Raw genomic sequence first — 53,274 nt, 5'->3', positions numbered from 1 at the left:
GACGCCAACGCCAGCCACACATCGTCCGCGGCTACTTCGGCGGCCCCCACGTCCGCTACATCCTCGAATAGAACCCTTTGAGTTTCGGATCAATATGTGCCGGCGGGCGCCACGCCGGTCCTCGTTCGTAACTCGAATGGGCCGTGCGGCACAAACCTGACGCGCGGTGAAAAGGTTGCTACTGCTGCGGGCATCGATGACCTGTCGCCAGCGCTGCGCAAGAACCTGACCCGCTTCATGAAGGGTAGTCCTGCGGATACCGGGATTCCGCAGATAATTCGCCTCCCTAAAGGTGGTGCGGAATTCAGCTACAAGGTTCCCGGAAGGGTTTCCGGGTCATAAGCGGTGTATCGGAAGCGCGTAGATTCAGAAGGGGTTACGGAGTTGTCTTACAAGACGACGTTCCTCCCTGATGGCAGCATCGCGCACATCAAGTTCAAGTAAGGGTGAAGACCGTGGAGTCGGATGCTTGCCAGGCTCTGACCAGCCTGATTCGCTGGGAATCATCGCTGGATGAGCTGATCGACGCCGCCAACCAATGTGATCGTCACGAGGGTCCCTCTGTGCGCCTGGATCGTGATTCTGTACGGGAGGTCCTGTGGCGGTGCATTTCCGGAGAGATGGACGTTCTGGAATTGCCGAGATGGGCAGGGGTGGTTCACATGCTGGAGCGTGTTGAGATCGACGAGGTGGACGTTGATCTGCTGACTCAATTCCTCTTCGAGGTGTCGAGCCCAGAACTGTTTGATCCGGTCACCGCGAACGTATGTCAGCAATGGATCAGCCGAATGGAGCATGCGTAGCAGTCTGCTCACGCAAAAGCCCGGAGGCTCGGACGAAGAAGATTCCGACCGGGCCTCCGGAGCGTTTGACGGCAGCGGTGACGTAACGTAACGTCAAACGCCCGGGAGCCCCCGCCGATTACCGACTCGGCGGGGGCTCCCAATGTGCGCCCGAGTGAACTCTGAAATCCTTGGCAATGCACCCTCGGTGCGCCGGTGGCGCCGGCGCTTACGACAGGTTGTGCCAGGCGTGGTTACAAGTTCCTCGGCATTCCGTTTCTCTTCGTCGCGTGTCAGCTACTGCGAACGTAGACGCGAGGACGCGAGGACGCGAGGACGCGAGGACGCGAGGACGCGAGGACGCGAAATGATTTCACGTACTCACCGGCGCTTGTCGTCTTCGGTTCGGATGAGGCGAGTTACCTTGCGCGGTCCTAGTTCGCCCGTTTCCGGGTTGGCCGCCAGTACGTCATCGCCCAACTCCACATCCTCGATGTCCTTGGTGGAGCCGTCTGCCATGAGGACGTCGGTTCCGGCGAGGAAGCACTTGCATGGGATCCCGCGAGATCCTTGAGATTCCTTCCAAGGCCCGCTCGCCGGAGGGTTTCCCCTGCCCCGAAGGCTGTACGGCGTTCCGCCAGTGGATCCGACCATGGGGCCGAGCGATTCTATGTATTCCGGCGTGTAGCGAAGGTCCCATACGAAGCAGGAATGCAACCCTTCGGAGCACCCAATTTTGCCGCCCTCGCAGACCGAAGCGCCTGCCAGTGCAAGAAGTTCATGCTCCGGCAGATAGTTATAAACCCGATCGGCTCGTAGATTTGCAAGGGCCGTGGAGAAGGCTTCCTCGAAGCGGTAGGGTTCGGGGCCCGGTGCGCCAATACTTTCAAAGTATGACGGTCCCGGGTCGTGACGCGCTTGCGACGGGCCGTATCCGACGTCGTCGTAGCCGCCAATAGCGCCGCCGTAAGGCTTCTTGCTGCCCGAGTTTCCGGGGCTTCCGGGGTTGCCGCCGCTGACTGCGTTGTGGACTCCTGATTGACCTACAGAGGTGGAGCAGTGGTTGCTGTAGGCGCCGCAGGTTTCGGCGAGGCCGGTGGGGTCCGAGGTCGTGGCGGGGTGTTGGTTGGCGTAGCTGTAGCCGTTGAGGGAGTGGAGCTGGTCGAGGCTGAGGAGGGGGTCGACACTGATGAACTGCCCGATGGCCGGGTCGCATTCGCGGGCGCCGATGTGGGTGAGGCCGGTGGTCTTGTCGTTGGTCTTGCCGAGGAATCCCTTGTCGTCGGGCCAGGGCGTGCCGGTGGGATTGCCCCGTTCGGCGCCGAACGGGCTCAGGTAGCGCTTGCCGTAGGTCTGGGTGGCGTCGGCGTTGATGCCCAGGGACATGGTGCCGTGGTGGTCGCCGGCGAGGTGGGTGAGCTTGTTGCTGAGGGTTTCGTTGGAGCGGGAGGCGATGGTCTGGCCGCCGGCGGTGCGCGGTAGCCGAGCTCCGACAGGGCCGGCTGCAGGGATCGGCGAAGGATTGCACCGAACGCCGGACCCACGGTCACCGCCGGGGCCGCGAGCAGCGCGATGCCGCTACGCCCGGCCCGTGACGTGCGCGCCACCCAATCGAATCGCCGGGCCACTTCCCACACACGCGGCGCGGGGCTCCGAGGTCATGGCCCGAGCGTCATCGCAGGGTGTTCGGCTCAGGTCACCGAAGGGAGTCGACGAAAGCGGCGAAGGCCGGACGGGAGACGTGCAGGGCGGGACGGGTGGTGTCCTTGGAGTCGCGCACCGCGACGGCGTGGGTCAGCTCCGCGCACTCGACGCACTCGCCGCCCTGGTCGCCGCTGTAGCGGGACTTGCGCCAGGCGGCGCCGCCGAGTGGGGCGCACTCGACGCAGTCGCCGCCCTGGTCACCGCTGTAGCTCGACTTACGCCACTGCGTCGTGCTCCCCATGGTGTTCCTCCATGACGTCTCGGATCAGCTGCGCCGAGTCCTTGATGGAGAGGGCTGCGGCCTGCAGGTGATCGTAACGGAGCGAACAGTCCTTGACCGTATGCGGGTTGGCCGTCGGATGGCCCGTCCCGTAGCCCTCCGTGTAGAGGATCGCCGGGTCGCTCGCGAACCGGTAGAGGTTGAAGGAACCTTGAAGTCCGGCATGTGCGCCCGTCGCGTACGGCACGACCTGCACGTTCACGCGCGGATTCTCCTCGTATGTCAACAAACGGGCCAGTTGACCGCACATCACCTCCGGTCCTCCCACCGCTTGCCGCAGCGCGCCTTCGCCCAGGATCGCCCACAGCACCGGGGGTTCGTCCTTCTCCAGGATGCGCTGGCGCGCCAGCCGGACCGCCGTCCGGTCGTCAAGTCCCGTCGGGTCCATCGTGCCGAGCACGGCGCGGGCGTAGCCCTCCGTCTGGAGCAGGCCGTGCACCATGTGCGTCTGGAACGTGGCGATCTCCGCCGCCCTCGCCTCCAGCTCCGCCACCTGCTGGAACCACGCCGGCAGCTGGCTGCGCAGCACCAGCCCCAGCAGTCGCGACAGCAGCCCGCCCGTCCCCAGCGCCGCGTCGACGCGTTCGCTGAACTCTGCCGTGGGGAGCTTCCGCGCCGTCTCGACCTGGCCGACCAGGGAGCCCGTGTAGTTGACGATCGCGCCCAGCTGCTTCTGCGTAAGGCCTGCCGTCTCACGGTGTCTGCGCAGCTCGTAACCGTAGTAGTCGAGCGGCGAGGCGCTCGGGTCCAGGGCGTTGATGTGGCGGATGACGGTCATGGCTGAAGCCCCCTGCCAAGTCGATCAAGTCGATCAAGTCGGTCAACGCGCAAGCGCGTTGCGCTCGTTCGGTAGCCCAGCGTAGTCGTCGCAGGCCAGGCTCGTACCGTGAACCAAGACATTCCCCAGTACGGTATGCGCTTCACCGCAGGCGCCCACTCCGCCCGCCATGTCCGGCGGATCGTCCGCTGCTACCTGACCCTGTGGCGGTTGCGGGAGCTGACCGACGCTGTCGAGCTCGCCGTGACCGAGCTGCTCGCGAACGTCGTGCGCCATGCGCCGGGTGGGCGTTGCGGGTTACTCGTTCTGCGGCACCCGGAGGGCGTCCGGGTGGAGGTCTCGGACGGGTCGGCCCAACTGCCCGCGCTGCAGGTCCCGTCCGCCGACGACGAGTCCGGACGCGGCCTCGCCCTGTTGGACGCCATCGTCGACAAGTGGGGCGTGGAGAGCCGGGGCGGGGACGGCAAGACCGTGTGGTTCGAGATCGCCGCGCCCGGCGCTCGAGTGGCGCAGGCACCCCAGGTGGCGGACCATGGCTGAACGCGGCGATCCGCCCCGGGGGGTACGGAAGGACCCGTACCCCCCGGGTTCACGCGCGTCCGGCGGGGACCGCGGCGGTCTGCGGGTCCGCTTCCGTTCTGGCGGCCGGTACCGGATTCGCCGGGAGCTGCAGTCGTCTCGGGCCCGCCAGCAGGTACGTCAGGCCGAAGCCGGCGCCGACGACCAGCGCGCCGCCGACCGCGTCGAGGACCCAGTGGTTGGCGGTGACCACGATCGCGCAGACGGTGAGCAGCGGGTGCAGCAGGCCCAGCAGCTTTATCCACAGCTTGGGCGCGAGCATCAGCACGATCAGGCCGCACCACAGCGACCAGCCGAAGTGCAGGGAAGGCATGGCCGCGTACTGGTTGGTGACGGCGGTCATCGCCCCGTAGTCCGGATTGGCGAAGTCCTGGGGGCCGTGGACGGTGTCGACGAAGCCCATGCCGGGCATCAGCCGCGGCGGCGCGAGCGGGTAGAGCCAGAAGCCGAGGAGCGCGAGCAGCGTCGCGAAGGCCAGCGACGAGCGCGCCCAGCGGTAGTCGGCGGGGCGGCGGACGTACAGCACGCCGAGGATGGACAGCGGGACCAGGAAGTGGAACGACGTGTAGTGGAAGTTGAAGAGGGCCTCGGCCCAATCCGTCCTCACCACCGCCTGGTTGGCCCAGCGTTCCATGTCGATGCCGAGGACGCCCTCGATGGCGTGGATCTGCCGGCCGTGTTCCTCCGCCGCGGCGACGCTGCCGGTCGCGGCGGCGCGTATGTGGGAGTAGACGGAGTAGCCGACCCTTATGACGAGCAGTTCGAGCAGCAGGTTCGGCCGGGTGAGCACCCGTCGCCAGAACGGCAGCAGCGGCACCCGGGCCCAGCGGGCCGGGGCGGGCGCGGCGTATTCGGTGGGGACGGGCCGGCGGAAGTACGGCGAGCTGAGCGGCAGGTACGGCACCGCGCAGGCCGCGGCGAGCGCGGCGATGAGGAGCGTGTTGTCCCGGACCGGGTGGAAGACCGTCATGTCGGGCAGCAACATGTTGCCCGGCAGGGTGATGGCGAGGACGACGAGAACGGGCCACAGCATCCGGTCGGCGGCTCGTCTGCCGACGCGGCCGACGACCGCGAGGAGCACCCACAGAAGTTGGTGCTGCCAGGCGGTCGGGGAGACGGCGACGGCGACGCATCCGGTCACGGCGACGGCGAGGAGCAGCTGGCCGTCCTGGGCGTAGCGGACGGCGCGGCGCAGGCCGAAGAAGACGACGGCGGCGGCCAGGAGCACGTAGACGGCGATCTCGAGGGGGCCTTCGAGGCCGAAGCGGAGGAGGGCGCCGTGCAGCGACTGGTTGGCGAGGCTGTCGGGGGTGTCGCCGAGACCGGCGCCCGCGACGTGGTGGACCCAGTACGCCCACGAGTCGCCGGGCATGGCGGCCCAGGCGAGCGCCGTGAGGGCGCCGAAGGTGCCCACCGAGGTGACGGCGGCCTGGCGGCGGCCGGTGAACCAGAGCAGCGGCGCGAAGAGGAGCACGGTGGGCTGGAGGGCGGCTCCGACGCCGATGAGGAGACCCGCCGGTCTTTCCCCGCGCACCGCGAGGCAGCCGAGCAGCACGAGCAGGACGGGGATGATGCTGGTCTGGCCGAGGTGGAAGCTGTTGCGTACGGGCAGCGACAGCATCAGGAGGCTGATGGCGACGGGCGCGGCCAGCAGGGTGCTGCGGCGCGAGACGGGAATCGGCAGGGCGCGGGCCACGACGAGGGCGAGCAGCACCACGAGCAGCAGCGTGCCGAAGGTCCAGGCGACGCCGAGGCTCTGTTCCGCGGATCTGGCGATCGGCTTGAGGACCAGCCCGGCGAAAGGCGTGCCGGTGAAGCGGCCGGACTCGTAGAGGGAGCCCGGGACGTGCAGGACGCCGTTGTCGCCGATCCACGTCCCGAGGTCGGTGAGCCGTTCGCCGGGCGGCTGGGTCAGAACCGCTGTCGTCTGCCGTATCGCGAGCACCAGCGCGAAGAGCCACAGCGCGGCTCGCGCCGCGCCGATCCTCGAATCCGCCGTCGCACTCCCGCGCGGGCTGTGTTCCGCGTTCGCCACGTCGCGCCGAGCCTCCCCACCGTTTTTGTCGTCCTGTTGTCCGTAGATCTGGTGTCCACTGCGCGTCCGTAAGCGTCGCACTGCCCCGTGAAGGAGACCTACGCAACCCCCTGTTCGCCTGACTGTCACCCCGTCACCGGCCGGTTTTGCCCACCGATCGTGACGGAACGAGCGGCGGGACGGGCGGCGGAACGGATACGTCCGCTGCAGGAACCGCAGATGTCCGCGGCACCGTCACAGGAGGTATGCGGGGGAACATACAAGAATTCGGGCCGGGCGCGCGCCTGGTCACAGTGGTGCTGGCATTGCTCGTGCTGCAGATCGCGTCCCTGATCAGTCCGGCGTACGCCTGCGGCTGCGGGGCGATGGTGGTCGACCGGAACGCGCAACTGTCCGTGGACCGGGAGACCTCGGTGATCGACTGGGACGGCCGCACCGAACAGATCGTCATGCGCTTCACGGTCTCCTCGGACGCGCAGGACGCGGCGTGGATCATGCCGGTGCCGACACGGGCACAGGTCGAACTGGCGGACGAGGCACTCTTCGACGAACTGGTACGGGTCGCGGCGCCCGAGAACCGTACGCGTCACTACTTCTGGCCGCGGAGCGGCGACTGGCCCTTCGACGACGCCGACGGCGCGGTCGGGGCGGCACCGGGCGCGGGCGCGGACGGCTCGGGCGTCGGCGTGGTCGGCCGGGAACGGCTCGGCGACTTCGACGTGGCCCGGCTGACGGCCACCGATCCGAACGCCCTCGGCAACTGGCTGGACGAGAACGGCTTCGAGCTTCCCGAGGGACTCGGCGAGGACCTCCGCCCGTACGTCGACCAGGGCTGGGAGTACGTGGCCGTACGGCTGGCGCCGCGCGAGAAGGGCGCGGTGCTGACGGGCACGCTCGATCCGCTGCGGCTGAGCTTCGCCAGCGACCGGCTGGTCTACCCGATGCGGCTGTCCCGGCGGGCGAAGACACCGCAGTCGCTCGGCCTGTTCGTCCTCGCGCAGCACCGCATGGAGCCGCGCGACACGATCGGCGGCTCGGAGCCGGAGGTGACCTTCGCGGGCAGGGTCGAGCCGCAGGGCGCGGTGGGTCGCCTCACCGGCGGGGAGGAACGCTTCCTCACCGTCCTCGACCAGCGCTTTCCCGAGCCCGACAGGATCGACGGCGACCACGAACTGAGGCCGACCGCCAAGGACACACCCTTTCGGCGGGTGGTGTACGACGACGACCTGCTGATGGTAGGCGGCGTACCGGCGTGGCTGCTGACGCTCGGCGGCGCGGCGGTGGCGCTCGCCGCGACCGTGCTGCTGCGCGTACGGGCGGGCCGGCGGCGCCGGCCGGTGCCGACACGAGTGCCGCCGCCGGTCTCCTGAACGTAGGTTGATCCGTATGACTCAGGAGCAATGGCAGGCCGTGGACAACTACATCAGCGATCTCCTCGTGCCCGAGGACGAAGCCCTCAGCGCGGCCCTCGCCGCGAGCGACGCGGCCGGGCTGCCCGCGATCAACGTGGCGCCCAACCAGGGCAAACTGCTGTACCTGCTGGCGCGGATGGTGGGCGCGCGCACGGCGCTCGAGATCGGGACGCTCGGCGGCTACAGCACCATCTGGCTGGCGCGCGCGCTGCCCGCCGACGGCCGGCTCATCTCCCTCGAGTACGACCCGGCCCACGCGGACGTGGCCCGCGCCAACATCGCCCGCGCCGGCCTCGACAAGGTCGCGGAGGTCCGCACGGGAGCGGCCCTCGACACACTCCCGCGCATCGCGGCGGAACCGGGCGCGGGCCCGTTCGACATGGTCTTCATCGACGCGGACAAGCGCAACAACCCCCGCTACGTGGAATGGGCCCTGCGCCTGACCCGCCCCGGCAGCGTGATCATCGTGGACAACGTGGTGCGGGGCGGGGCCGTGACCGACGCATCGAGCGAGGACCCGGCGATCGCCGGGACACGCGAGATGTTCGAACTGGTTGCCCGCGAGCCGAGGCTGGACGCGACGGCGCTGCAGACGGTGGGGCTGAAGGGGTACGACGGGATGCTGGTGGCCCGGGTGATTGCGTGACGCGCGGGGCGTAGCGGGGCTGCGCACCTGCCCTCCCCTACGGACTGACGGCCGTAGGGGGGGTCGCCCCGATCCGGCCTCACCGGCGGTTGAGGCGCGGGGCGGAGCCGCGGCGGGAGGCAGGGCCGCACGCCTCGTGGGCGCCGCCCCCCACGGCCGCCGGGCCGTAGGGGGTGAGGCAATGGGTCCGGGGCCTGCCCCGGTTTCGGGGAGGGGCGGGGTGGGGGAACAGGCACCCGGCCACCGTGCGGCAGGATGGCCGCATGAGCATCGTGAAGATCAACGCCCTCACCGTCCCTGCCGAGCAGCGCGAAATGCTGGAGAAGCGGTTCGCCTCCCGCGCGCACGCCGTGGAGAACTCCGACGGCTTCGAATGGTTCGAACTGCTGCGGCCCGTCGAGGGCACCGACCAGTACCTCGTGTACACGCGGTGGCGCGACGAGGCGTCGTTCCAGGCGTGGATGGAGGGGCCCATGAAGGCCGCGCACCAGGGTGGCGGCGGGCAAGGCGACGGTGGCGGCGAGCGTCCCAAGCCCGCCGCCACCGGGTCCACCCTGTGGTCGTTCGAGGTCGTCCAGCAGGCGGCACCGAAGGCTTGAGTCCGCCAGGACGCCTGACCTGCTCTCAGGTCCGCAGGAGGCGCTCCGTCACCTCGCGGTACGCGCGCAGCGCGAGGCGCAGTTCCTCCGTGTCGTGCTGCTGCCGCCATCCCTCGCCCAGCGAGCGACGGCAGTCGGCGAGTGCGGCGGTGAGCCGGTCGCCGGTGTCCTCGAGGACGTCCGCCGCCTCCTCGACGGCGCGGCGCGGGGAGTCGACGAACCCGGTCATGGCGTGATGAAGGCGCTGCGCGAGCTGCTCGCGCTCGGGCTGGGGCAGGAGTTGGGCCGCCCGCGGCTCGGCGTCGTCGGCACCCGGCGCGGTGACCGGCGTGACCGGGATGGCCGCGCCGCCGAGCCTCCCGGGGGCCGGACCGGTCGCGGTGTCGGCGGCCGCCGCCGGGGCCGGCGCCGTTACCGCCGTTGTTGTCGGCGAGAACGGCGGCTCTGCCCGCCGACGGGACTCGTCGGTGCGGCCGGGCGCTGAGCCCCGCCCCGCGTCGACGTCCGTGCCCGCGCGCTCCACCGGCTCCAGTCGGGGCGTGTGGGCCGCGCTGCGTTCGGGCTGCTTGCCGTCCCGCCCGTCCGGCGCGGCGGGGGTGTGGGTGTCTCCCGCGTCGCCGGGGGCGTCGGGCGGGACGGCAGATATGGGGGACCTGCTGCGCTCGTCGTCACGGCCGTGTTTCATCAGGCGCCACTCCCCCGCGGGTGCAGCGCGTGCCCTCGTTCGGAGCGGTCGGAGCGGCCGGGGCGGTGGCGGCGGCCGTGGTCGACGGCTCGGTCTGCCACCAGGTCCTCGAAGAGAGCCCGGGCGTCGACCATCGCCTCGCGCAGTCCTTCCGTGCCCACCCCGGACTCGCTGCGCGCGGCACGGTGCACCTCGCGGTAGCCCTCGACGTGATGGGGGTGGTGCACCGAGAGCGCGGCGAGCTGCTCCTCGTAGCGGCCGGCGGCCGGGAAGCCCCGGTCGGCGGCCAGCCGGCCGAGGAGCTGGTCGGCGTCGGCGACAGCCCTGGCCGGGGCCTCGACGAAGCGTTCCTGCACGGCGGCCCACTCGGCGTCGTAGTGCTCGCGCACGCCGGGCGCGAGGGGCTGCGGCTCCAGGTCGCCGTGGCGCCGCACGCGGTCGTGCAGTTCGCGGTCGGCGGCCTTGGCGTCTCCGTCGTGGCGGGCGAGGGCCCGTTCGTATTCGGGGCCGAACCGCCCGCGCAGAGCTCGCCTCCCACCGCCGTGCCCCCTCGTGCGGCGTGCGTACAGCGCGCCGGCGGTGATCAGGAGGACCACGATCACCGTGGCGACGATCAGAACTGTGGTCAGGGTTGACATGACTCACCTTCCGGGCTGACCCGTTGGGCGCTCACTGTTCGCGAGCGTGCATTGCTGCGGGTAACCGGGAATTCGTTGGCCAAACAACCACCTCGCGGGATACAGAACTGCCATGACCGTGTGGACCCTGGCCGTCGAGGCCTTCGACTCCCCCGACGCGACCGCCCTTCGGCGCGCCTACTACCACGATGTGGCGAGCCGTTACTGGGGACGGCCCGCGACCGTCGCCGAGGTCGACGCAGGGCTGGACGGGGACGGGGTCGAGCGGCTGAGACCGCCCACGGGCCAGTTCGTCGTCGGCCGGTGCGACGGCGAAGCGGCTTCCTGCGGTGGAGTGTTGATGCTGGACGAGGCACACGCCGAACTGACCCGTGTGTTCCTTCGCCACGACTTCCGCGGCCGCAAGGGCGCCGGTCTGCTGATGGAGTCGCTGGAGCACGAGGCCCGTTCCCTCGGCGCGCGCCGGATGGTGCTGAACACCCGCCTCGATCTCGTGGAGGCCCGCAGGCTGTACCTGCGGCACGGGTACGCGGAGATTCCGGCGTACTGCTCTGGCCCGTACATGGACGTCTGGTACGGCAAGGACCTGTAGCGGCGGCCTCCGGCCCCGGTGCGGGACGGTCAGACGGCGTGGCGCTTGGGGAGCCGGTGGTCGCCGCGCGGTTCGGGGCTGTGCGGCCGCTCCTGGTCGGAGCCGCAGATCTCCGCGTTCAGTTCGTGCACCAGTTGGACGAGGTCCGTGGGCCGCTCCGGGCCCCACCAGTCGCCGAGCAGCTCCGCGAGGGAGTCCTCCCTGGCCCGGGACAGCCGCTGGGCCGCCTGTGCACCGCTGTCGGTGAGCATCAGGTCGAGCCCCTCACGGCGGGCGAGACCACGCCCCTCCACCTCGCGGGCCGCCTCCGTGACGGCACGCAGCGGTACGGGCGTGGTCTCGGCGAGGAGGGCCGGTTCGACGGCACCGTGGCGTTTCATCCGCAACAGCAGCCAACTGGACGCGGGCAGCAGGTCGTACCCGGCCCGCTCGGTGATCTTCTCGTAGATGTGCCGCCTGCCCTCGCGGGAGGCGAGCACCGACAGGGCCCGGGCCACCTCGTCGTGGGAGGAACGCTCGACGGGGTTGGAGGCGAGCGTCTCGCTGTGGTCGGGCGCGGTCACCGAGGCGCGCAGCTTGTCCTCCTTGAGGAACCAGGTGATGACGAAGGCGATGGCGACGACCGGCACGGCGTAGAGGAAGACGTCGGTGATGGACGCCGAGTACGCGTGGAGCACCGAGGGCCGCAGGTCGTCGGGGAGTTCGGCGATGGCGCGCGGGTCCGCTGCGAGTTCGGCCGGCCCGGCCCCGGGCGGGACCTGCTGCCCGGCGAGGGCGGCGGCGAGCTTGGACTCCAGCCGGCCGGCGAAGATCGCGCCGAACACGGCGACACCGAACGAGGCGCCGATGGAGCGGAAGAACGTCGCACCGGACGTGGCGACGCCCAGGTCCTCGTAGCCGACCGCGTTCTGCACGACCAGGACGAGGACCTGCATCACCAGGCCGAGCCCCGCGCCGAACACGAAGAAGACCAGGCTCATCTGCCAGGTGGAGCTGGTCTCCTTGAGCTGGTGCAGCAGGACGAGACCGAGCCCGGTGATCGCGGTTCCGGTGACCGGGAAGACCTTCCAGCGGCCCGTGCGGCTGACGAGCTGCCCGGACAGGGTCGATGTGATCAGCAGACCGAGCACCATCGGCAGCATGTGCACACCGGACAGGGTCGGTGAGATGCCGTGCACGACCTGGAGGAACGTCGGCAGGTACGTCATCGCGCCGAACATGGCGAAGCCGATCACAAAGCTGATGACCGCGACGAGCGTGAAGGTCCGGATGCGGAACAGCTTCAGCGGCAGGACCGGTTCCGCGGCCCTCCGCTCCACGGCGACGAACGCGGCGAGGAGCACGACTCCGAGGACGGCGAGCCCGATGATCTGCGCCGAGCCCCACGCCCAGGTCGTGCCGCCGAGGGAGGCGACGAGGACCAGGCAGGTGGCGACGGACGCGATGAGGAAGGTGCCGAGGTAGTCGATGGTGTGCCGGGTCGGCCGGACCGGGATGTGCAGGACGGCGGCGATGACGAGCAGGGCGACGACGCCGACGGGCAGGTTGATGTAGAACACCCAGCGCCAGTCGAGGTGTTCGGTGAAGAAGCCGCCGAGCAGCGGCCCGAGCACGCTCGTCGCGCCGAAGACCGCGCCGAACAGACCCTGGTACTTGCCGCGTTCACGCGGTGGGACCAGGTCGCCGACGATCGCCATCGACAGCACCATCAGCCCGCCGCCGCCGAGGCCCTGGACGGCGCGGAAGGCGATGAGCTGCGGCATGTTCTGGGCGATGCCGCACAGCGCGGAGCCGATGAGGAAGATGACGATGGCCGTCTGGAAGAGCTTCTTGCGACCGTACCGGTCACCGAGCTTGCCCCACAGCGGGGTGGCGGCTGTCGCGGCCAGCAGGTAGGCGGTGACCACCCACGACAGGTGGTCCAGGCCGCCCAGTTCGCTGACGATGGTCGGCAACGCGGTGGCGACGATGGTCTGGTCGAGAGCGGCGAGCAGCATGCCGAGCAGCAGCGCGCCGATGGCTACGAGGACGGTTCGCCGGCTTCGTCCGTCGCCGGGGGCGGGACTCAGCTGCGAGGTGCTCACATCCTGGGCCATGCCGATCTCCTCGTTCCGGCTGCGCACGTTCCATTCCATCGTGGTGGGTCCGTCCGGTTATGGCCTGCCGAGAGACGAAGGGGTGCGGTCGGGCCGCCGGATGGGGGCGTCGGGTGCCGCGGAGGGGCGCTCCACAACGGGTGGGGCGTCGGGTGCCGCGGAGGGGCGCTGCATAATCGGCGGCATTCCAAGGGGAGGGGACCGGCAATGACCGGAAACAGATGTCCGGCGTGCGACAGACCGCGGAACGGGGACGGCACCGCCGGACCCGGCTGCGACTGCGCCGAGCGGGCGGGGGCCGCTCTGCGCGCGGAACGCCGGGCGGACATCGCGGCGGCGGAGGACTTCGACCCACTGCGGATCAGGCCGTACGTGACGCTGGAGGGTCTGGAGGGCCGGCGGGGGACCGCCGACGGATTCGCCCCGGTGCCCGAGCCTCTTCACCCGCCACTGCCTCGTCGCGTTCGGACGCGGACGGCCGGGGCGCCGGGGACGTCCGGGTGGCAGGGTTCGGACACTGCGGCCGACGCCGCGGAGGCAGGCGGGCGGGCCCAGGGCACCGCAGGCGAGGCTGCGGGGACGGGCGGGCCGGGCCCGGCGGGCGCGCCGTGGACGACGCGGGCCGAGGGCACCGCAGGCGGTCCGGAGGGGCAGGCACCTGCCGCAACCTGGCAGAGCCCGGACGGGCAGGCACCTGCCGCAACCTGGCAGAGCCCGGACGGGCAGGCGCCTCCCGCCACGGGGGCGCCCCCGGACGGCCAGGGCTGGGGATTCGCCGCGGGAGCGGCGCCGGCACCGGCCGCCGTGAGCGGCGACACCGCGCCACTGCCCCGGATCGCCGACGCACCGGGGGCGGCCACGACCGCGGCGACGCCGCACTGGCCGGCCGCCGGCCCAGAGACCGCAGGTGGCGCGGGGGACACGCCCGAGGACGTCGCGCTGTACGTCGCCGACCCCGGGGCCGAGCCCCGCCCCCGACGTCGGCGGGCCTTCGCCGGGCTCATCGGGGGCGCGGCGGCTGTCACCGTCGCCGGCACGGCCGCGTTCGCCGGCGGGCTGTTCGCGGGCGACGACGAGCGGGACCGCGCCCTGCCCCCGGACACCCGAAGCAGCGCACCGGACGCCACCGCCAGCGCGGTGCCGGACGCCCCGTCGGAGACCGTGCCGCCCTCCGCGTCGGCGTCGGCGTCGGCCTCCGCATCGCCGTCACCGTCCGCGCCGGCGTCCGTCTCCCGCGCTCCGTCGCCATCGCGTTCCGCGCCGCGCCAGACCCCGGGCGGCAACGGCGACACTCCGGTCAGCCCCTCCGCGCCGCCGCCCTCGACGGCCCGGGCGACGGGCACCGTGACGCAGTCTCCGAGCAAGCCGGGCGGCGGCACACTGCGCCGCGGGGACAGCGGGCCGGCGGTCCGGGAGCTCCAGCAGCGGCTGGAACAGCTTCGGATCCACACCGACGAGGCGGACGGCCGGTTCGACGATGAGGTGGAGGAGTCCGTGGCGAGGTACCAGTGGGCCCGCGGCGTCCAGGGTGACCCGTGGGGCGTCTACGGCCCCCATACGCGCCGGGAGCTGGAGTCCGAGACGGAGGAGCCGTGACGCGGCGGCCGTGACGACTCGGCGGGGCGAACGGGGCAGCACCGGAACGGCACGCGGGGCAGTCGGTGCGCGCCGGGCGCAAGGCGGAGTGGCGCCGCCCCGCCTGTTTTTGTATCGTGAAGGAACAAAGTGGTTCCGCCCGTACTCCCTGACCGGCGGGCGGGACCGCTTGTTCTCTTTTCCCGTGCCCTGGAGCTCGCCGATGCCGGCCACCCCCACGCCCGTACTGACCACCCGTGCCCTCCTGCTGGACATGGACGGCACCATCGTCGACTCGGACGCCGTGGTCGAGCGCGTCTGGCGCACCTGGGCGACCGAGCACGGGCTGGACGCCGACGAGGCGCTCAAGATCGTCCATGGCCGGCAGGGATACGCCACCATGGCCGCGCTGCTCCCGGACCGCCCGATGGAGCAGAACCACGCCGACAACCGTGTACTGCTCGCCCAGGAGACGGCCGACACCGAGGGGGTGGTCCCCGTCGCCGGCGCTGCCGCCTTCATGGCCGCCCTCGCCGGGCTGCCGCACGCCCTGGTGACCTCGGCCGATCTGCCCCTGGCCACGGCCCGTATGAACGCGGCGGGGCTGCCCATGCCACAGGTGCGGGTGACGGCCGAGTGCGTCGGGGCGAGCAAGCCCGACCCCGAGGGCTTCCTCAAGGGTGCGGCCGAACTGGGCTTCGCCCCTGAGGAGTGCGTGGCCTTCGAGGACTCCGAGGCGGGCATCACGGCGGCCCGCGCGGCCGGCATGCGGGTCGTCGGCGTGGGCCCCCGCGCCACGGTGATGACACCCGACATCCACGTACCGGACCTGACGCACCTCACTGCGACCGCGCACGCGGACGGCACGATCGCGCTCAGCACCCGCCGGGTCTAGAACCAACGCCGTTCAGTCAGGTGTGAGTGCTGTTCGTCAAGGCCGGTCCCAGATCCGGTGGTAGATCCGACATCCGCGCCTCGAGCTCACGCAGCGGCCACGACGTCGACCGTCGGTTCCATCGTCGGGCGGTGACGGCCTTCAGTTCCATACGTGCTGCCACTGCACTCTCGCCTTCGAACTGCCCCGAGAAGGGGTGCGCGGTGATCGTGACGGCCTGGTCTGTGCACTCGGCACGAAGGCGTGCGACGACAGCAATCTGCTCGTCGGTCCACCCTGGGCCGGGTTCCCGGCCGCCGGTCACGACGGCGGTGTGAGGGTGCTCTTCTCCGGGCCATCCGTCCGCCGGTTTACTTCAGGAGGCAGCAGCTGCGCCGACTGCTTGTTTGCCTGCTTCTTCGTCGAGCCGATCAACGACGAGCATCGCCGCATCGTCCGCCAGGTGGCCCCCGGTGTGACGGATCAATGCCTGGTGCAGTTGTTCCAGGAACTGCGACGGGGTGCAGGTGGGCACCGCTTTCATGGCTTCGGTCAAGGCGAAGAAATCTCTGTCAGAATTTCGGGCTTCCATCACACCGTCGGTGTGCAGCAGCAGACGGTCACCAGGTGCGAACGGATAGCTCTCCGCCTTGGCGGGAAGACCGGTGATGAAGTCGTCCAGGCCCAGGGGTGGCAGTGGTGAGCTCGGCATCAGGGCGTGAACCTCGCACTGGTGCAGCAGCAACGGAGGCGGATGTCCGCGATTGACCACCTGGACCTCGAAGCCGTCGGGCACCTGAGCCACGAGCACAGTCACGAAATCCTCCGCCTGGTCTTCCCTCTCGTCCTGGTCGGCCGCACCCGGCGCAGATCGCTCCCGGTGCAGCGCGGCCGCGCAGTGGTTCACCACCTCCACCAGGTCGTCCTCATAGTGCACGGCCTCCCGGAAGGCGCTGAGCACGGCCGAAGCCATACCCACAGCAGGCAGCCCTTTGCCGCGGACGTCCCCCACGATCATCCGGACCCCGTACCGGGTCTGTACGGCTTCGTACAGATCGCCGCCGATGTGCGCTCCCGTCTCAGCCGCGAGATACATGCTGGCCGCCCGCACCGGACCCATCCGGGCCGGTACGGGCCGCAGCAGGACTCTTTGTGCTGCCACGGCGACCCGGCGAACTTGGTTGAGCTCGCTCTGCCTGCGCGTGCGCACAGCTTTACTCGTGATGACACTGGCCACGGACACCACGAGGAGGCCCAGGAGATTGCTGTAGATCAGCATGCCACCCCACGCCTCGTGCAGGGTGGTGGTGGTCAGGCTGACGGCCAGGGCTCCAGCCGCTGCCGAGAGGGTGCCTTTCGGGCCCATCGTCAGCGCAGCCAGTGCCGGCATCGCGACGAGGAGAGGGCCGGTGTAGATATCGTGCGCAGGAGAGAGTTCGATCCCTAGCCCAAGCAGTATGATCACGAACGGCACGCACTGCGCGACTCGGAAAAGGGCCCGGCTGTGACCGCCCGCTCCTGGCGGATGAGCTGGACGGAAGAGAGTCCGCATGGATACAGCCTGCCTCGCTGACGTGGACAGTTCCACTCATCGACGGAGGCGGCCAAACCAGGCCAGGCCCCCGGTCCGGTGTAGTCGAGCCGACCCTGCAACGCAGGCTCGGCCCACTGCAACCGAGAGCGGCCGGTGACGATGAAGAACGCATTGGGCATCAGCCACACCACCCGCTGGATGCGGCACTCCAGGTCACTGTGGGTCCGGTCGCCGACATCCTCGAAGGTGTCCAGCAGGATCACCGGCATCACGCGCCTGTCCGCAGGGAGCTGGGCAAGCTCCCACCCCGGCAGATGCGGATAGAAGGACAGCGCCTCCAGATCTCAGCCGGTGATCGCTTCGAAGAGGCTGAAACCGGCGAGCGCGAGCATCAGGCACGCCGCGACCTTGGTGATCAGCTTCAGCGGCACGTACTGCATCAGCGTCCGCCCGCCGAGGATGCCGATGCCGGCGACCGCCCACAGCGCCAGCACCGCGCCGACGCCGACCGAGAGCGGATTGTCGTAACGGGCCGCGAGGTTGGCCGTCATGATCTGGGTGAGGTCGCCGAACTCGGCGACCAGGATGAGTACGAAGCCCGCCCCGGAGACCTTCCAGAAGGACTGGCCGGCCGGGGCCTTGATGCTCGCCTCCTCGCCGTCGCCCTCCTTCAGCAGAAGCATCAGCGCGCCCGCGAGGAACAGGACGCCCACCACGGCCTGCACCAGCCGGTGCGGCAGCAGGGTCAGCACACTGCCGGCGGCGATGGCGAGGGCGACGTGGACGGCGAAGGCGGCGGCGACACCGGCGAAGACGTACGACGCGCGATAGCGGGTGCCCAGCATCAGACCGGCGAGCGCGGTCTTGTCGGGCAGTTCGGCGAGGAAGACGACGCCGAACGTGATCGCCAGGACGGTCGAGCTGATCATGGATGGGTCCTCAATCGGTCGGGCGCGGCCCTGCCGAGAGTGTCCTGGGCGTTTCAGGGATCGCTTCGGCACGGCAGCGCCATGAATGCGTACATGGGCACTGCGGCCGAAGGTCTCGCCGGCGGTCCTCTGTGACGAGGCCGCCTCCGGGCGCCGGCCGGGCACGAGGCCCAGCAGTATGTCGACGGTCCGGCGAAGAGCTACTCCCCTTCTGCGCGGTACAGCCTACGTGACGGCGGCACCGCTCCCTCAGGGACCTTGGTCCCTTCCGTCCCTGTTCAGCCGCCCGCGCGCCACGAGCTCGACGACGAGCGCGACCGCGATCGCCTGCACGGCCAGCAGCGCGACCAGTACGAACAGCTGGACCGCCCCCGCCTCGACCGGCGAGGCACCGCCCAGCAGCATGCCGACGAAGGCGCCGGGGAGTGTGACCAGCCCCACGGTCCTGGTCTGGTCGAGGCCCGGGAGCAGTGCGTCGGAGGCGGGATCACGGGCGACCTCCATGCGGGCGTCGCGGACCAGGAGACCGAGGGCGAGACCCGCCTCCACCTCGCCGCGCCGCTGCTCCAGTTCGTCCAGCGCTCGCCGGCCGCCGACCGCCGTCACGGTCAGGGCCCCGCCGATCAGGATGCCGGTCACCGGAATCAGCGTGATGCCCTTCACCGGCACCAGTCCGGTGAGGAGCAGCGCGGCCACGACGGGCACCACCCCGGCGGCGATCGGCAGACCGGCCCACCACCAGGTGGCGTTGGCGGTGATCCGCCTCCCGGCGGTGCGGGCGGCGACCGCGTACATGAGCGCGATGAAGGCGAGCAGCAGCGGAACGGAGCGGACGACCCAACCGATCGCCGCGGAGACCACGGCGAGCTGGACCGCGGCCCGCACGCCCGCGACGACGATCCGGCGGGAACGCCCCAGGTGGGCGACCGCGACCACGGTCGCCGCGGCGGCCAGCAGGACGGCCAGTACGGCCCCGAGGGTGAGGTTGACCGGCAGGAGCACGCCGCAACACTACGACCTGACAACGCTCATGCCGGTACGTCAGAACCCTTGATGTGACGTGTTCATGTCGCCACCCTGTTACCTGGCGCCCATCCCCAGGCAATCTCGCGCCGCAAGCATGGCCACGCCCGCAAGGGCACCTCCCGCGCCCGCAGGGCGATGGAGGAGGCCAAGCTCCCCCCACCTCCAAGGAGTTCACATGTCAGGTGTCTACGCGCGTCGAAGCCGCGGTCTCCGTCGAACAGCCGTCCTCGGCGCCGCCTCCGCCCTCGCCACCACCGGCCTGCTGGCAACGGCGCCCACCGCTCAGGCAGCACCGCCCACGCCCGTCAGCGCGTCCACCGCCCGCAGCTACCTCGGCCAGCTGACGGTGGCCGCGGAAGGCTCCTCCTCCGGCTACAGCCGCGACCTCTTCCCGCACTGGAGCACACAGTCCGGAGCGTGCAACACCCGCGAGGTCGTCCTCAAGCGCGACGGCTCGAACGTCCAGCAGGACTCCAGCTGCGCGGCGGTGAGCGGCAGCTGGTACTCCCCGTACGACGGCGCCACGTGGACCGCGGCGTCCGATGTCGACATCGACCACATGGTGCCGCTGGCGGAGGCCTGGCGCTCCGGCGCGAACAGCTGGACCACGTCCAAGCGCCAGCAGTTCGCGAACGACCTGACCCGCCCGCAGCTCATAGCCGTCACGGACAACGTGAACCAGTCCAAGGGCGACCGGGACCCGGCCGAGTGGATGCCGCCGCGCAGCTCGTACCACTGCTACTACGCGCGGATGTGGGTGCACACGAAGTACTACTGGAACCTGAAGGTGGACTCGGCGGAGAAGAGCGCGCTGCAGTCGGTCCTGAACGGCTGCTGACGATCCGCTGCGGTTGGGGCTTGCCCCCCGCCCCGCCCGGGGCCCCCGCCCGGGCCCGGTACCACGCTCCGGGCCGGTACCGCGCTCCGGGCGATGTCGGCCACCCCCCTACGGCCTGGCGGCCGTAGGGGGGTACATCCCACACCGCTGGGCGAGGGGGTGCCCACGGACGGGCCGGCTTTCGCTCCGCGAAATCGGCCTGCCGACCAGTCGGCTCTGTGGGCAGGGCACCTGGCCCCGCCGGGCACTTCCCCTACGGCCTGCGGGGCGCAGGTGCCGCACCCACGGCCGCCAGGCCGTAGAGGGTTGTGGCGCAGGGTTCGGCTGAGGAGGCAACTCCAGCTCGCCGGCGACTGAGGCGCGGGATTCGGGGCAGCGCCCCGACAGACAGGGCCAACTCCAGCCCCGCCGACGACTGAGGCGCGGGGTCCGGGGGCAGCGCCCCCGCGGCCCGCCCGCAAGACACGCGGAAACACCGGAACCGACCCGCCTCCTCCCTCGTTCCGTACCGTACGGGGCGACGAAAGGGGCACACATGACCGGCCTCCGCCTGGGACCGCTGCTGCGTCATGTCGACTGGGAGAGCGGAACGAGCGCGACCGTCTGGGTCGAGACCGACCGCTCGTGCACGGCGGAGGTCCGCTGCGAGCAGGGCGGCTCGGGCTCCGCGTCGACGTTCCAGATCGCCGGGCACCACTACGCCGTGATCCCGGTGACGGGCCTGACACCCGGCTCCTCCACGGCGTACGAGGTGCTGCTCGACGGCAGCCGCGTATGGCCGCCCGAGGATTCCGCCCTCCCACCGAGCACCATCCGCACCCCGCCCGCGTCCGCCGACGCCGTGCAGGTCACCTTCGGCTCGTGCCGCTGGGCGGCACGGCCGGCGCACGGGCACGACCCGGTGGGGCCCGACGCCCTGGACACGCTCGCCGTCCGGCTGGCCGCCGACCCCGACGCCGAGCGCCCCGACGTGCTGCTCCTGCTGGGCGACCAGGTCTACGCGGACGAGACCTCCGACGCCACGGGCGAGCGGCTGAAGACCCGCCGCGACCCGAAGGTGCCGCCGGGCACCGGAGTCGCGGACTACGAGGAGTACACCTGGCTCTACGACGAGTCCTGGCGCGAACCGGAGGTCCGCTGGCTGCTCTCCACCGTGCCGAGTTGCATGATCTTCGACGACCACGACGTCATCGACGACTGGAACACCAGCACGGCGTGGCTGGCGGAGATGCGGGCGACGCCGTGGTGGCACGAACGGATCACCAGCGCGCTGATGTCGTACTGGGTCTACCAGCACCTGGGCAACCTCTCCCCCGCCGCCCTGGCCGCCGACCCGCTGTACGAGGCGGTGCGAGCCGTGCCGGACGGCACGGAGCTCCTGCGACGGTTCGCGGAGAAGGCCGATCGTGACGCGACGACCGCGCGCTGGAGCTACCGGCGCGACTTCGGCCGGACGCGGCTGCTGATGGTCGACACCCGCGCCGCGCGGGTTCTGGAGGAGCAGGACCGGTCGATGCTCAGCCCGGGCGAGGCCAAGTGGCTGGCCGAACAGGCGAAGGACGCCCCGGGGTCGTTCGACCATCTGCTGATCGGCACCTCCCTGCCGTGGCTGCTGCCACCGCTGATCCACGACGCGGAGAACTGGAACGCGGCGCTGTGCCGTGGCGAGCGCGGGCCGCGGTGGGCGCGCTTCGGGGAACAGCTGCGCCGGCATGCGGATCTGGAGCACTGGTCCGCATTCCCCTCCTCGTTCCGGGAGCTGACGCGGCTGATCACGGAGGTGGGCAGCGGCCCGGACGCGCCGGCGACGGTGTGCGTGCTGTCGGGGGACGTCCATCACGCGTACGTGGCGGAGCCGCAGTGGCCGGACGGCTTTGAGCATGCCGGGACCGTCGCCCGGCCGGACGCCCGCGTACTGCAGCTGACCTGCTCCCCCGTGCACAATTCCATTCCGCGCCCGATAAGGCTCGGCTTCCGGTTCGGGTGGAGCGGCGCTGGGCGGCGACTCGGCCGGCTCTTCGCCCGGCACGGGCGCACCGACAGGGCCCCCGTCCGCTGGCGGCGGTCGGCCGGACCGTGGTTCGGGAACCAGCTGATGACGCTGACCCTGCGGGGCCGCTCGGCATCACTGCGGCTCGACCAGGCTCGAGCGGAAAAGAAGGGTTCGAGCCGAGGCCGGCTGACCACACTGCTGGAGCGCCGGCTGACGGACGGTCACTGACCGCCTGTCTCCCTCTGGCCGGAATCAGCCATGCCCAAATGTTGAACTTGCAAGTACTGCTTAGGTCTGCCTAACCTGGGCCCCCCTCATCGGTTCCCGTCCCGAAACCGAAGGAGCCCCCACATGGCCTCCCCCACACCCAACCTCTCCGCCCGTCTGGATCAGGCCCAGCCCTACGCACTCGCACTGTTCCGCGCCGTCGTCGGCCTGCTGTTCCTGTGCCACGGCGCCGCCTCGCTGTTCGGCGTCCTCGGTGGCGCCGTGGGCGGCGGCACCATCCCGGCCGGCACCTGGCCCGGCTGGTACGCCGCCGTGATCCAACTGGCCGCCGGCGCGCTCGTGTTGCTCGGCCTCGGCACCCGCGGCGCCGCGTTCGTCGCCTCCGGCTCGATGGCGTACGCGTACTTCAAGGTCCACCAGCCCGAGTCGCTCTTCCCGCTGCAGAACGGCGGCGAGGCGTCGGCGATGTTCTGCTGGGCGTTCCTGCTGCTGGTCTTCACCGGCCCCGGCGCCCTGGCGCTGGATCGGCTGTTCGCGTCGCGCGGCACCGCCGGCGCGACGGAGCCGAGCAAGGAGCAGGCCACCGCATCGGCCTGATCCGAGCGGTACACGAACGGAAAGCGCCCGGCCCCTCGCAACCGAGGGGCCGGGCGGCGTCGTCCCGTCCGGGCGCCCCGGGACGACGCCGCCCGGGACGCCCGCCCGTTCGGGCAGTTTCACGTCGATGTCCGTCCGGGGAACGCCCCCCGTCGATCTCCACCGGCGCCCGGGCGTACGCTGTACAGCTGTCTGACCGCCCTGCCGCTCCCCCGCGACATAGCGGCCTTGCCACGAACGGGGAGAGTCGAGTGCTCGAGAGTCTTGGGTCGCTGACCGGCAGCCCATGGATCTACGCCGTCGTGGCGGTTTCCGTACTTCTCGACGTGTTCCTGCCCGTGCTGCCCAGCGGAGTGCTGGTGATCACGGCCGCCACTGCTGCCGCCGCCGGGTCCACCGCCGGCACCGCCACGGTCGCGGGCACCGCCGACCAGGTCACCCGCGAGGTGCCCTCCCTGCTCGTCCTCGTCCTGTGCGCGGCGACGGCCTCCGTACTCGGCGATCTCGTCGCCTACCGGCTCGCCTGGCGCGGCGGCGACCGCCTGGACCGGGCCATCGCCCGTTCGCGCCGGCTGACCCGGGCGCAGGAACGTCTCGGCGCGGCGCTCAGCCGCGGCGGCGGCGCGCTCGTCGTCATCGCGCGCTTCGCACCGGCAGGCCGCTCCGTCGTCTCGCTCGGCGCGGGCGCGGCGCACCGCAAGGTGAAGGAGTTCCTCCCGTGGTCGGCCCTGGCCGGGATCGCCTGGGCCGGATACGCCGTGGGGCTCGGCTACTTCGGCGGGCAGTGGCTGGGCGCGAGCTGGGTCGGCGCGGCCGTCTCCGTGCTCGCGCTGTTCGGCGCGGGCTCCCTCGCCGCCTACGTCATGCGGCGTCCGGCTGCGGCTCCCGAGCCGACCGCTTAGCGGCCTGGTCGCCGGAGCCGCGGACCTCGAGCCCGTCGAGGAGTCTGCGGGTCGCCTCCGTGATCTCTTCGACGGCCTGCTCGAAGACCTCGCGGTTGTGCGCGGCGGGGGCCCGGAAGCCGGAGACCTTGCGCACGTACTGCAGGGCGGCGGCCCGCATGTCCTCCTCGGTGGCCTCTTCGGGGAGCACGGGCGGACGGAGAGTCTTGATACTGCGGCACATGCGTCCAGTGTGCCGCGCACCACTGACAGCCGGCGAGCGCCCGCCGTCCCGGTGGCCGGCCGGCCACCGGCCCCGTATCCCGGGGGCCCGGAAACGACCGCAGCCGCGGCCAGTAGAGTGCGGCTGCGTCCCCCTGCCGTTCCACCGACGAGGTACCGCTCCGTGACCCCCGCACCACGCTCACCAGCAGTAACCGTCGTCGGGATCGGCGCCGACGGCTGGTCCGGACTCCCGGAGGCCTCGCGGGACGTGCTGCGGCGGGCGGAGGTACTCATCGGCAGCGCGCGGCAGTTGGACCTGCTGCCCGCCGGCTGCGCCGGTGAGCGCGTGACGTGGCCGAGCCCGCTACGGCCCGCCGTCGCCGGGCTGCTCGCCGCGCACCGGCGCCGCCGGTGCGCCGTCGTGGCCAGCGGCGACCCGATGTTCTACGGCATCGGCCGGGCGCTCGCCGAGGAGATCGGCCCCGACGCGCTCCACGTCATGCCACACCCGTCGTCCGTCTCGTACGCCTGCGCCCGGCTCGGCTGGCCCGTCGAGGACACCGAAACCGTCACGCTCGTCGGCCGTCCCGCGGGGCAGTTGTCCGCCGCGCTGCACGACGGCCGCCGACTGCTGGTGCTCAGCGCCGGCCCGGACACGCCCGCCGAGGTCGCGGCCCTGCTACGGGACCGGGGCTTCGGGCCGACCCGGATGCGGGTGCTCGAGCAGCTCGGCGCGCCCGCGGAGCGGAGCGTCGAGGGCCACGCGGCGAACTGGGCCGCACCAGCGGGCGACCCGCTGAACGTCATCGCCCTCGAGTGCCGCAGCAACGAGGGCGCGTTGCGGCTGTCCGCCGTTCCCGGTCTGCCCGACGAGGCGTACGAGCACGACGGTCAGCTCACCAAACGCCACATCCGCGCGGCGACCCTCGCCGCTCTCGCGCCCGCCCCCGGCGAACTGCTGTGGGACATCGGCGGCGGCTCCGGCTCCATCGCCATCGAGTGGATGCGCACGCACCGATCCTGCCGGGCCGTCACCGTCGAACGGGACCCGGTGCGGGCCGCCCGTATCGCCCGTAACGCCGACACGCTCGGCGTACCGGCCCTGCGTGTCGTCACCGGCGCGGCACCGGACGCCCTGCAGCAACTTCCCAACCCCGACGCGGTGTTCATCGGCGGCGGGCTCACGGCCCCCGGCCTTCTCGACGCCTGCTGGGACGCGCTGCCGCCCGGCGGCCGTCTCGTCGCCAACACCGTCACCCTCGAGTCGGAGGCGCTGCTCGCCGAGCGCTACAGGCGCCACGGCGGGGAACTCGTGCGTCTGGCCGTCTCGCACGCCGTGCCCGTCGGCGGCTTCACCGGCTGGCGCCAGGCCATGCCCGTCACCCAATGGTCCGTCACCAAAGCAGGAGATCCGACATGACCGTGTACTTCATCGGTGCGGGCCCCGGCGCCGCCGACCTCATCACCGTCCGCGGCGCCCGCACGCTGGCGTCGTGCGGGGTCTGCCTCTACGCCGGCTCCCTGGTACCCCGCGAGCTCCTCGCCGAATGCCCGCCGGACGCCCGTCTGATCGACACCGCCCAGCTCGATCTGGACGCCATCACCGCCGAGCTGGTCCGCGCCCACGAGGAGGGCCACGACGTGGCCCGGCTGCACTCGGGCGACCCGTCCGTCTTCAGCGCGGTGGCGGAACAGATGCGGCGCCTCGACGCGGCGGGCGTGCCGTACGAGATCGTGCCGGGCGTCCCGGCGTTCGCGGCGGCAGCCGCGGCGCTGAAGCGGGAGCTGACCGTGCCGACCGTCGGCCAGACCGTAATCCTCACGCGCATCGCCCAGCAGGCGACGCCCATGCCCGACGGCGAGGACCTGGCGACCCTCGGCCGCAGCGGCGCGCTCCTGGTCCTCCACCTGGGCGCGCGGTACATCGACCGGATCGTCTCCGAACTCGTCCCCCACTACGGCGCGGACTGCCCGGCCGCGGTGGTGGCGATGGCGAGCCGCCCGGACGAGCTGGTCCTGCGGGGGACCCTGGAGGACATCGCGCCCCAGGTGAAGTCGGCGGGTGTGACCCGCACGGCGGTGATCCTGGTGGGCCGCGCGCTTGCGGCGACGGAGTTCCGCGACAGCCACCTGTACTCACCGGACCGCGACCGCCACGTCTGCTGAGCGGGGGCGTGGCGCCCCCGAGTGCCCCTGTCTGGGCGTGGCGCCCCGCGTGTCCCTGTCTCCGGGGGTGCGGCGTTTCCCGGGGCGCCCCCGTGGTGGCCCGGTCCGGGGGTGTGGTGTTTCGGGGGCCCCTGCCTTGTGGGTGGTGTGGGGGTCGGGGCCTCCGGAGGGGGGTGTTCCCGTGGTCGGCCCGGTCCGGGGACGTGTCGTTCACCGGGGGTGTCCCTGCTTTGTGGGTGGTGTGGGGGTCGGGGCCTCCGGAGGGGGGTGTCCCCATGGTCGGCCCGGTCCGGGAACGTGTCGTTCACCGGGGGTGTCCCTGCCTTGTGGGTGGTGTGGGGGTCGGGGTCTCCGGAGGGGGGTGTCCGGAATGGCTTTCCTCACCGCGCTTCGCGCGAGTTGCGACGCTTTACTTCCGGACACCCCCCTCCTGCGACCCCGCCCCCCCTCCCGCCGGTCGCGGGACCACCCGGCCGGCGGCCGTTTCCCACCGTCGGTACGGCTTCCCCCGGTGGGAGCGGAACCGTCACGTCGGCATTGCGGGGGCAGCATCGCCTTTCCCGGTGGGAGCGCAACGGGCGTGCGGATGCCGTGGACGGTGGGGATGGTCCGACACGGACACGGTGCTGTGGGGGCGGTGCGGTGATCCACCGAGGGGAGCGAAACCATCGGCCGCGGGCAGGGGGACGCGCAGGGGGGCGTGTTCGGGACGTAAAGCGTCGCAACTCGCGCGAAGCGCGGTGAGGAAAGCAGTCCCGGACACGCCCACCGGAGCGGCACCCGGACACCACCGGATACGGACCCGGCCACGCCCCAGACGCCAGGCCCGAGGCGCCGGGCCACGCCCGGCAGCGCACCCGGACACCCAACAACACGGACCCGGCCGTGCCCCAGACGCCGGGCCACGCCCGGCAGCGCACCCGGACACCACCGGATACGGACCCGGCCACGCCCCAGACGCCAGGCCCGAGGCGCCGGGCCACGCCCGGCAGCGCACCCCGACACCCAACAACACGGACCCGGCCACGCCCCAGACCCCGGGCCACGCCCGGCAGCGCACCCCGACACCACCGGATACGGACCAGGCCACGCCCCAGACGCCCGGCCCGAAGCGCCGGGCCGCGCCCGGCAGCGCACCCCGACACCACCGGATACGGACCCGGCCACGCCCGAGAGCGTTACCCGGTGCGCGGCCCGCTCGAGGGCTGCGTGCGCCCCACCACCGTGCCCGCGCGGTCGATGCACACCACGTCCACCGCCACCGGTGCCCCCCGCAGCACCCCGAGCGCCTGGTCGCGCGCTGCCGCCGCCACCAGGTCGCCCAGGGGCACGCCCTGCGCCGCGCACATCTGGAGCGCGGCCAGGCCGGTGTTCGCCGCCGCGACCTCCGAGGCAAGGGCATCGTCCGCGCCGCCGCGCCGCGCCAGGTCGGCGAGGAAGGACTTGTCGACCTGGGAGCGGCCCGAGTGCAGGTCCAGGTGCCCGGCGGCCAGCTTCGAGAGCTTGGCGAAACCACCGCAGATGGTGAGCCGTTCCACGGGATGGCGTCGTACGTACTTCAGCACCGCCCCCGCGAAGTCCCCCATGTCGAGGAGCGCGTCCTCGGGGAGGCCGTACAGGGAGACGACCGTCTTCTCGGACGTGGAGCCCGTGCAGCCGGCGACATGGGTGCGTCCGGCCGCTCGGGCCACGTCCACGCCGCGCCGGATCGAGTCGATCCAGGCCGAGCACGAGTAGGGGACGACGATCCCCGTCGTGCCGAGGACGGAGAGTCCGCCGAGGATCCCGAGCCGCGGGTTCCAGGTGGAACGGGCGATGTCCTCGCCGTGATCGACGGAGACGGTGATCTCGACGTCCCCGCTGCCGCCGTGGCGGGCGGCGACCCGGGCCACGTGGTCGCGCATCATCTGCCGCGGCACGGGGTTGATCGCCGGCTCGCCGACGTCGAGCGGGAGTCCGGGACGGGTGACCGTGCCGACGCCCTCCCCCGCCCGGAAGACGACCCCGGACCCGGCCGGCAGCAGCCGTACGGTCGCCCGGACCAGCGCGCCGTGCGTGACGTCCGGGTCGTCGCCGGCGTCCTTGACGATGCCGGCCATGGCGGACGACGTGCCGTTCAGGGTCTCCGCGGCCAGGGCGAAGGACGGCGTCTGGCCCTTGGGCAGCGTGATCGTCACCGGGTCCGGGAACTCACCGGTGAGCAGCGCCGTGTACGCCGCGGTCGTCGCCGCCGTCGCGCACGCACCGGTCGTCCACCCGGGCCGCAGACCGGTGTGCTTGAGTTGGGCGTCACGCCCTCCGCTCGACTCAGCCATGGATGGATCCGATGCACGTACTGGTACTGGGTGGGACGACCGAGGGCCGGCGTCTCGCGGAGAGACTGCTCGCCGACGGGACGGTCCGCGTCACCAGCAGCCTCGCCGGCCGGGTCGCCACTCCCAGGATGCCTCCGGGCGAGGTCCGGGTGGGAGGCTTCGGCGGGGCGGAGGGCCTGGCCCGCTGGCTGTGCGAGCACGAGGTCGGCGCGGTCATCGACGCCACCCATCCTTTCGCGGGAACGATCAGTTTCAACGCGGCCCGGGCCGCCGCCGACGCCCATGTTCCCCTGCTGGCGTTGCGCCGGCCCGGCTGGGAGCCGGCCGACGGCGACGACTGGCATCCGGTCGGCTCGCTGGAGGAGGCCGCCGACCGGGCCGCGGCCCTCGGCAGCCGGGTTTTCCTGACCACCGGCCGCATGGGTCTCGCCTCCTTCGCGCACATCGACGACGCCTGGTTCCTGCTGCGGTCCGTCGATGCCCCCGAGGGCCCGCGCCCGCCCCGTATGGACGTGCTGCTGGACCGGGGCCCGTTCACCCTCGACGGCGAGCGCGAACTGATCCGCCGCCACCGCATCGACGTGCTCGTCACCAAGGACAGCGGCGGCGCGGCCACCGCGCCGAAGCTGACGGCAGCGCGGGAGGCGGGCGTGCCTGTGGTGATCGTGCGCCGCCCGCCGGTCCCGGACGGCGTCCCGGTCGCGGCCGCCCCCGAGGAGGCGGCCGCCTGGCTGGCGGGCTACTCGGGGTAGCGGCGCGGGGTCCAGACGATCTCCTCGCCGTCGCCCCGGCGCACGACCTGCGTCTGCGACGACCCGACGAGCAGGATGGTCCGCATGTCGACCTGCGCCGGGTCGAGTTCGCCGAGGCGCACGATCCGTACGCTCTCCTCCGGCCCGCCCACGTCCCGGCCGAGCACGACGGGCGTGTCGGGTGCGCGGTGCGCCAGCAGCAGTTCGCGGGCCTTGCCGACCTGCCAGGTGCGGCTGCGGGAGCCCGGGTTGTAGAGGGCGAGCACCAGGTCGGCCGCGGCCGCGGCGTTCAGCCGTTCCGCGATGACCTCCCACGGCTTGAGCCGGTCGGAGAGCGAGAGCACCGCGTAGTCGTGGCCGAGCGGCGCGCCGGCCTTCGCGGCGGCGGCGTTGGCGGCGGTGACGCCCGGGAGGATCCGTACGGGCACATCCTTGTAGGCGTCCTGGGAGGCGACCTCCAGCACTGCCGTCGCCATGGCGAAGACGCCGGGGTCGCCGCCGGAGACGACCGCGACCCGCCGTCCGCGCCGGGCCAGGTCGAGTGCGAACTCGGCGCGCTCGGACTCGACCTTGTTGTCGGAGCCGTGCCGGATCTGCCCGGGGCGGTGCGGCACCCGGTCCACGTACGTGGTGTAGCCGACGAGTTCGTCGGCGTCGGCGAGCGCGCGCCGGGTCTGCGGCGTGAGCCACAGGGGCCCGGCGGGCCCGGTGCCGACGACCACGACCTCGCCGGTCCCGGGGCCCGGGAGCGGGTTCGCGACACGGCTCGGTACGACGGCGACGGAGAAGTACGGCACCGAGTCCGGGGCGATGTCGGCCAGTTGTCCGGTGCGCTCGCCGTTCATCGTGGCGCGCTCGACATACCGGGCCTCGTCGAGCCGTCCCGAGGTCTCCATCGCGCGCCGCACGGCGGGGAAGGTACGGCCGAGCTTCATCACCACGGCCGAGTCGGTCGCGGCGAGGCGTGCGGTCAGCTCGTCCTCCGGCAGCGTGCCGGGGATGATCGTCAGCACCTCCTCCGCCTCGCACAACGGCGTGCCCAGCCGGGCCGCCGCGGCGCTGACGGACGTGACGCCGGGGATGACCTCGGTCGGGTACCGGTGCGCGAGGCGCTTGTGCATGTGCTGGTAGGAGCCGTAGAAGAACGGATCGCCTTCGGCGAGGACGGCGACCGTGCGGCCGGCGTCGAGGTGCTCGGCGAGCCGCGCCGCGGCCTGCTCGTAGAAGTCGTCGAGCGCGCCCCGGTAGCCGCCGGGATGGTCGGTGGTCTCCACGGTGACCGGGTACATCAGGCGCTCCTCGATGTGGTCGGGGCGCAGATGCGGGGCGGCGATCGAGCGGGCGATGGACCGGCCGTGACGGGCGCAGTGGTACGCGACGACGTCGGCCTCCGCGATGACACGTGCCGCGCGCAGGGTCATCAGCTCCGGGTCGCCGGGGCCGAGCCCGACGCCGTACAGCCGCCCTGTGGTGCTTCGCTGCTCGCTCATTCCGCCTCGCTCGCGATCGCGTTGACTGCGGCGGCGGCCATCGCGCTGCCGCCGCGGCGCCCGCGCACCACGAGGTGCTCGAGTGCCAGGGGGTGTGCGGCGAGCGCCTCCTTGGACTCGGCGGCGCCGATGAAGCCGACGGGCACGCCGATGATCGCGGCCGGACGCGGGGCGCCCTCCTCGATCATCTCCAGCAGCCGGAACAGCGCGGTGGGTGCGTTGCCGACGGCGACGACGGAGCCCTCGAGACGGTCGCGCCACAGCTCGAGGGCGGCGGCGGAGCGGGTGGTGCCGAGCTTCTCGGCCAGGCCGGGCACGGACGGGTCGGACAGCGTACAGACCACGTCGTTGTCGGCGGGCAGCCGCTTCCGGGTGACGCCGCTGGCGACCATCTGCGCGTCGCACAGGATCGGCGCGCCGGAGCGCAGGGCGGCGCGGGCACGGACGACGACGTCCGGGCTGTGGACGAGGTCGGTGACGAGATCGACCATCCCGCAGGCGTGGATCATGCGGACCGCGACCTGCGAGACCTCGGCCGGCAGCCCGGCGAGGTCCGCCTCCGCGCGGATCGTGGCAAAGGACTGGCGGTAGATGGCCGCGCCGTCCTTTTCGTACTCGAACACGGTGCTCTCGCTCACTTCGTCGGGGTGGTGATGGTGCGCGCCGCCGCGAGGGCGTCGGCGAGTTGTGGAACGGGTGTCGTGCGCGGCGCTTCGCCGGGGGCGGACACCTCGTAGCTTCCGTCGCCGGTCGCGACGACGTCGACCCAGGTGCCGCGGGGGTGGCCGCAGCGGCGTTCGCAGCCGGACCAGTACACAGGCAGGCCGCCTCGGCCCGCGTCAAGCAGTTCGGCGGCGTCGGCCCGTACGTCGGCGAGGGACTTGGCGCATCCGGGCCGCCCGGTGCAGGCGCCGACACCGAGCCAGGGCGAACCGGGCCCGGTGACGAGCCCCGCGTCGGCGAGCGTCCGCAGCTGCTCCTCACCGGCCCCGGGCACGACCACGCCGCGCCACGGCGTGACACGCAACTCCCCCGACCCGTACCGCTCGGCGACCTCCCCGAGCAGCCGCCACTGCCCGGCAGTGACCCGCCCGAGCGCCGCGAGCACGTACAGGCCCCCGGCCCCGACTCCCCGGACGGCCCCGGGGGCGGGGCCGCCGACGCGGGCGGGGCCGCGGTCCACGGAAGGACCCCGGTCGCCGCCCGCGCCCAGAGCGAGGTCGCCCACGCCACCGTCTGCGGCCGGAGCGCCGACGATGCCGGGGCGGCCGTCTACGGCCGGGGCGGCGGGGCTGCCGTCCGCGCCCGGCGCCGGCTCCCCCGCACGGCCGCGCGCGGCGCCGTCGGCCGGAGCAGGAACGCGGTCTGCGGCCGGAGCAGGAGCGCCGTCTGCGGCCGGATCATGTTCGACCGGGGCAGTTGGGCCCGAGCCGCCGGGGGCGCCGACGATGCCGGGGCCGCCGTCTGCGGCCGGGCCGGCGGGGCCATCACCTTCTCCGGCCGGTTCGGCCGAGGCGACAGGGCCTGGGGCGCCGTTTGCGGCCAGGTCTCCTTCGACCGGGACAGCGAAGCCCGGGCCGTCCGCACCCGGCACCAGCTCGCCCGCACCGCACCGCGCCGCGGGCCCGCCGTCCGCGCCCGGCGCCGAGTCGCCCGCGCCACCCCACGCCGGAGCGACGCGCTCCGCGCTGACGCCCGCCGCCGCGGCCCGGGCCGCCAGCGCAGCGGTCGACACGCCCTGGCCCGCAGGGAGTTCACGGACCCGCCACGCGCGTGTGCCGCTCGCGCTCGACGCGGCGAGGAAGGTCTCGGCCGCCAGCAGCATGCAGCGGGGGCCGTCCTCGGTCCGGACGTGCAGCGTCGCGTCGCCCGCCGTCACGCGGACCCGCGTGCCGCCCGGCTCTGCGAGCAACATCACATCCGCAGCGAGCTCGACCATGTCCCCGCGGCCGTCGTCCAGGGCGAACAGGAAGCGCCCCGACAGCTCCGGTGTGAGATCGCTCGCGCACAGCAGCGCGTCCAGCTCCCCGACGAGAGGCCGCACATCGGCGAAGCCCCGGTCGTCGAGCCCCGACAGCGGCGAGGCGACGATGTTGCGGACGCGTTCGTGGCGGGGCGACGGCAGCAGCCCGGCCGCGTCCAGGAGCTCCGCCAACTCCCCGCCACAGCCCGCTTCCAGGCCCCGCAGCTGGAGGTTGCCGCGCGAGGTGATGTCCAGCGCGCCGTCGCCCAGCCGCTCGGCCGCGTCGGCGAGCGCGTACGCCTGCGCGGCACTCAGGAGGCCCGCCGGCACGCGGACGCGCGCCAGCGCGCCGTCGTCCGCCGAGTGCAGACGCAGCGCGCCGGGGCAGGCATCACCGCGGTCCCGAACGGGAGTTACGGGAACTTCATCCCGGTTCGGGCGGTTCGAGGGGGCCGGAGGCATGGCGGCGAGCATACCGACCATCACACAAGCCCCCTGCTCCGAGCGCCCTACCCGGACCGGAGCGGCCCCTACTATGCTGCTCTGCGGGCCAAACGGCCCGCCACCGCCGAAGACGGCGTCAGGGGAGGAAGCCCGGTGAGAATCCGGCGCGGTCCCGCCACTGTGAGCCAGGCGGCTGTGCACCACGCGCACGCCGCCGGGTGAGCCAGGAACTCCCGCCGTCTTCCACCGCCCGGGGCGCGGAAACCCCGAGGAAGAGGCCAGACGCCGCATGATCCTGCTCCTGTCGACGTCCGACACCGACCTGCTGAGCGCACGTGCCGCGGCCGGCCCGGTCGCGTACCGCTTCGCGAACCCCACCCGCCTCGCCCTCGAGGAACTGCCCGCGCTGCTCGAGGGCACGGACCTCGTCGTCGTGCGCCTCCTCGGCGGCCTGCGCGCCTGGCAGGAGGGCCTCGACCTGCTGCTCGCCCAGGACCGCCCCGTCGTGGTCCTCACCGGAGAACAGGCGCCGGACGCCCAGCTGATGGAGGCCTCCACGGTCCCCATCGGCATCGCCGCGGAGTCGCACGCCTACCTCGCGCACGGCGGACCGGCGAACCTGGAGCAGCTGGCCCGCTTCCTGTCCGACACGGTGCTGCTCACCGGCCACGGCTTCGAGCCGCCGGCCGCCGCCCCCACCTGGGGCCGTCTGCAGCGCCCCACTCGCGTCACGGACGCCGGCGGTCCGCTGATCGCGGTGCTCTACTACCGGGCCCACCACATGAGCGGCAACACCGCCTTCGTGGACGCCCTCTGCGGCGCCGTCGAGGACGCGGGCGGCCGTGCGCTGCCGCTGTACGTGGCGTCCCTGCGCGCCCCCGAGCCGGAGCTGCTCGAGCAACTACGCGAAGCCGACGCCCTGGTGACCACCGTCCTCGCCGCGGGCGGCACCCGCCCGGCCGAGGCGTCGGCCGGCGGCGACGACGAGTCGTGGGACGCGGGTGCGCTCGCGGCCCTGGACGTACCGATCCTGCAGGCGCTGTGCCTGACCGGCTCGCGCTCGGCGTGGGAGGAGAACGACGAGGGCCTGTCGCCGCTGGACGCGGCGAGCCAGGTCGCCGTCCCCGAGTTCGACGGCCGGCTCATCACGGTCCCCTTCTCCTTCAAGGAGATCGACGAGGACGGACTGCCGGCGTACGTTGCCGACGAGGAGCGCGCCGCCCGCGTCGCCGGGATCGCTGTGCGCCACGCGCGACTTCGCCACATCCCGAACGCGGAGAAGCGGCTCGCGCTCGTCCTGTCCGCGTACCCGACCAAGCACTCCCGTATCGGCAACGCGGTCGGCCTGGACACCCCCGCCTCGGCGGTCTCCCTGCTGCGCCGGCTGCGCGAGGAGGGCTACGACTTCGGCGACGAGGACGTGCCCGGGCTCGAGTCCGGCGACGGCGACGAGCTGATCTACGCACTCATCGAGGCGGGCGGCCACGACCAGGAGTGGCTGACCGAGGAGCAGCTGGCCCGCAACCCGGTCCGTATCCCCGCGGCGGACTACAAGCGGTGGTACGCGACCCTGCCGGCCGAGCTGCGGTCCTCGGTGGAGGAGCACTGGGGCCCGGCGCCCGGCGAGATGTTCCTGGACCGTTCCCGCAATCCCGAGGGCGACATCGTGCTCGCCGCGCTGCGCCGCGGGAATCTGCTGATCCTCATCCAGCCGCCGCGCGGCTTCGGCGAGAACCCCATCGCGATCTACCACGACCCCGATCTGCCGCCGAGCCACCACTATCTGGCCGCTTACCGCTGGATCGCCGCCTCCGCGGAGGACGGCGGTTTCGGCGCGGACGCGATGATCCACCTCGGCAAGCACGGCAACCTCGAGTGGCTGCCGGGCAAGAACGCGGGCCTGTCCGCCGCCTGCGGCCCGGACGCCGCCCTCGGCGACCTGCCGCTCGTCTACCCCTTCCTGGTCAACGACCCCGGCGAGGGCACCCAGGCCAAGCGCCGTGTGCACGCGACACTCGTCGACCACCTGGTGCCGCCGATGGCGCGGGCCGAGTCGTACGGCGACATCGCGCGCCTGGAGCAGTTGCTGGACGAGTACGCCCAGATCTCGTCCATGGACCCCTCGAAGCTGCCGGCGATCCGCGCCCAGATCTGGACCCTGATCCAGGCCGCGAAGCTCGACCACGACCTCGGCCTGGACGACCGTCCCGACGACGACGGCTTCGACGACTTCCTGCTGCACGTCGACGGCTGGCTGTGCGAGGTGAAGGACGCCCAGATCCGCGACGGCCTCCATGTGCTGGGCGGCGCCCCGACCGGCCCCGAGCGGGTCAACCTGGTCCTGTCCATCCTCCGTGCCCGCCAGATCTGGGGCGGCTCCCAGGCCCTGCTGGGCCTGCGCGAGGCGCTCGGTCTGGACGAGTCCGCGGCGACCCGCACCACCGCCGACGAGGCGGAGGCCGCGGCCCGCGCGCTCGTCGAGGCGATGGAGGCGGCCGGCTGGGACCCCGCCGCGGTTCCGGCGGACCAGGGCGAGCAGGTCGCGGCGATCCTGCGCTTCGCCGCGCTCGAGGTCGTCCCGCGCCTGGCCCGCACCACCGACGAGATCGACCACGCGGTCCACGCCCTGAACGGCGGCTTCGTCCCGGCCGGCCCGTCGGGCTCCCCGCTGCGCGGCCTGGTCAATGTGCTGCCGACCGGCCGCAACTTCTACTCCGTCGACCCCAAGGCCGTCCCGTCCCGGCTGGCCTGGGAGACGGGCCAGGCCCTCGCGGACTCGCTGCTGACCCGCTACCGCGACGACAACGGCGAGTGGCCCGCTTCGGTGGGCTTGTCGCTGTGGGGAACCAGCGCGATGCGCACGGCCGGTGACGACGTTGCGGAGGCCCTGGCCCTGCTCGGCGTCCGCCCCGTCTGGGACGACGCCTCCCGCCGCGTGACCGGCCTCGAGCCGGTGCCGCAGGCGGAGCTCGGCCGGCCCAGGATCGACGTGACGCTGCGCATCTCCGGCTTCTTCCGGGACGCGTTTCCGCACACGATCGGCCTGCTGGACGACGCGGTCCGCCTCGCCGCCTCCCTCGACGAGCCGGCCGACGTGAACTACGTGCGCGCCCACGCCCAGGCCGACCTGGCGGAACACGGCGACGAACGCCGGGCGACGACCCGTATCTTCGGCTCCCGCCCGGGCACGTACGGCGCGGGCCTGCTCCAACTGATCGACTCCCGCGACTGGCGCACGGACGCGGATCTGGCCGAGGTCTACACGGTGTGGGGCGGCTACGCCTACGGCCGGGGCCTGGAGGGCCGCCCGGCCCGTGCCGAGATGGAGACCGCGTACAAGCGCATCACGGTCGCCGCGAAGAACACGGACACCCGCGAACACGACATCGCCGACTCCGACGACTACTTCCAGTACCACGGCGGCATGGTCGCCACGGTCCGCGCCCTGCGCGGGACGGCCCCCGAGGCGTACATCGGCGACTCCACCCGTCCGGAGACGGTCCGCACCCGCACCCTCGTAGAGGAGACCTCCCGCGTCTTCCGCGCCCGCGTGGTCAACCCGCGCTGGATCGAGGCGATGCGCCGCCACGGCTACAAGGGGGCCTTCGAACTGGCCGCCACCGTCGACTACCTCTTCGGCTACGACGCGACGACGGGCGTGGTCGCCGACTGGATGTACGACAAGCTCACGGAGACGTACGTCCTCGACCCGGAGAACCGCGCCTTCCTCCAGCAGGCCAACCCGTGGGCCCTCCACGGCATCGCCGAACGCCTCCTGGAGGCGGAGTCCCGCGGCATGTGGGCGAAGCCGGACCCGGCGGTGCTGGAGCAGCTCCGGCAGGTCTTCCTGGAGACGGAAGGCAACCTGGAGGACGACGAGGCGTAGCCGGCTGACGCGCCGCCGCCCCTCAGCCGGGGGGGGCGGCGCGTCAGCGGGCGGCGGCGCGGTCGGGCCGCTGCGAGGCCCACACCAGACCGGGCACCGCCACCATGAGCGCCATGCCCGCGTATCCGACGTATCCCTGAGCCTCGTCACCGGTGACCAGGACCGCCGCGGCGATCTGCGTCGCGAGCACTGCGGCGATGACCAGCTGCGCGTAGCCGAAGAGCCGGGGCCGGACGATGTACTTCCGCTGCGTGGGCAGCATCCACCCACTCCGGACGGCGGCGATGCCGCTCACGGCGACGAGCACGGCGAGCGCGCCGACCAGGACTCCCACGATCACGTTCATCGATCCATCCACCCTTGTGCTGCCCGGCCCCGCGGGCCGACGTCAGCAGATGGTCGCACAGCGGCGCCGGGTGTCCAGGGGCGTACGGTGGCGGATTTGCCGACGGTTTGCGGCCGGGCCGGCGAGGGCGGACGAACTCCATTGCCCGACCTGCGAGTTGGCCTGCCCCGGGACGGGCCTCACCCGACCGATTGGTCTAGGTTGGGGGGTCGGTCGAGGAATCGTTCGTGCCCAGGAGGCCCTCTCGTGTCAGAACACGACCCCCAGCTCGCCGCCGCCGCCGACATACGTGCCCGGATCGACACGAGCAAGCCGCACTCCGCCCGCTTCTGGAACTACTTCGTCGGCGGCAAGGACAACTACGAGGTCGACCGTCAGACCGGGGACCACATCAAGGCGATCTTCCCCGGCCTCGTCGATGTCGCGCGCACCAGCCGCCACTTCCTCGGCCGCGCCGTCCGGCACCTCGCGGGCGAGCAGGGCATCCGGCAGTTCCTCGACATCGGCACCGGCCTGCCCACCGCCGACAACACCCACGAGGTGGCGCAGCGGGTCGCCCCCGACGCCAAGATCGTGTACGTCGACAGCGACCCCTTGGTGCTGGCCCACGCCCGGGCCCTGCTCACGAGCACACCCGAGGGGCGGACGGCGTACCTGGACGCCGACCTGTACGCGCCGGACGAGATCTTGAAGGCGGCGGCCGGCACCCTGGACCTGTCCCAGCCCGTCGCCCTGATGATCCTCAACACTCTTGGCCACGTGGGCGATTACGAGCAGGCCCGGGGCCTGGTCGCGCAGCTCATGGCAGGCCTGCCGTCCGGCAGCTATCTGGTCATCAGCGACAGCACCTCCACCAGCGCGGGCATGATCGCGGCCTCGGAGGCGTACAACGCCAGCGGAGCGGTCCCGTACTACGTGCGCAGCGTCGACGAGATCGCCGGGTTCTTCGACGGCCTGGAGCTGGCGGACCCGGGAGTCGTACAGGTCACGCAGTGGCGCCCGCAGGCGGACGGCGCCGCCGACGCGCCGGCGGTGGACGCCTACTGCGGGGTGGGACGCAAGCAGTAGCCCGTACGTACGGCCGGGACCGCGACGCCATCGGCACCGGTTGGCAGCGGCGCCCCGCGCGAGGCGCGTGCGCGCGGGGCGCTGCTGTGTCGCACCCCGGCCGGGTCGGGAGCAGTCGCCGGACGCGGCCGCGAAAGCCGGTCAGAAACCTGCCTGGGCACCGCCCGGAAAGCCCCCGCCACGGCCCCCGACGACGGCCTGGACGACGCCGCACACCGGGTCGCGGGTGACGGCCCCGCCCCCTGCCGCCCGAGCCTCGACGACGCCCGCCCCTGCCCTCACCACACCCGCCCTGAGCTGGGCTTTTACCTCGTCCGCCCGTACCGTTTCCCTTACGTGAAAGGGGGCCGGATGGACCGGAACATACGCACGGCCGACGACGTGCTGAAGCTCATGGACGAGCTGTTCGCACCCGAGGCCGACCGCTGGACGACTGCCGGGGCGACGTGGTGGGACGGCTTCTACGCCGACCGTACGAAGCCCGTGCCGTTCTTCGTGGCCAAGCCGGACGAGAGTCTCGCCTCGTACGCCGACCGAGGTCTGATCACACCCGGCCGAGCCCTCGACCTGGGATGCGGCCCTGGCCGCAACGCACTCCATCTGGCGTCCCTCGGCTTCCAGGTGGACGCCGTCGATCTCTCCCCGACAGCAATCGGCTGGGCCGAGGAACGCGCCCGTGAGGCCGGAGCCGACATCCGGTTCCACTGCGGCGACGCCTTCTCCCTCAGCGCGGCGGAGCTCGCCGGCGGCCCGTACGACCTGATCCACGACTCCGGCTGCTTCCACCACCTGCCGCCCCACCGCCGTGTCAGCTATCTCGCCCTCCTCGAACGGTGCCTCGCCCCCGGCGGCCACCTCGCCCTGACGTGCTTCGCAGCCGGCGGAATGGGCTCCGAGCTCGACGACGCGGACTTCTACCGCGAGTCCGGTCTCAAGGGTGGCCTCGCCTACACCCCGGAGTCCCTGCGCTGGGTCTTCTCGGACCTGACGGAGGTGGAACTGCGGCGCATGCACGACGAGCCGCCCCAGTCCCCGCACTTCGGCGAGCCCTTCCTCTGGACGGCTCTGTTCCGCCGCGACGCCCCGGCTCCGGCTCCGGCAACAGGAGCAGCAGCAGCCGGGTAGCGACTCCGCCCGAGCCCTGTTCGCCACCCCTCCCGGGTCGGCGTCCAGGGTTCCCCGGGGCAATCTCTAGTCAACTTTGACTAGAGTGGGCCCATGACCGAGAAGACCATCCCCTTGCTCCCCTGCCCCGCGATCCAGCCGGTCGTCGACTTCTACACCGCGCTGGGCTTCGAGACGACCTTCTTCCAGAAGAGCCCCTATCCGTACGCCGCGGTCGAACTCGGCTCCGTCGAGCTGCAGTTCGCCGGCATGAAGGGCTACGACCCGGCGGAGTCCTACTCCGGCTGCTACATCGTCACGGACGACGTGGACGGCCTGTACGCGACGTTCCGCGCCGGCCTCAAGGCCGCGTACGGAAAGATCCCCTCCCGGGGGCTCCCCCGCATAGGACCGCTGAAGGACATGTCGTACGGGATGCGCCAGTTCCTGATGACCGACCCCGGCGGCAACAGCATCCGCATCGGCCAGAAGATCAGCGAGGACCAGCACCTCCGGCGCGCGCCGGAGGGAACGTTCGCGCGTGCGCTGCACATGGCCGACCTCTTCGTCGATTCCAAGCAGGACCTGCCGGGCGCCGCGAAGATCATCGACCGCGTACTGCGGCTCGACGACGAGCACCCCACTCCCCCGCAGCTCCTGCGCCTGCTGGTGCTGCGCGCAGACATCGCACAGCGACTCGGCGACGACGAGTCGGCCGTGCGGCTGCTGACGAGGGCCGTGGAGCTTCCCCTGACGGCGGACGAGCGGAAATCGGCCCACGACGCCCTGGCGCGCCTCGCCGAACTGCGCCCCTGATCCCCCGACGAACCCGACCCCCTCGCCTGCCCCGCTCCACCCCGACGTAGCCCGACCGGCCCCGCAGCGGATGCCCCGTCCGGGGGGACGCGGCAGGGTGGCCTTCGCCAGGACCTTCCGGCCCAGACGAGGAGCGACCATGTCCGTGACCCCCTGCCGGCGTCCCGCCATCGCTGTCGGGGCCACACTCCTCGCCCTGGCCGCCGGGGGCTGCTCCGGCCTAGGCCGCACCGCCGTCGGCACGCTCATCTACGAGGGCGGGCACGCGCACCACACGACGGTCACGAGCCCCCTCGTGACGGGGTGCCATCGCTTCGGGGGTGACGGAGCCGTCGCGATCGAGAACAACACCGAAGTGGACGTCAAGGTCTATCCGACGGACGACTGCTCGGGCAAGGGGTCCATCTACGTACCGTCGACGTTGTCGGACGTCGTGGCGCCGGGCGCGGGGCCATGGCGGAGCTACAGCTTCGTCCACTGAGCACGGCGGCGGGTCCGGCACAAGTCCGGCTGCCGGGGTGTCCGGATCACACTGGGACTGCAGGCGCGGCGCAGGGCGGCCACCTGCAGAGCGGGTCCGGCTCCGACGACGCGTCGACGTTCCGGACGAGCGCGACAACACGCGGATGCTGCCGGTCGAGGATCCGTGTCGGCGCCGCGCCACCCACCGCCATGGCTCCCACGGATGTCCCCCCGACGAACCCGCTCACGCGGACACGGCCTCGTGGCCCGAGAAGGGAGCTGGTCACGGACGGCATCCTTTCGTCCAGCCCCTCGACACCCCGGCCGGTGGCGCCGTCGTCGCAGAGTTTTTGTACGCGCTCAACTCCTTCCCGGGCAGGGCCGTTCACCCAGTCTCACGCGCACGGCCCCGCGCTCACCGCCCCACGCCCTCGACCGCCCCCAGCACCAGCCCCCACGGGTAGTCACCCGGCCGCCCCCCGCCCGACCCGTAGCTACCGTCGCCGTTCAGTACGTTCACGCCGGAAGCCCGCAGCGTCTCCACGGACCGCTGGAACTGGGGGTGCTGCGCAAGTGCCGCGTTCACGCACGGCAGCGTCACCGTCGGGATGCGCTTGCCGATCGCCTCGGCGGCGGCGCCCACGACGTACGACGACGTCAGGCCCAGCGCCCATGAGTTGATGCTGTTGAACGTGGCGGGCGCGAAAAGTAACGCGTCGGCCGCCGGCCACACATCCGGATCGCCCGGCCGCCCGAACTCCCAGAGAACGGGGTGGCCCGTGAGCACCGCCAAACCGTCGAGACCGGCCTCCAGCCAATGCGCCGCCGCGGGGGTCAGGCCGAGGCACACGTCCCATCCCCCGGCCTGGGCGTGCTCGATCACCTGAGCGACGTCGAACACGGGCGGCGCGGCGGAACAGAACAGATACAGAGTCCTCGTCATGCGCTTCATCCGATCACAGGCACCTGCGTCCGGAAGAGGTCGGGCCCCGTACGCCCCCAAGATCACTTCACCATCTTCACCTGCTCCGACCTGCTCCGACCCGCGGAATCTCCCCGCCCGGCTGTCCGGGACATGTCCCGGACAGCGAAGCCTGTTCTCCAGCGCCGCCGTCCCGTTCCAGGGCCGCCCTCTGCCGGCGCGCCAGGCGGACGGACGGAGCTCCATCCACGAGGGCCGGGACGCAGTTGCCATCTGTGACGCCGCGTCAAGTGATCTACTGGCATCAGACCAAGGAAGGAAGATCCGCCATGCCGACCAAGACGCTGCAGATTCCCACTACGGATGGCCAGGCCGACGCTTTCGCCGCCTTCCCCGACCGCGGCGAGCGGCTCCCGGGGGTGCTGCTGTACACCGATGCCTTCGGCGTGCGGCCCGTGCTGAAGAAGATGGCCCGCGAACTGACCGAACACGGGTACTACGTGCTCGTCCCCAACCTCTACTACCGGTACGGCCCGGCACCTCTGATCGAACTTCCCGAGCACATCGGAGAAGAGATCCGGCCCGCGGTCATCGGCCGGCTGATGCCCTTGATCGAGGCGCACACCACCGAACGTGCCCTGAGCGACGCCGACGCCTATCTCAGGTTCCTCACCACACAGCCCGAGGTCAGTGCCGGACCGGTCGCCGCGATCGGCTACTGTATGGGCGCCGCCTTGGCAATGCGCACCGCAACGGCCCACCCCGACCAGGTGGCCGCCGTCGCCGGATTCCACCCCGGCTTCCTGGTCACCGACGCGCCCGACAGCCCGCACCGCCTCGTCCCCAAGCTCACGGCCCAAGTGCACCTCGGCCTGGCCGAAAACGACCTGACGCCCGAGGCCATCAGCGAGCTCGACCAGGCCCTGGATGCCGCAGGTGTCGGTTACACCACCGAGATCTACCCCGGCACCATCCACGGCTTCACCATGTCCGACACCGACGCCTTCAACCCCTCCGCCCTGCAGCGCCACTGGGACCGCCTGCTCCCCCTCCTCGCCCGCACCCTGGGCAACAGCTGAGGCTCGGGCCCCGTTGCCGGTGAAGCCGACTTCATCCAGGGCGGTGTAGAGACTGCTCGACGCATCGCCCTCGCCCAGCAGCGCGGCAGCGCGGCAGCGCGGCAGGCGCGGCAGGCGCGGCAGCGCGGCAGCGCGGCAGGCGCGGCAGCGCGGCAGGCGCGGCAGCGCGGCAGCGCGGCAGCGCGGCAGCGCGGGGAGACTGCCCTCACAGCCTCTGTCTCGGGAACTGGCCGGCCTCCTGCGGCAGGACGCCGACCTCGAACGGCGGACGGTCGCCGTGCGGCGAGCGCCGGCCGAGACGTGTACGGACGGCATCCTGGCCAGGACGCCCAAGAACGCGGCCGGTGTGCGCACGGTGCCCTTCCCGGCCTCGCTGACGGCGAATCCGGCAGCGCATCCCGGCGCGTACGCCGAGCCGGGCCGCACCGGGCGGGTGTCCGTCGGGGCACGGGGCGGGCAGCCAGGCCGGAACAACCGTCAGCGGCTTCCCGTACGAGCTCACCGAGCGGGGAAGGTGAGCCGCAGCACGATCTCGCCGTCGTCGATCTCGCCGGTGGGCTCGAACCCGAACTCCCGGTAGAAGGGCCCCGGTTCGCCGTCGCCGGGCTCGTAGCTGGTCAGCAGCTCGGTGCCGCCGTCCTCGCGGACCAGGGCGACGATCTGCGCGAGCGCCTCCCGGCCGATCCCTCGCCTCTGGTACCGCTTGTCGACCAGGAGGCGCCAGAGGAAGTGCCGCCCTTGGTAAGCACCAGCCGGCGGTTTCCACGACAGCATCACGAAGCCGACCGGCTCGTCGCCGCGGTACACGGCGCGATACCAGGGATTGGCCTTCGGCTTCTTTGCCGCCTCCTTGAGCGACTTGGACACGGAGTCGACGAACTGCTTCTGGTCCCGTCGGACGCGGAGGTCACGAACGGCATCCCGGTTGTCGTCGGTGATCTCCCGTAGGTGCACGCCTGGCGACCCCATGCCACACCCCTTCCTGCATCCGGCAGCTGCGTCATCCGGGCCGAGGGGGAGAGCCGCCACCGGGCGGCATTCCCGCGTGCGTACGCGTACTCGACGCTACCGCCAACGCCCCGCAGCGGCACGCTGCGGAGGCGTTGTGGCTGGTCAGCGCGGAGGGCTTCGAACCGTCGGCGGCTGCCGTGCACATCTTGCACCCCTTGTGGATGCGTCTTCGCCAGTCGCCCTGCGGCCCCTCGTACCGACTCCGCCGACAGGCCTCTGCGCCGCTGTCGGCTCCGAGCCCCCGGTCGACCGCACGCCCCGGCACGGACCGGCACGACACGTTTGCTGCGTAGCCCAACGCAGAAGGCGCGCCGGCCCCGGCCCAGGGGGGGTCCCGCCGGCCCTCGCATCCGGCGATGGTGCCGGGCGGCGTTGTCCGGGCCGGGTCGTTCTGTGTCTCCGAGCCGTACGCGACGTCGTCCGGAAGTGATCCGGCAAGGGGCGGTTGGGCTGACAGTTCAGGGCCGTGGAAGACTGCCCGGATGCGTGAGTGGTTGTGGGGGCGGCGCCGCTGGGTGCTCGCGACGGCCGTGGTGGTCCTGGCGGCGGGCGGCGTGACCGTACCTGTGGTGATGTCCGGGCCGGATTGCCGGCAACTGCCCGACTCGGTCGGGCGGTTGGCGGACGACCCGGCGGCGGCGACCAAGGCCCTGGACCCGGGGGACGGCCTGGAGCGGCTCGGCGAAGTACGGGAGCTACTGGCACACAAACGATTCTGCGGTGACGGGGCACGGGTGCTCGGCCGGGTCGTGGAGGTGGCCACGGTCGCGGGAGGGCCGGGCATCCCGCACACGAAGGCACAGGCACGTACCGCGTACGCCGTGGTGACGGTGTTCTCCGAGAACTACGAGTCCCCGTTGCCCGAGGGTATCGAGCCGTACGTGGCGCGGATGCTGGCGGACTACGTACTCGATACCCACGACCGTTCCGTGGACGACGAGGAGATCGGGGGACCGTCCGCGACACATGGCCAGGAAGGCTTCAGACCCGGCAGCTTCGCCTCCCCTCAGGACGCCTTCGCGCTGTTCCAGTACGAGAAGCCGGGGGACACGGACCACGATCCGTCGCTGCCCCAGCTGGTCAATGATCTCGCCCATGACCCGGAGGCCTTCGCCATCCTGTACGACGCCGAGCGCGCGTACTTCGCCTACGTACTGGAACGCCTGACCGGCGACGCCGCCGTACCCGGCCGGGAGGAGAGCGCCCGGCTCGCCGCTGAGCTGGACCTGACGGACATCAGCAGCCGCGTGGGCCTTCTGATGGGGGCCCGCATTCGGCACGCGGAGCAGGGTGTCGTCGAAGACCCGGAAGGTTTCGACCGCGCGGTACGCGAGCACAGCAAGGGCGGTTACGCCCCAGCCTCCGAGCAGGTCGGCGGTACCCTGCCGATGACGGACATCGTGCGGCGCAAGCCCGGGCCCGCCCTGCCGGCGGACAGCTTCTTCGACGGCCGCCACCACCTTCTCGCGGTGCTCGGCCAGTGGGCCCGTGAACGAAAAGTACCTGAGAAGCGGATCGCGAACCTGCGCACCGATCTGGAGCGGTACTACGTCTCCGAGCTGGGCTACGTCTAGCGGCTGACGGCGGGCCTTTCACGGCCCGGCAGTTCGAGGTCGGTGCAGCCGCGCCGCTTCACCTGGTCCTGGGCGTAGGCAGTGAGCATCGCACGCAGCTGCGGTCCACGCACCTCGGGGAGCTCGTCCCTCGCGGCCACCACGAAGTTGGCGACCTGGCCGTCGCAACGGGCTGTGGCCCGGCCCCACGCGGCGGTCAGGTGTGGGCCGTCGACACCGTCGGTGGCCGCGCCACTCACCCGGTCCTCGGTCGTCCGGGACAGCGGCACCCGGGCCCAGTCCCCGTACCAGCCGGAGAACGCGAGGACGCGGTTGTTCCCCTCGTGGAGCTCGCAAATGCCCACCGGAGCGGTGTCGTTGGCGGCGACAGAGATACGCGCGTCGCTGACACCCGGCGGTTTCATCGCTGCCACGCTGCCGCAGGCCGTGTCCTTGGCGGCAGCCGGATCCACCGGTTCGGCCTCCTGGGCCGACTCGGTTCCCGGGGGGATCCGCACCGGTTCGGCGCCACAGCCCAGCTCGCGTGACGCCTCGGCCGCGACCGCGACCGCGGTACGCAGCAAGGCGTCCATGTCGGTTCCGGATGCGTTCACGCCGGCCGCTACCAGCATCTGGCGGGGGCGCCCGTCGGCGTCGTTGCCGAGGTCGGGGCAGCCAAGGAGCAGCCTGATCCTGTCGTCGGCCACGTACCCGGGCAGTCCGCCGGCCAAGGCCTGCGCGCCGAAGTCGATACCGCTGCCGAAGTCGCGGCGGAACACCCGTTCATGACCGTCCCGGTCGGTGTAGGCGGCGAGGCTGATCCGGGGGTCGTCGTGCTTGTCGCCGTAGTCGAGCCGACAGGTGAACACGCCGCGAGAGGCGCTGGCGAACTGCCTGCTGTCGGTCAGGTGCCCTTCCTCCGGAGCGAGCCGATCCACTGCCTCACTCGGCAGGGCCCCGGCGCACGCTTCGCGTGTCAGCCACCAGTCCTTGGCGAAGGGCTGCGTGAAATAGCCGGTCACGGCCAGTGCCGCAGCGATCCATATCGACACCTTCGCCCAGCGCGGCACGGTCCCCCCTCATCCGCCGAACTCCAGAGGGACCAGACCCTACCGGGTACTTTCCGCGTCCGCGGAGCCAGGGCGCCCGGCGGTCACGGGACACCCGGCCGGCCAGGGTGCTCTCGTTGATGCCCAGGTCCTTCGCGACCTCGGCGATCGGCTTGCCGGTCTCCGTCACGATCCGGACAGCCCCTTCACGGAACTCCGGATCGAACTTCCGTCGCTTCTCCGCCATGACTCCCGACTTCCCCTGCAGTCATGGTCTTCACGCTACGAGGGGAGGGACACCGGCGCTGCCCCCGCCGCCGATCCGGGGCCTGTCCGAGGGAACCTGGTAGGAGCTGGTCCGGTGACGGCTGCGGAATTCGGCCAGCAGCTCGTCGGTCGCCTCGGCCCCGGCACTCACAGCGGCGTGGACGTCGCGGAAGTAGTTTTCGTACCCGGCGGGGGTGTAGAGACACAGGGCGCGTGCGGGGGCCGGGCCCCCGTTGCGGAAGCCGTGCGGAGTGCCGCGGGTGGCGGCGAGCAGATGTCCGGGGCCGACCGTCACCTCGCCGTCTCCGGTGTGAAGCGTCAACTCGCCCTCAAGAACGTAGAAGTACTCGTCATGTCCGTCGTGCACGTGTGGCCTGGCGCCAATGGTGCCAGGGGCGAGGCTGAACTCCTCGAAGGCGAAGAGCCCGCCCGTGTGCTCGCTGGTAAGCCGGAAGAAGTGCGCGACACCGGCGACGTCTATGAGTTCACCGTCCTGGGGGCGGCGCAGCAGCGGACGGGCGGGAGTGTGGGCCTGATGATCGGTCATGGGGGCATTGTGACCCAGAGACTGTCCGGCGAGTCATGAGCGGAGCCAGAGGCATACGGCAGCAACGGTCACGGTGCCGTGGAAGACATACGCTCCCTTGTCGAAGCGGGTGGCTACAGCCCGAAAGCCCTTGAGGGCATTGATCGTTCGCTCGACTTCATTACGGCGCTTGTACATCGTGCGGTCGAAGCCTGCGGGCCGGCCCCCCGCGCTGCCTCGGCGCCGGCGGTTGGCCCGCTGGTCTCTGCGTTCGGGAATGGTGTGCTTGATCTGCCTGCGTCGCAGGTAACGCCGATTGCGGCGTGAACTGTACGCCTTGTCACCGCCCAGATGACTGGGCCGCGTGCGAGGTGGCCGCCGCCGAGCCTGGGGACTCGGATGCTCTCGAGGACGGGGATCAGCTGTGGGGCGTCGCCCCACTGGCCTGGTGTGATGACGAACGTGAGTGGACGTCGGCCCCCCTTCGCTCGCCAGGTGGATCTTGCAGGTCAGTCCGCCCCGGGAGCGCCCCAGGGCCTCATCGCGGCGGTGTTGCACGGGCCGGCCACGGCGGCCCGGGATGTGCGGTGCCTGCGTACGGGCTCCCGCGGCGTGCTGATGGGCCCGACAGGAGGTCGAGTCCACGCTGACCATGCTCCAGTCGATTCGGCCCTCCGCGTCGGCATCGGCCTGCACGGCCCGCAAGATCCTCTCCCACGTGCCATCCGCCGACCAGCGGCGATGCCGGTCATACACCGTTTTCCACTTCCCGAACCGAGTCGGCAGGTCCCGCCACGGGATATTGGTTCGCTGCCGGAAGAGAATGCCGTTGATCACCCTGCGGTGACTCTTCCAGCGCCGGCCTCGCCCAACATTGCTTGGTAGGTGCGGCTCCAAAGGAGCCCACTCCAAGTCTGAGAGATCACCCCGCCCCACGCGGGGCGGAACGACACAGACGTTGCCCAGTCACACAACCCATCGGACACGGCCTAGGTGGCCGCGGTTCGCGTGAGCGTGGGTGGCGCGGTCGCGATGATGGTGTCGAGGGTGGCGCGGGCGGCTTCAAGTGCGTGAATGGATGCGGTTATCCGCTCACGCTCACGGTGGAGGTCGTCGACGAGTTCGGGGCAGTCGGCGATGAGCCGTTCCCCGTCCTTGCCCATGCACGGCAGTACGTCGGCGATCGTGGCTGTGGACAGGCCGGCGGCCAGGAGGTTGCGGATGTGCGCCACCACGACCACATCCGATGGTGAGTACTCCCGATAGCCGCTCGCGCGTCGAGTCGGGGCGAGCAAGCCCTGATCCTCGTAGTAGCGGAGCAACCGCTCACTGACACCGGTGCGACGCACGAGCTCGCCGATTCGCATGGGTTCTCCCGGGCTTGACTCTGACATCGGTGTGAGACTTTAGCGTCGGCTGCATGACAAGTCGATCGGTCGTGACCACCGAACAGGCGAGCCCCCGGACCTGGCTGGGGCTTGCAGTGCTCGCCCTGCCCACCCTCCTGCTGGCCGCAGACGTCACGGTGCTCTACCTGGCCACACCACACCTGGCTGCGAGCCTGCGGCCCACCGCCACCGAACTGTTGTGGATCACCGACAGCTACGGGTTTCTGATCGCCGCCTTCCTGGTGCCGATGGGCAACCTCGGTGATCGCATCGGACGCCGCCGGTTACTCCTCATGGGCGCCGCGGCGTTCGCCGCCGGATCGGTCGTCGCCGCCTACGCACCGACGCCGACGGCGCTCATCGCGGCGCGCGCACTGCTCGGTGTCGCCGGTTCGACGCTGATGCCGTCCACGCTCGCGTTGATCAGCAACATGTTCCGCGACCCGACGCAGCGCGGGATGGCCATTGGAATCTGGGCGGCGTGCCTTTCGGGCGGCGTCGCGCTCGGCCCCGTCGTCGGCGGCGCCCTGCTGGCATCGTGGTGGTGGGGTTCTGCCTTCCTTATCGCCGTGCCCGTGATGGCGCTGTTGCTGGTCACGGCGCCGTTGGTACTGCCAGAGCACCGTGACCCCGCGCCCGGTCGCATCGACCTGATCAGCGTCGCCCTCTCCCTGGCGACCGCGCTGCCGGCGATCTACGGCATCAAACACCTCGCCGCGGGCGGCCCCATCACGACCAGCATGGTTTCGATCGCCGCGGGCATCGTTTCCGGTGCCTTGTTCGTGCGGCGTCAACTGGTGATTCGTGACCCGTTAATCGACGTGCAGTTGTTCGGCGTGCGGCAATTCCGGGTCGCGATGATCGTGATGACGGCCGGCATCTCCGCAACCGCGGGCGTCTACCTGCTCGTCACGCACTACCTGCAACAGGTCGCCAAGCTGTCGCCGTTGCAGGCGGGCCTGTGGTTGCTCCCGTCGTCCGGCGCGATGGTCCTGACCTCCGTACTGGCCCCCGGACTCGCACGGAGGTTCGGACCCGGACGGATCGTCGGCATCTCACTGATGGCCTCTGCGGCCGGGTTCGCGACCCTCACCCAACTGACCGCGGAGTCGGGACTGCCACTGGTCGTGCTCAGCATCGTCGTCGTCTATCTCGGACAGGGACCGATCATGGCCCTCAGCACCGATCTCATCGTCGGCTCGGCACCACCACGCAAGGCCGGAGCAGCGTCGGCACTGTCCGAAACCGGCACCGAATTGGGACTTGCCCTCGGCGTCGCGGTCCTGGGCAGCATCGGTGCTGCCGTGTATCGGCAGCACATCGGCGTCCACATCCCGCACACCCTGCCGCCGGATTCCGCAAAGGCCGCCCGGGAGGGCCACAGCCAGGCGGCGACGGCCTCGACGGAACTACCACCGGCAGCCGGTGCGGACCTGCTACACGCCGCCGACGCGGCATTGACCTCGGGCCTCGTGGTGATCGCCGCGATCGCTGCCGCAGTGTCCGCGGGGCTGGCCATCCTTGCGTGGCGAGCCGACTGACCTGCACTCGCGGGCCTCAAGACCTCTCAGAGGGCGGTTCGTGAGTCTTTGAGAGGTTCTGTCATCGCCTGATGGTGTGGGCACGGGCGGAATCTACTGGTCCGCGGCCGGTGGTCTGTTGGGGTGGCGGGGTGAGTGAACGAACGTCGTACCCGAGCGACTTATCGGACGAGCAGTGGTCTCTGATCGAGCCGGTGATCACGGCCCTGGAAGGACCGGCACCGCTCGGTGAGCGGCCACCAGGGCGCCTACGCGATGCGGGAGATCGTGAACGCGATCCTCTACCAGGGCCGCACCGGCTGTCAGTGGGCCTACCTCCCGCACGACCTGCCGCCGAAGAGCGCGACGTACTACTACTTCGCCGCCTGGCGGGACGACGGGACCGACGAGGTCATCCATGAACTCCTTCGTTGCCAGGTCCGGGAGAGGGCCCGCCGATTAGAGGACCCGACCCTGGTGGTGCTGGACACGCAGAGTGTCCACGTCGCTGCCGGGGTCCCCGCCTCCACGACCGGCCTGGACCCGGCGAAACGGGTGCCGGGCCGCAAGCGGGGCCTGGCCGTGGACGTGCTGGGCCTGGTCATCGCCGTCACCGTCGTTGCCGCGAGCATCCACGACAACGCCGCGGGCATCGCCCTGCTGGACCAGGTCGCCGAGAACGCCGGCGGAACTGTCCGCAAGGCCCTGGTCGACCAGGGCTTCAAGAACCAGGTCGCTCTGCACGGCAACCGCAGAACGTAGCTGCGAATCTCGGCGATCTTCGCCGTCCTGGCCGTCCCCGGGAAGCTGAGCACATGACAGAAGGCATACCGCGTGCCGTCAGCCGCCTCGATCGTGCCATCAACGCCCGCCTCCCGGTGACGGCCCCTCACCTCAGCTGACCCATCGCCACTGAATCCGGCGCCGTCGGGACATCTCCTGTCCCGGCGGCGCCGGCCGCCTTTTCCTGGTCCCGGTCAAGCTGGCCCCGGTCGAGCTGGAGCCTGGCCGGTCAGCGAGCTCCCAGTTCCTTGGCCAGGGCCTTGGCGGAGTCCTGGGTGAAGTTGCCGGCGATCTGTACCTCGCCCCCGGTGATGGTCTGGGTGACGGCGGGGGCGCTGATGAGCCGGTCGCCGAGGACGATGGCGAACTGGTTCTGGGGGGAGGGGCGTAGCGCCGCCCGCCCGGTGAGGGCGGTGAATCGTTTGGCGTCGTCGTTCTGGAACGTCATCTCGATGATCCAGCGGCCGGACCGCTGGTCGAGCTTGGCCCGCACCTGCTGGAGCTGCTTGACGTTCATGCGGTCCTCGGCCCGGGTGGAGATGCTGTAGCAGGTCCTCGGGTCCTGGGCGGAGAAGGTGGGCGGCGGCAGCTTGTTGGTGCACTCGCCGGTCTCGGCCTGCTCCACCAGGGCGAGCCGCAGGTCCTGCCGTACCTCCCCGGGCTTCGCGGGGGTGTAGTCGCCATCGGGCTGCTGCAGGACGTAGACGACGCCGGCTGAGGCGAGGAGCCCCGCCAGTGCCAGGCCGCTCCAGAGCCGGGCGCGGCGGCGGGGCGGTGTCGGGCGGGGCAGGTGATGGGTGCCGGTGGTGGCGGGCGGGGTGCGCTCGGTGGCCGCTTCGGGGTCGAAACGCCGCTGGGCCGCGTCGGCCTCCTCGGTACGGCGTCTGCGGTGCTGCTCGATCGCTGTGGACCAGCTTTGCGGGAGCCAGTCGGTGGCGCCGCGTGCCTGCGGGCGCTCGGCGAGGACGGTGCCCACCTGGGCCAACAGGTCGTGTGGGGTGGGGCGTTGGGCCGGGTCCAGGGCGAGGCAGGGGAGGATCAGGGTGTTCAGCTCGGCGGGCAGGCCGCTCAGGTCGAGGTCGCCGTCGGCGGCGCGTACCAGCTGTTCCATCGCGGTGCCCTGGCCCATGTCGCGGTAGGCGCTGCGGCCCGTGACCAGGTAGAAGAGGGTGACGCCCAGCGAGAAGACATCGGACGCCGAGGTGGTCGGCTCACCTCGGGCCTGTTCGGGTGCGGCGAAGGCGATGGTGCCGAGAGCGGCCTTGGTGCGGGTGACGTCGGCGGCCTGGGAGATCCCGAAGTCGATCAGGCGGGGGCCGTCCTCGGGCAGCAGGACGTTGGAAGGCTTGACGTCGCGATGGACGAGCCCGGCGGTGTGGATGCTCACCAGTGCCTCGACCATTCCGGCCGCGATCCAGTGCAGGGCGGTGGGCGGCAAGGGGCCCTGGGACGAGACCAGTTCGCGCAGTGACGGGGCCGGAATGTACTCGGTGGCCATCCAGGGGACCTGGGCTTCGGCGTCGGCGTCCACGACACTGGCGGTGAACAGACCGCGTACGCGCCGGGCCAGGACCACCTCACGGGCGAAGCGGCGCCGGTCCGCGTCGGCGCCCTCGTCGGGCGTGGCCAGGAGGGTCTTGACGGCGACGGTGCGGCCGCCGGGCGAACGGGCCAGATACACGCGCCCCATACCGCCGCTGGCCAGTTCCGTGAGCACGGTGTACGGCCCGATCTGCTCGCCGGGCCGTGCGGCCCCCGTCCACTCCGCCCGCACTGGCGCCTCCCCCATCCGCCCTGACCATGGCGGCCCGTGGTCATGTCAAACACGGTTCAGACTAGGGGATCCACGCGGCGGCCATGGGCGCGCCCCCTGTGCCTGCGGCACCCAGGAAGTTTTCAGGCTCCCCCTTCCGGCCCGCCTTGAGATCACGACGATGAAGGCAAGCGGCCGACCGTCCAACAGCCCAACTGCTCAGCAAATCAGGGGGATTTCATGCGTACACCCATGCTCCGGCTCGCGTCGGCGACAGCAGTGGCGGGCGTCCTGCTCGTCGGGTGCGGCAGCGGTGAGAGTGCTGATTCGGCCCAGAGCGCCAAGAGCAAGGCCGAGCCCGCCGCGACCGCCCCGGCCGGCGACCGGATCGAGCACATCCCCTGCTCGAGCGAAGCCGAGAGCTTGGGGGAGTTGGCAACCGACGACAACGCCGCAGATGCGCGTGCCAGACCGGCGCGTCCCAGGCATGATCCGCCGGACAGGCCCTAGCGGTGGCCTTGTTGCGGCATGCCTGCATCACCTCGGGGGCGGCGGTGGGCAGTCCGAGCTGGCGGGCGAGGCGGGCGACCGGGACGAGGTACCACTCGGTCCAGGTGAACACCCCGGCCAGGTCGTAGCGGTCGGCAGCATACGGCAGGCGGCGGACAGCGCCGCCTGGTCGGTCGGGTCGGGCACGACCACGCACTCCTGGATGTACGGCACCTCCCACGACGGCTCCTCGCCGGTGATCATGACGACGTCGTAGACGGCAGCCACGGACTGCAGGCAGTAGCTGCGATACGCCTCGGCTTCCATATCGGCCGTTATTCCGCCATTGTTCTGCCTCCTTCCTGTTCTGGGCATGGTCAGACTCTCCCTGGTCAAAGAGATAGCTCCGCAACCACAACCGCAACAGGAGTGTTGTTCCTCTGTCGGTGTCGGCGCTCTCTGAGAATGGCTCTGTCCGCAGTTCCGAGTTCCGTGAATCACCAGGTCAGCAGCGCAGCGCGCCTTCGGCGCGCGCCGTGGGCGTGGTAAATCCCGTGGCGCGCGCCGGGGGTGCTTCTGTCTGCCCTGACGTGAGC

47 protein-coding genes, 5 pseudogenes and 1 riboswitch are annotated in these 53,274 nt (G+C 71.6%); of the genes and pseudogenes, 25 read left to right on the top strand and 27 right to left on the bottom strand.

Annotated elements, in window-relative coordinates; translation table 11 throughout:
* Positions 1 to 455 precede the first annotated feature (455 nt).
* Positions 456 to 803: a hypothetical protein gene (locus ACZ4SA_RS33225; protein ID WP_468281624.1), complete on the top strand. Its 348-nt coding sequence runs from the start codon at positions 456 to 458 to the stop codon at positions 801 to 803.
* A gap of 208 nt (positions 804 to 1,011) precedes the next feature.
* Here ACZ4SA_RS33225 and ACZ4SA_RS33220 read toward each other — a convergent pair.
* The 4 genes and pseudogenes from ACZ4SA_RS33220 to ACZ4SA_RS33205 all read right to left on the bottom strand — a co-directional run.
* Positions 1,012 to 1,095, bottom strand: a pseudogene (locus tag ACZ4SA_RS33220) (DUF5958 family protein); the annotation flags it as partial.
* 77 nt (positions 1,096 to 1,172) lie between these two features.
* Positions 1,173 to 2,255 (bottom strand): annotated as a pseudogene (locus tag ACZ4SA_RS33215) (RHS repeat domain-containing protein); the annotation flags it as partial.
* A 223-nt stretch (positions 2,256 to 2,478) separates the two neighbouring features.
* The gene (locus tag ACZ4SA_RS33210) at positions 2,479 to 2,727 is read right to left on the bottom strand and encodes a DUF397 domain-containing protein (protein ID WP_468281623.1); all 249 of its coding nucleotides are present in this window, start codon (positions 2,725 to 2,727) and stop codon (positions 2,479 to 2,481) included.
* Positions 2,702 to 3,535, bottom strand: a complete 834-nt coding sequence (locus ACZ4SA_RS33205) for a helix-turn-helix domain-containing protein (RefSeq protein WP_468281627.1) — start codon at positions 3,533 to 3,535, stop codon at positions 2,702 to 2,704. Before ACZ4SA_RS33205 ends, ACZ4SA_RS33210 begins: the two co-directional genes overlap by 26 nt.
* A gap of 144 nt (positions 3,536 to 3,679) precedes the next feature.
* Here ACZ4SA_RS33205 and ACZ4SA_RS33200 point away from each other — a divergent pair, with 144 nt between their 5' ends.
* Positions 3,680 to 4,084, top strand: a complete 405-nt coding sequence (locus ACZ4SA_RS33200; protein ID WP_468281626.1) for an ATP-binding protein — start codon at positions 3,680 to 3,682, stop codon at positions 4,082 to 4,084.
* 49 nt (positions 4,085 to 4,133) lie between these two features.
* Here ACZ4SA_RS33200 and ACZ4SA_RS33195 read toward each other — a convergent pair whose 3' ends face one another.
* Entirely contained in the window at positions 4,134 to 6,158 is a 2,025-nt protein-coding gene (locus ACZ4SA_RS33195; protein ID WP_468281622.1) for a bifunctional glycosyltransferase 87/phosphatase PAP2 family protein, read from the bottom strand.
* 245 nt (positions 6,159 to 6,403) lie between these two features.
* On the opposite strand from ACZ4SA_RS33195, the gene ACZ4SA_RS33190 reads away from it, so the two are divergent.
* From ACZ4SA_RS33190 to ACZ4SA_RS33180, 3 genes are all read left to right on the top strand, one after another.
* Entirely contained in the window at positions 6,404 to 7,528 is a 1,125-nt protein-coding gene (locus ACZ4SA_RS33190) for a DUF2330 domain-containing protein (RefSeq protein ID WP_468281621.1), read from the top strand.
* Between the two features lie 16 nt (positions 7,529 to 7,544).
* Complete coding sequence (locus ACZ4SA_RS33185) at positions 7,545 to 8,216, top strand: O-methyltransferase (RefSeq protein ID WP_468281620.1); 672 nt, start codon at positions 7,545 to 7,547, stop codon at positions 8,214 to 8,216.
* A 263-nt stretch (positions 8,217 to 8,479) separates the two neighbouring features.
* Positions 8,480 to 8,815 carry an antibiotic biosynthesis monooxygenase family protein gene (locus ACZ4SA_RS33180; protein WP_468281619.1) on the top strand — a complete coding sequence of 112 codons (336 nt, stop codon included), beginning with the start codon at positions 8,480 to 8,482 and terminating at the stop codon, positions 8,813 to 8,815.
* A gap of 25 nt (positions 8,816 to 8,840) precedes the next feature.
* Here ACZ4SA_RS33180 and ACZ4SA_RS33175 read toward each other — a convergent pair whose 3' ends face one another.
* Both ACZ4SA_RS33175 and ACZ4SA_RS33170 read right to left on the bottom strand, forming a co-directional pair.
* The gene (locus tag ACZ4SA_RS33175; protein ID WP_468281618.1) at positions 8,841 to 9,500 is read right to left on the bottom strand and encodes a hypothetical protein; all 660 of its coding nucleotides are present in this window, start codon (positions 9,498 to 9,500) and stop codon (positions 8,841 to 8,843) included.
* Positions 9,500 to 10,138, bottom strand: a complete 639-nt coding sequence (locus tag ACZ4SA_RS33170; RefSeq protein ID WP_468281617.1) for a hypothetical protein — start codon at positions 10,136 to 10,138, stop codon at positions 9,500 to 9,502. Before ACZ4SA_RS33170 ends, ACZ4SA_RS33175 begins: the two co-directional genes overlap by 1 nt.
* Before the next feature lie 112 nt (positions 10,139 to 10,250).
* On the opposite strand from ACZ4SA_RS33170, the gene ACZ4SA_RS33165 reads away from it, so the two are divergent.
* The gene (locus ACZ4SA_RS33165; protein ID WP_468281616.1) at positions 10,251 to 10,730 is read left to right on the top strand and encodes a GNAT family N-acetyltransferase; all 480 of its coding nucleotides are present in this window, start codon (positions 10,251 to 10,253) and stop codon (positions 10,728 to 10,730) included.
* A gap of 29 nt (positions 10,731 to 10,759) precedes the next feature.
* Here the strand turns inward: ACZ4SA_RS33165 and ACZ4SA_RS33160 are convergent, their stop codons facing one another.
* Complete coding sequence (locus tag ACZ4SA_RS33160) at positions 10,760 to 12,826, bottom strand: MDR family MFS transporter (RefSeq protein ID WP_468281625.1); 2,067 nt, start codon at positions 12,824 to 12,826, stop codon at positions 10,760 to 10,762.
* A 207-nt stretch (positions 12,827 to 13,033) separates the two neighbouring features.
* Here ACZ4SA_RS33160 and ACZ4SA_RS33155 point away from each other — a divergent pair, with 207 nt between their 5' ends.
* Together ACZ4SA_RS33155 and ACZ4SA_RS33150 are read left to right on the top strand one after the other, a co-directional pair.
* A complete protein-coding gene (locus ACZ4SA_RS33155) occupies positions 13,034 to 14,422 on the top strand; it encodes a peptidoglycan-binding domain-containing protein (RefSeq protein ID WP_468281615.1) in 1,389 nt (462 codons plus the stop codon).
* Between the two features lie 202 nt (positions 14,423 to 14,624).
* A complete protein-coding gene (locus tag ACZ4SA_RS33150) occupies positions 14,625 to 15,296 on the top strand; it encodes an HAD-IA family hydrolase (RefSeq protein ID WP_468281614.1) in 672 nt (223 codons plus the stop codon).
* A 355-nt stretch (positions 15,297 to 15,651) separates the two neighbouring features.
* Here ACZ4SA_RS33150 and ACZ4SA_RS33145 read toward each other — a convergent pair whose 3' ends face one another.
* The 4 genes from ACZ4SA_RS33145 to ACZ4SA_RS33130 form a co-directional block, all read right to left on the bottom strand.
* Positions 15,652 to 16,740, bottom strand: a complete 1,089-nt coding sequence (locus tag ACZ4SA_RS33145) for a PP2C family protein-serine/threonine phosphatase (RefSeq protein ID WP_468281613.1) — start codon at positions 16,738 to 16,740, stop codon at positions 15,652 to 15,654.
* A complete protein-coding gene (locus tag ACZ4SA_RS33140) occupies positions 16,737 to 17,078 on the bottom strand; it encodes a hypothetical protein (RefSeq protein ID WP_468281612.1) in 342 nt (113 codons plus the stop codon). The genes ACZ4SA_RS33145 and ACZ4SA_RS33140 overlap by 4 nt, the downstream gene beginning before the upstream one ends.
* A 75-nt stretch (positions 17,079 to 17,153) precedes the next feature.
* The gene (locus tag ACZ4SA_RS33135; protein ID WP_468281611.1) at positions 17,154 to 17,738 is read right to left on the bottom strand and encodes a TMEM165/GDT1 family protein; all 585 of its coding nucleotides are present in this window, start codon (positions 17,736 to 17,738) and stop codon (positions 17,154 to 17,156) included.
* Positions 17,739 to 17,987: 249 nt separating this feature from the next.
* Positions 17,988 to 18,740, bottom strand: a complete 753-nt coding sequence (locus tag ACZ4SA_RS33130; protein WP_468281610.1) for an ABC transporter permease — start codon at positions 18,738 to 18,740, stop codon at positions 17,988 to 17,990.
* Positions 18,741 to 18,939: 199 nt separating this feature from the next.
* On the opposite strand from ACZ4SA_RS33130, the gene ACZ4SA_RS33125 reads away from it, so the two are divergent.
* The 4 genes from ACZ4SA_RS33125 to ACZ4SA_RS33110 all read left to right on the top strand — a co-directional run bounded on the left by ACZ4SA_RS33125 (position 18,940) and on the right by ACZ4SA_RS33110 (position 23,322).
* Positions 18,940 to 19,602, top strand: a complete 663-nt coding sequence (locus ACZ4SA_RS33125; protein WP_468281609.1) for an HNH endonuclease family protein — start codon at positions 18,940 to 18,942, stop codon at positions 19,600 to 19,602.
* Positions 19,603 to 20,137: 535 nt separating this feature from the next.
* Positions 20,138 to 21,823, top strand: a complete 1,686-nt coding sequence (locus ACZ4SA_RS33120; RefSeq protein ID WP_468281608.1) for an alkaline phosphatase D family protein — start codon at positions 20,138 to 20,140, stop codon at positions 21,821 to 21,823.
* Positions 21,824 to 21,946: 123 nt separating this feature from the next.
* On the top strand, positions 21,947 to 22,420 hold the full coding sequence (locus ACZ4SA_RS33115; RefSeq protein ID WP_468281607.1) for a DoxX family protein: 474 nt from the start codon (positions 21,947 to 21,949) through the stop codon (positions 22,418 to 22,420).
* A 251-nt stretch (positions 22,421 to 22,671) separates the two neighbouring features.
* On the top strand, positions 22,672 to 23,322 hold the full coding sequence (locus tag ACZ4SA_RS33110; RefSeq protein ID WP_468281606.1) for a DedA family protein: 651 nt from the start codon (positions 22,672 to 22,674) through the stop codon (positions 23,320 to 23,322).
* Here the strand turns inward: ACZ4SA_RS33110 and ACZ4SA_RS33105 are convergent.
* On the bottom strand, positions 23,282 to 23,545 hold the full coding sequence (locus tag ACZ4SA_RS33105; protein ID WP_468281605.1) for a DUF2277 domain-containing protein: 264 nt from the start codon (positions 23,543 to 23,545) through the stop codon (positions 23,282 to 23,284). The two genes, ACZ4SA_RS33110 and ACZ4SA_RS33105, sit on opposite strands and share 41 nt — an antisense overlap.
* A gap of 162 nt (positions 23,546 to 23,707) precedes the next feature.
* Here ACZ4SA_RS33105 and cbiE point away from each other — a divergent pair, with 162 nt between their 5' ends.
* Positions 23,708 to 24,946, top strand: coding sequence for a precorrin-6y C5,15-methyltransferase (decarboxylating) subunit CbiE (cbiE, locus tag ACZ4SA_RS33100; RefSeq protein ID WP_468281604.1), 1,239 nt, complete (start codon positions 23,708 to 23,710; stop codon positions 24,944 to 24,946).
* On the top strand, positions 24,943 to 25,692 hold the full coding sequence (cobM, locus tag ACZ4SA_RS33095; protein WP_468281603.1) for a precorrin-4 C(11)-methyltransferase: 750 nt from the start codon (positions 24,943 to 24,945) through the stop codon (positions 25,690 to 25,692). Before cbiE ends, cobM begins: the two co-directional genes overlap by 4 nt.
* A gap of 1,178 nt (positions 25,693 to 26,870) precedes the next feature.
* On the opposite strand, the gene ACZ4SA_RS33090 is transcribed toward cobM, so the two are convergent.
* On the bottom strand, positions 26,871 to 28,007 hold the full coding sequence (locus tag ACZ4SA_RS33090; protein WP_468281602.1) for a cobalt-precorrin-5B (C(1))-methyltransferase: 1,137 nt from the start codon (positions 28,005 to 28,007) through the stop codon (positions 26,871 to 26,873).
* A gap of 11 nt (positions 28,008 to 28,018) precedes the next feature.
* Here ACZ4SA_RS33090 and ACZ4SA_RS33085 point away from each other — a divergent pair, with 11 nt between their 5' ends.
* A complete protein-coding gene (locus tag ACZ4SA_RS33085) occupies positions 28,019 to 28,759 on the top strand; it encodes a cobalt-precorrin-6A reductase (RefSeq protein WP_468281601.1) in 741 nt (246 codons plus the stop codon).
* Here the strand turns inward: ACZ4SA_RS33085 and ACZ4SA_RS33080 are convergent.
* From ACZ4SA_RS33080 to ACZ4SA_RS33070, 3 genes are read right to left on the bottom strand one after another with little or no spacing between them, the layout of a single operon-like run.
* Positions 28,747 to 30,249, bottom strand: a complete 1,503-nt coding sequence (locus ACZ4SA_RS33080; protein ID WP_468281600.1) for a precorrin-2 C(20)-methyltransferase — start codon at positions 30,247 to 30,249, stop codon at positions 28,747 to 28,749. The two genes, ACZ4SA_RS33085 and ACZ4SA_RS33080, sit on opposite strands and share 13 nt — an antisense overlap.
* Positions 30,246 to 30,872 (bottom strand): precorrin-8X methylmutase, encoded by a 627-nt coding sequence (locus ACZ4SA_RS33075; protein ID WP_356638015.1) that lies wholly within the window; start codon positions 30,870 to 30,872, stop codon positions 30,246 to 30,248. The genes ACZ4SA_RS33080 and ACZ4SA_RS33075 overlap by 4 nt, the downstream gene beginning before the upstream one ends.
* Before the next feature lie 11 nt (positions 30,873 to 30,883).
* A complete protein-coding gene (locus ACZ4SA_RS33070) occupies positions 30,884 to 32,674 on the bottom strand; it encodes a hypothetical protein (protein WP_468281599.1) in 1,791 nt (596 codons plus the stop codon).
* 124 nt (positions 32,675 to 32,798) lie between these two features.
* A riboswitch (cobalamin riboswitch) is annotated at positions 32,799 to 32,889 on the top strand.
* Between the two features lie 56 nt (positions 32,890 to 32,945).
* On the opposite strand from ACZ4SA_RS33070, the gene cobN reads away from it, so the two are divergent.
* On the top strand, positions 32,946 to 36,542 hold the full coding sequence (cobN, locus tag ACZ4SA_RS33065; RefSeq protein ID WP_468281598.1) for a cobaltochelatase subunit CobN: 3,597 nt from the start codon (positions 32,946 to 32,948) through the stop codon (positions 36,540 to 36,542).
* A 43-nt stretch (positions 36,543 to 36,585) separates the two neighbouring features.
* Here the strand turns inward: cobN and ACZ4SA_RS33060 are convergent, their stop codons facing one another.
* On the bottom strand, positions 36,586 to 36,888 hold the full coding sequence (locus tag ACZ4SA_RS33060; protein WP_468281597.1) for a hypothetical protein: 303 nt from the start codon (positions 36,886 to 36,888) through the stop codon (positions 36,586 to 36,588).
* A 246-nt stretch (positions 36,889 to 37,134) separates the two neighbouring features.
* Here ACZ4SA_RS33060 and ACZ4SA_RS33055 point away from each other — a divergent pair, with 246 nt between their 5' ends.
* The 4 genes from ACZ4SA_RS33055 (at position 37,135) to ACZ4SA_RS33040 (ending at position 40,357) form a co-directional block, all read left to right on the top strand.
* Positions 37,135 to 37,956: an SAM-dependent methyltransferase gene (locus tag ACZ4SA_RS33055; RefSeq protein WP_468281596.1), complete on the top strand. Its 822-nt coding sequence runs from the start codon at positions 37,135 to 37,137 to the stop codon at positions 37,954 to 37,956.
* 351 nt (positions 37,957 to 38,307) lie between these two features.
* On the top strand, positions 38,308 to 39,081 hold the full coding sequence (locus tag ACZ4SA_RS33050; protein WP_468281595.1) for a class I SAM-dependent methyltransferase: 774 nt from the start codon (positions 38,308 to 38,310) through the stop codon (positions 39,079 to 39,081).
* 93 nt (positions 39,082 to 39,174) lie between these two features.
* A complete protein-coding gene (locus tag ACZ4SA_RS33045) occupies positions 39,175 to 39,876 on the top strand; it encodes a bleomycin resistance protein (RefSeq protein ID WP_468281594.1) in 702 nt (233 codons plus the stop codon).
* A 139-nt stretch (positions 39,877 to 40,015) separates the two neighbouring features.
* Positions 40,016 to 40,357, top strand: a complete 342-nt coding sequence (locus ACZ4SA_RS33040; RefSeq protein ID WP_468281593.1) for a hypothetical protein — start codon at positions 40,016 to 40,018, stop codon at positions 40,355 to 40,357.
* Positions 40,358 to 40,753: 396 nt separating this feature from the next.
* On the opposite strand, the gene ACZ4SA_RS33035 is transcribed toward ACZ4SA_RS33040, so the two are convergent.
* Positions 40,754 to 41,281 carry a flavoprotein gene (locus ACZ4SA_RS33035; protein WP_468281592.1) on the bottom strand — a complete coding sequence of 176 codons (528 nt, stop codon included), beginning with the start codon at positions 41,279 to 41,281 and terminating at the stop codon, positions 40,754 to 40,756.
* Positions 41,282 to 41,589: 308 nt separating this feature from the next.
* On the opposite strand from ACZ4SA_RS33035, the gene ACZ4SA_RS33030 reads away from it, so the two are divergent.
* Positions 41,590 to 42,339, top strand: a complete 750-nt coding sequence (locus ACZ4SA_RS33030; RefSeq protein WP_468281591.1) for a dienelactone hydrolase family protein — start codon at positions 41,590 to 41,592, stop codon at positions 42,337 to 42,339.
* Between the two features lie 498 nt (positions 42,340 to 42,837).
* Here the strand turns inward: ACZ4SA_RS33030 and ACZ4SA_RS33025 are convergent, their stop codons facing one another.
* Positions 42,838 to 43,308 carry a GNAT family N-acetyltransferase gene (locus ACZ4SA_RS33025; RefSeq protein WP_468281590.1) on the bottom strand — a complete coding sequence of 157 codons (471 nt, stop codon included), beginning with the start codon at positions 43,306 to 43,308 and terminating at the stop codon, positions 42,838 to 42,840.
* A gap of 524 nt (positions 43,309 to 43,832) precedes the next feature.
* On the opposite strand from ACZ4SA_RS33025, the gene ACZ4SA_RS33020 reads away from it, so the two are divergent.
* Complete coding sequence (locus tag ACZ4SA_RS33020) at positions 43,833 to 44,924, top strand: hypothetical protein (RefSeq protein WP_468281589.1); 1,092 nt, start codon at positions 43,833 to 43,835, stop codon at positions 44,922 to 44,924.
* Here ACZ4SA_RS33020 and ACZ4SA_RS33015 read toward each other — a convergent pair.
* The 5 genes and pseudogenes from ACZ4SA_RS33015 to ACZ4SA_RS32995 all read right to left on the bottom strand — a co-directional run bounded on the left by ACZ4SA_RS33015 (position 44,921) and on the right by ACZ4SA_RS32995 (position 48,112).
* Positions 44,921 to 45,973 (bottom strand): hypothetical protein, encoded by a 1,053-nt coding sequence (locus ACZ4SA_RS33015; RefSeq protein ID WP_468281628.1) that lies wholly within the window; start codon positions 45,971 to 45,973, stop codon positions 44,921 to 44,923. The genes ACZ4SA_RS33020 and ACZ4SA_RS33015 overlap by 4 nt on opposite strands.
* 115 nt (positions 45,974 to 46,088) lie before the next feature.
* A pseudogene (locus ACZ4SA_RS33010) lies at positions 46,089 to 46,199 on the bottom strand (transposase); the annotation flags it as partial.
* Between the two features lie 30 nt (positions 46,200 to 46,229).
* The gene (locus ACZ4SA_RS33005; protein ID WP_468281588.1) at positions 46,230 to 46,766 is read right to left on the bottom strand and encodes a cupin domain-containing protein; all 537 of its coding nucleotides are present in this window, start codon (positions 46,764 to 46,766) and stop codon (positions 46,230 to 46,232) included.
* Positions 46,767 to 46,820: 54 nt separating this feature from the next.
* Positions 46,821 to 47,681: pseudogene (locus tag ACZ4SA_RS33000) on the bottom strand (IS5 family transposase); the annotation flags it as partial.
* Between the two features lie 53 nt (positions 47,682 to 47,734).
* Entirely contained in the window at positions 47,735 to 48,112 is a 378-nt protein-coding gene (locus tag ACZ4SA_RS32995) for a MerR family transcriptional regulator (protein ID WP_468281587.1), read from the bottom strand.
* A 71-nt stretch (positions 48,113 to 48,183) separates the two neighbouring features.
* On the opposite strand from ACZ4SA_RS32995, the gene ACZ4SA_RS32990 reads away from it, so the two are divergent.
* Together ACZ4SA_RS32990 and ACZ4SA_RS32985 are read left to right on the top strand one after the other, a co-directional pair.
* Positions 48,184 to 49,674 (top strand): MFS transporter, encoded by a 1,491-nt coding sequence (locus ACZ4SA_RS32990; RefSeq protein ID WP_468281586.1) that lies wholly within the window; start codon positions 48,184 to 48,186, stop codon positions 49,672 to 49,674.
* 131 nt (positions 49,675 to 49,805) lie between these two features.
* A pseudogene (locus ACZ4SA_RS32985) lies at positions 49,806 to 50,400 on the top strand (IS5 family transposase); the annotation flags it as partial.
* Positions 50,401 to 50,665: 265 nt separating this feature from the next.
* Here the strand turns inward: ACZ4SA_RS32985 and ACZ4SA_RS32980 are convergent.
* The gene (locus tag ACZ4SA_RS32980) at positions 50,666 to 52,225 is read right to left on the bottom strand and encodes a serine/threonine-protein kinase (protein WP_468281585.1); all 1,560 of its coding nucleotides are present in this window, start codon (positions 52,223 to 52,225) and stop codon (positions 50,666 to 50,668) included.
* A gap of 204 nt (positions 52,226 to 52,429) precedes the next feature.
* On the opposite strand from ACZ4SA_RS32980, the gene ACZ4SA_RS32975 reads away from it, so the two are divergent.
* Entirely contained in the window at positions 52,430 to 52,699 is a 270-nt protein-coding gene (locus ACZ4SA_RS32975; RefSeq protein WP_468281584.1) for a hypothetical protein, read from the top strand.
* 27 nt (positions 52,700 to 52,726) lie between these two features.
* On the opposite strand, the gene ACZ4SA_RS32970 is transcribed toward ACZ4SA_RS32975, so the two are convergent.
* A complete protein-coding gene (locus ACZ4SA_RS32970) occupies positions 52,727 to 53,005 on the bottom strand; it encodes a hypothetical protein (RefSeq protein ID WP_468281583.1) in 279 nt (92 codons plus the stop codon).
* Positions 53,006 to 53,274: the final 269 nt, after the last annotated feature.

The sequence above is a fragment of the Streptomyces sp. NPDC027962 genome (genome assembly GCF_055566095.1).
This window is presented reverse-complemented; position numbering and strand designations above follow the sequence as displayed.

Bases quoted from the DNA above. Each gene is read 5' to 3' on its own strand.
- ACZ4SA_RS33210 (WP_468281623.1), bottom strand. From the start codon at position 2,727: ATGGGGAGCACGACGCAGTGGCGTAAGTCGAGCTACAGCGGTGACCAG.
- ACZ4SA_RS33200 (WP_468281626.1), top strand. From the start codon at position 3,680: ATGCGCTTCACCGCAGGCGCCCACTCCGCCCGCCATGTCCGGCGGATC.
- ACZ4SA_RS33190 (WP_468281621.1), top strand. From the start codon at position 6,404: ATGCGGGGGAACATACAAGAATTCGGGCCGGGCGCGCGCCTGGTCACA.
- ACZ4SA_RS33185 (WP_468281620.1), top strand. From the start codon at position 7,545: ATGACTCAGGAGCAATGGCAGGCCGTGGACAACTACATCAGCGATCTC.
- ACZ4SA_RS33180 (WP_468281619.1), top strand. From the start codon at position 8,480: ATGAGCATCGTGAAGATCAACGCCCTCACCGTCCCTGCCGAGCAGCGC.
- ACZ4SA_RS33175 (WP_468281618.1), bottom strand. From the start codon at position 9,500: ATGAAACACGGCCGTGACGACGAGCGCAGCAGGTCCCCCATATCTGCC.
- ACZ4SA_RS33170 (WP_468281617.1), bottom strand. From the start codon at position 10,138: ATGTCAACCCTGACCACAGTTCTGATCGTCGCCACGGTGATCGTGGTC.
- ACZ4SA_RS33165 (WP_468281616.1), top strand. From the start codon at position 10,251: ATGACCGTGTGGACCCTGGCCGTCGAGGCCTTCGACTCCCCCGACGCG.
- ACZ4SA_RS33160 (WP_468281625.1), bottom strand. From the start codon at position 12,826: ATGGCCCAGGATGTGAGCACCTCGCAGCTGAGTCCCGCCCCCGGCGAC.
- ACZ4SA_RS33155 (WP_468281615.1), top strand. From the start codon at position 13,034: ATGACCGGAAACAGATGTCCGGCGTGCGACAGACCGCGGAACGGGGAC.
- ACZ4SA_RS33150 (WP_468281614.1), top strand. From the start codon at position 14,625: ATGCCGGCCACCCCCACGCCCGTACTGACCACCCGTGCCCTCCTGCTG.
- ACZ4SA_RS33140 (WP_468281612.1), bottom strand. From the start codon at position 17,078: ATGCCGGTGATCCTGCTGGACACCTTCGAGGATGTCGGCGACCGGACC.
- ACZ4SA_RS33135 (WP_468281611.1), bottom strand. From the start codon at position 17,738: ATGATCAGCTCGACCGTCCTGGCGATCACGTTCGGCGTCGTCTTCCTC.
- ACZ4SA_RS33125 (WP_468281609.1), top strand. From the start codon at position 18,940: ATGTCAGGTGTCTACGCGCGTCGAAGCCGCGGTCTCCGTCGAACAGCC.
- ACZ4SA_RS33120 (WP_468281608.1), top strand. From the start codon at position 20,138: ATGACCGGCCTCCGCCTGGGACCGCTGCTGCGTCATGTCGACTGGGAG.
- ACZ4SA_RS33115 (WP_468281607.1), top strand. From the start codon at position 21,947: ATGGCCTCCCCCACACCCAACCTCTCCGCCCGTCTGGATCAGGCCCAG.
- ACZ4SA_RS33105 (WP_468281605.1), bottom strand. From the start codon at position 23,545: ATGTGCCGCAGTATCAAGACTCTCCGTCCGCCCGTGCTCCCCGAAGAG.
- cobM (WP_468281603.1), top strand. From the start codon at position 24,943: ATGACCGTGTACTTCATCGGTGCGGGCCCCGGCGCCGCCGACCTCATC.
- ACZ4SA_RS33090 (WP_468281602.1), bottom strand. From the start codon at position 28,007: ATGGCTGAGTCGAGCGGAGGGCGTGACGCCCAACTCAAGCACACCGGT.
- ACZ4SA_RS33085 (WP_468281601.1), top strand. From the start codon at position 28,019: ATGCACGTACTGGTACTGGGTGGGACGACCGAGGGCCGGCGTCTCGCG.
- ACZ4SA_RS33080 (WP_468281600.1), bottom strand. From the start codon at position 30,249: ATGAGCGAGCAGCGAAGCACCACAGGGCGGCTGTACGGCGTCGGGCTC.
- ACZ4SA_RS33070 (WP_468281599.1), bottom strand. From the start codon at position 32,674: ATGCCTCCGGCCCCCTCGAACCGCCCGAACCGGGATGAAGTTCCCGTA.
- cobN (WP_468281598.1), top strand. From the start codon at position 32,946: ATGATCCTGCTCCTGTCGACGTCCGACACCGACCTGCTGAGCGCACGT.
- ACZ4SA_RS33060 (WP_468281597.1), bottom strand. From the start codon at position 36,888: ATGAACGTGATCGTGGGAGTCCTGGTCGGCGCGCTCGCCGTGCTCGTC.
- ACZ4SA_RS33050 (WP_468281595.1), top strand. From the start codon at position 38,308: ATGGACCGGAACATACGCACGGCCGACGACGTGCTGAAGCTCATGGAC.
- ACZ4SA_RS33045 (WP_468281594.1), top strand. From the start codon at position 39,175: ATGACCGAGAAGACCATCCCCTTGCTCCCCTGCCCCGCGATCCAGCCG.
- ACZ4SA_RS33040 (WP_468281593.1), top strand. From the start codon at position 40,016: ATGTCCGTGACCCCCTGCCGGCGTCCCGCCATCGCTGTCGGGGCCACA.
- ACZ4SA_RS33035 (WP_468281592.1), bottom strand. From the start codon at position 41,281: ATGACGAGGACTCTGTATCTGTTCTGTTCCGCCGCGCCGCCCGTGTTC.
- ACZ4SA_RS33030 (WP_468281591.1), top strand. From the start codon at position 41,590: ATGCCGACCAAGACGCTGCAGATTCCCACTACGGATGGCCAGGCCGAC.
- ACZ4SA_RS33025 (WP_468281590.1), bottom strand. From the start codon at position 43,308: ATGGGGTCGCCAGGCGTGCACCTACGGGAGATCACCGACGACAACCGG.
- ACZ4SA_RS33020 (WP_468281589.1), top strand. From the start codon at position 43,833: ATGCGTGAGTGGTTGTGGGGGCGGCGCCGCTGGGTGCTCGCGACGGCC.
- ACZ4SA_RS33005 (WP_468281588.1), bottom strand. From the start codon at position 46,766: ATGACCGATCATCAGGCCCACACTCCCGCCCGTCCGCTGCTGCGCCGC.
- ACZ4SA_RS32995 (WP_468281587.1), bottom strand. From the start codon at position 48,112: ATGCGAATCGGCGAGCTCGTGCGTCGCACCGGTGTCAGTGAGCGGTTG.
- ACZ4SA_RS32980 (WP_468281585.1), bottom strand. From the start codon at position 52,225: ATGGGGGAGGCGCCAGTGCGGGCGGAGTGGACGGGGGCCGCACGGCCC.
- ACZ4SA_RS32975 (WP_468281584.1), top strand. From the start codon at position 52,430: ATGCGTACACCCATGCTCCGGCTCGCGTCGGCGACAGCAGTGGCGGGC.
- ACZ4SA_RS32970 (WP_468281583.1), bottom strand. From the start codon at position 53,005: ATGGAAGCCGAGGCGTATCGCAGCTACTGCCTGCAGTCCGTGGCTGCC.